Below are 56,160 nucleotides of genomic sequence, written 5' to 3'. Positions count from 1 at the left end.
TAGGTCAGCTTGCTGGCGCTCCACAGGTGTTGACTGGCTTTCACGCTCACCCCTCCTTGCGGGTGCTGTTGCCGAGTCGGCGGATCACCAGCACGTTGATCAGCGAGATGACGACGATGAGGGCGAACAGCATCCAGGCGATGGCCGAGCCGTAGCCGAAGTTGAAGTGCGGCGCGAAGGCGTTCTCGAACATGTACATGGTCATCGTCTGCGACTCGCGCAGCGGCCCGCCGCGGATCGGGTTCGTGCCGGAGTTGAACAGCAGCGGCTCGGTGAACAGCTGCAGCCCGCCGATGGTGGAGATGATGACGCAGAAGATGATCGTGGGCCGCAGCATCGGCACGGTCATCGACCAGAACTGCCGGACCGGGTTGGCGCCGTCGATCGCCGCCGACTCGTACAGGTCCTTGGGGATGGACTGCATTGCGGCCAGGAAGATCAGCGCGTTGTAGCCGGTCCACCGCCAGTCGACCATCGTGGAGATGGCCACCCAGGAGCCGATCTTGTTGTTGCGCCAGTCGATGGCGTCGAGCCCGATCAGGTCCAACGCCCAGTTGATCATGCCGAACTCGCGGCTGAACAGTTGCCCGAAGACGATCGCCACCGCAGCCGTCGAGGTGATGTTCGGGATCAGGATGCTCATCCGGAACGAGGTCCGGGCCCGCAGTTGCCGGTTCAGCAGGTGCGCCAACCACAGCGCCAGCAGCAGCTGCGGCACCGTCGAGATGACGAAGATGCCCAGCGTGTTGAGCACCGAGTTCCAGAAGTCGCCGTCGCCGAGCAGTTTGCTGTAGTTGTCGAAGCCGACGAACGGGTGGTCGGCAGCGAGCAGGTCCCAGTCGTGCAGCGACACCCAGAACGTGTAGCCGAGCGGGTAGGCGCCGAAGATAGCGAACAGTACGAAGAACGGCGCGATGTAGAGGTACGGCGAGGCTCTGGTGTCCAGCCGGGCCAGCCACACCCGGGGCCGCGCCGGCGGCGGCTCGGGCTGTCGCCGGGCCGGCCGGGCGGCGGCGGCGGGGGCGGTCCGTGCGGCGTCGTCCGCCGCGTCCGCCGCCTCGTCCGCCGGCGCCACCCGGCCCGCGGTCACTTCTCGGCCGCCGTCTTGGCGTTGCTCACCGCGTCGGCCCAGCCGGTCTCGGCGGTACGCTGACCCAGCTCGACGGTCCGCACGGCGTTCTCCACCTCGGTCCGGACCGCCTGGTTCTTCGGCCCCATGTAGACCGGCTTGAGGCTCAGCGCGCCCTCGCCGAAGATCTGTCCGACCGGTGCGTCACTGAAGTACGCGTTGGTCGACTCGGTGATCGCCGGGTCCTCCAGCGCCTGCGGCGACGACGGCAGCGGTCCCTTGGCCTCGAACGCCGCGATGTGGCCTTCCGGGCTGGTCAGGAACTTCAGCAGCTCGGCCGCCTCTTCCGGGTGCTCGCTCTGTGCCGGCACCGCCAGGTGCGACCCGCCCCAGTTGCCGCCGTCGCCGGGCACCTGGGCGATGTCCCACTTTCCGGCCGCCTCCGGGCCGGCGTTGCCCTCGATGACCCCGGTCATCCAGGCCGGGCAGGCGATGGTGGCGAACTTGGCCTGCTTGAACGCGGAGACCCATTCGTCGGACCAGGCGCCGTACTTGCCGGACAGGTTCGAGTCGATGATGTCCATGGTGATGTCCCAGGCCTGCTTGACGGCCGGGTTGGTGTCCACGACGAGGTTGTCGGCCAGGTCGTAGTAGTGGTAGCCGTCGGCGGCGCCGGCGGTCTGCAGCACGATCGTGTTGAACGTGTTGGTGGCCGCGTCGAGGAACGACGCCCCGGTGTTGGCGGCGACGAACTGCTCGCCGACGGTGATGTAGTCGTCCCAGGTCGGCCAGAGCGCGGAGACCTCGTCGCGGTCGGTGGGCAGCCCGGCGGCTTCGAACAGGTCGGTGCGGTAGCACATCGCCATGCCGCCGACGTCGGTGCCGAGCCCGATCAGCTGGCTGCCGTCGGCGGTCAGCGCCTGGTCCCACTTCCAGGGCATGAAGTTGCCTTCGAGCTCGGCCGCGCCGTACTCGAGCAGGTTGACGAAGTTCTGCGGGTTGGCCTTGTACTCGACCAGCAGTCCCTCTTCGATGGCGACGATGTCGCCGGCTCCCTTGCCGGCGGCCAGCCACTGGGTCAGCTTGGGGGAGTACTCGTCGAGGTTGGTGCCGGTGCCCCGTTCGACGATCTTGATGCCGGGGTTCTCCGCCTCGTACTGCTGGTAGAGCTCTTCGTAGCCGAACTGACCGAAGACATCGACGGTGAGGGTGATGGTGCCGTCGTCGGCGGCATCGTCGCCGCCGCAGCCGGTGGCGGCGACGAGCACGGTGACCGCTGCGGCGGTCGCGGTGACCAACCGGCGGCGTGAATTTACGCCCATGGATTGACCCCTCTCAGGTCCAGGCATGGTGGGGTGCGGAAACAGCGTGGTGTGGTGGCACTTCGCTCTCGCCGCAAATCCGGCGGGGTGCCCGGTACAGGTCCCGTGGGAAACCGTGAGAGCGCTCTCACGAGAGTGGGACCTCAGTCCGTCTCATGTCAAGAGAGCGCTCTCAGAAAGTTGCCGGCGTGTTACCTACCGCCCCGAGCCGGGAGGTAGGTCAGCCGACGAGCAGGGAGTCGAGCAGAGCGGTGTCGCCGGAGGTGCCCAGCACCTCGAAATCCACCCGGCCGTACAGGCAGAGCAACAGATCACTGGCGGTGCCGGTGGCCACAGCGCGGGTGTGATGGTCGTCGGAGTCGAGGATCGTGTCGGTGTCCAGCAACGCCATGCCCTCGCCGCGCAACCGGACGTACCACTCCTGCTCCGCGTCGGTGGCGACCAGATGCACCACCCCGTACGCCGCTTTCGGCGCCCGGCGGCGCCCGGCCGGCAGCCAACTGTCGAGCACCTCGCTGACGCCGTCGGCGGCCAGTTTCGCCTCCACCGGCTCCACCGAGGCGATCGCCATCTGCGCGTCCCACCGGTGCACCGCGGTCTCGTGTGCCATCCGCCGCGACCAGAACCCCGCCTTCTTGGCCTGCGGCGCCCAGTTCCACGCCGGCATCTCCGGATCGAGCCCGTCCAGCAGGGTGAGCAGCGCGTCGAACTCCTGCTGCCACCAGGCGACAGCCTCGTCGCCGCCGGGCCGGCCGGTCATGTCGGAACCCCCGGCGGGTGGCTCGGTGACGCCACGTGCCACCGACTCGCGCACCCAGGCGTAGACGGCACCGAGATGGTGCACCAGATCGACGACCGTCCAGTCCGGGCAGGACGGCACCGGCGAGTCCAGCGGCGCCTCGGCGATCGCGGCCCGGAACATCGGACCCTCCGTGCGCAGCGCGCCGAGCCAGAAATCCTTGGAGCCGTGCAGTCTGCTCATCGCGATCCTCCAGGTCGAGCCGACGGCCGGTGGCATGCCGCAGGTGCATTCCAGCCTAGGGTGAAGGGCGTGCCCGACGTTAGTGCCCACGCGCCATCTGCTGAAGACCCGACGGCCGTTGCGCCGTTGGCACGCTATACCACGCTCGGCCTCGGCGGGCCGGCCGACCGACTGGTCGAGGCGAGCACCGCCGACGAGCTCGTCGCCGCCGTGCGCGCCGCCGGCCGGCACCACGAGCCGATCCTGCTGCTCGGCGGCGGCAGCAACGTCGTCATCGGCGACGACGGCTTTCCCGGCACCGCGGTCCTGGTCCGCTCCCGCGGATTCCAGGTGATCGCCGAGGAGCCGGCCGCCGCCGGTGAGCCGGCCACTGTCACCATCCGGGTGCAGGCCGGCGAGCCGTGGGACGACCTGGTCGCGGCCACCGTCGCCGCCGGTTGGTCCGGCGTGGAATGTCTGTCCGGCATTCCCGGCTCGGCCGGCGCCACCCCGATCCAGAACGTCGGCGCGTACGGCCAGGAAGTCGCCGAGACCGTCGCGACGGTGCACGTGTACGACCGGCTCACCGGCGAGCGGCACGCGCTGCCCGCCGCCGACTGCCGGTTCGCGTACCGGGAAAGCCTGTTCAAGCGCAACGACCGCTACCTGATGCTCGCGGTCGACTTCCGGCTCGTGCGCAGCGAACTGTCCACCCCGATCCGGTACGCCGAACTCGCCCACGCCGTCGGCGTCGCCACCGGTGACCGGGTGCCGCTGGCCGACGCGCGGGCGGCGGTGCTACGGCTACGGGCCGGCAAGGGAATGGTGCTCGACCCGACCGACCCCGACACCTGCTCGGTCGGCTCGTTCTTCATGAACCCGGTGCTGGACGCCGACGCCGCGGAGGCGTTCCGGGCGCGGGTCGCCGCCGCCGGTGTCGGCGACCCGCCGACCTGGCCGGTCACCGCTGGGGGGACCGGGTCGCTGAAGGTCAGCGCCGCCTGGCTGATCGACAAGGGCGGCTTCGGCAAGGGCTACCCAGGGTTGGACACGCCGGTGGCCATCTCGAGCAGACACACCCTGGCGCTCACCCATCGGGGTGGCGGCAGCACCGCTGAGCTACTGGAGCTGGCCCGGACCATCCGCGACGGGGTGCGTGCCCGGTTCGGCGTCTCGCTGCACCCGGAGCCGGTGCTGGTGGGCTGCACCTTCGACTGACCGGGGCGACCGCCGACCAGGCTAGGTCGGGGCGACCGCCGACCAGGGCACGGTCAGCTCGCCGAGCCGCCAGCGGGCCGGCCGGTCGTACACCGGCCAGCCGCTGTCGCGGACCGCCGACACCGCCCGCAGCCACCGCTGCCGTGGCCCGTACGGGGCATAGCCGGCCGCCGCCTGCCAGCCGTCGTCGAGGGCCCGCAGCAGCGAGTGCACCGGCTCACCGGGCACGTTGCGGTGGATCAACGCCTTCGGCAGCCGTTCGGCGAGCACCGCCGGCCCGGCGCCGTCCGGGTCGGCCAGGGTGGTCAGCCGGGCGGCCAGGGTCAACGACACCGGGCCGGCGGCGTCCAACAGCACCCAGGAGGCGATCCGGCCCAACTCGTCGCAGGTCCCCTCGACCAGTAGCCCGCCCGGTGCCAGCGCGGCCCGCATCGTCGCCCATCCGGCGGCGACGTCGTCCTCGGCGTACTGGCGCAGCACGTTGAACGCGCGGACCAGCACCGGCCGCAGTCCGGCCAATTCGAACCCACCTCGGGCGAAGGTCAGCGCCGGCGGTGCGGCGGCCGGCGCCGCCTCGGCGACCCGCACCGGGTCGATCTCCAGCCCGACCACCCGCAGATCCGGTCGCACCGCTGCCCGTAGCCGCCGCAAGAGCTCTACTGTGGTCACTGGAGTGGCTCCGAAACCGAGGTCGACGACGAGGGGGTCGGCGGCGGCGGTCAGCGCCGGCCCGCAGCGGTACGCGATCCACCGGTCGGCCCGACGCAGCCGATTCGGCGCGGTGGTGCCCCGGGTGACCACCCCCAGCGGCCGGCGCGGACTCACCCCGACTGCGCCCGGTGCACCTTGTGCTGGGCGGCCTGCGCCAACGGGCGGACCACCAACCGATCGACGTTGACGTGCTGCGGGCGGGTCGCGCACCAGGCGACACAGTCGGCGATGTCATCAGCTACCAGCGGCTGCGCCACCCCCGCGTAGACGGCGTCGGCACGCGCGGCGTCGCCGCCGAACCGCACCAGGCCGAACTCGTCGGTGCGGACCATCCCCGGGTCGATCTCGACCACCCGTACCGGCCGGCCGCACAGCTCCAGCCGCAGCGTCTCGGCCAGCGCGGTCTGCCCGTGCTTGGCGGCCGTGTAGCCGCCGCCGCCCTCGTAGACGACCTGACCGGCGGTCGAGCCGATCACCAGCACGGTGCCGGCGCCGCTGGCCTGCAGCGCGGGCAGCAGGGCCTGGGTGACCCGCAGCGTGCCGAGCACGTTCACCTCGTACATCCACCGCCAGTCGGCCACCGACCCGGACTCGACCGGGTCCAGTCCGCGCGCCCCGCCGGCGTTGTTGACCAGCAGGGTCGCCGCACCCGGCAGGTCGTCGACGCGGCGGGCCAACGCGGCGACCGAGGCGTCGTCGGTGACGTCGCAGCCCACGGCGGTGGCGGTGCCGTCGGCGTCGCGGATCGCGGTCACCAGCTCGGCGAGGCGGTCGGCGCGGCGGGCGGCGGCGACCACGTGGAAACCCTCGGTGGCCAACCGGCGGGCGGTCGCGGCACCGATCCCGCTGGACGCTCCGGTCACGATGGCAATCGGCTTCATCCGGCCATTGTCCCGCAGCGGTCCCGCGGCGATCGCCACGGTGTCCGCCGCGACGTGGTGACCGGCCTGCGCCGACCGCGCAGTGCTGACCTGCGGCGACGCGGGGCGGCTGGCGAGAGGTTGATCACCCCGGGGCGGCGGAGTGAGGCATGCCTCTGCCTGGACGGGGAAGATGTGGCAGGTCGTCGTGGTTCCTGGCGATTGGCGGCTGGTCACCAAGGGTGGCAGAGGGAGTGGACGTGGTGCAGGTGGGCGAGGTCAGCGAGGCCGAGGAACGGCCGCTACCGATTCCCCGCCGGGTGGCGACGCTGTCGGTGCACACCTCCCCGCTGGACCAACCGGGCACCGGCGACGCCGGCGGGATGAACGTCTACATCGTCGAAGTGTCCCGTCGGCTCGCCGAAGCCGGCGTCGAGGTGGAGATCTTCACCCGGGCGACCGCCGGAGGCGTACCACCGGTGGTGGAGATGTCGCCCGGGGTGCGGGTCCGCCAGGTGGCCTCCGGGCCGCTGGAACCGCTGCCGAAGGAGGACCTGCCGGCACAGCTGTGCGCCTTCACCGCCGGCGTGCTGCGGGCCGAGGCGGCGCGGGCACCCGGCTACTACGATCTGATCCACTCGCACTACTGGCTCTCCGGGCAGGTCGGCTGGCTGGCCAAGGACCGCTGGGGCGTGCCGTTGGTGCACACCGCGCACACGCTCGCCAAGGTGAAGAACGCCCGGTTGGCGACCGGTGACCGTCCGGAGCCGGCGTCCCGGATCGTCGGCGAGGAACAGGTCGTCGCCGAGGCCGACCATTTGGTGGCGAACACCCGGACCGAGGCGGGTGAGCTGATCGACTGGTACGGCGCCAGCGGCGACCGGGTGAGCGTCGTCGAGCCCGGGGTCGACCTGGACCGGTTTCGGCCGGCCGCGCCCGGCCGGGCGGACGCGGAGCGGGCCGCCGCCCGGCAGCGGTTCGGCCTGCCACCGGGCGGGCGGTTGGTGGCGTTCGTCGGCCGGATCCAGCCGTTGAAGGCGCCGGACGTGCTGCTGCGGGCGGTGGCCGCGCTGCGTGGCCGGGATCCCGACGCGGTCGCCGACCTGACCGTGGTGATCGCCGGTGGGCCCAGTGGCACCGGGCTGGATCAGCCGGGTGCCTTGATCGACCTGGCGAAGGCGTTGCGCGTCGACGACCTGGTGCGGTTCCTGCCGCCGCTGCGCGGCGACGCCCTGCCGGCCCTGTTCCGGGCCGCGGACCTGGTCGCGGTGCCGTCGTACAACGAGTCGTTCGGCCTGGTCGCCCTGGAGGCCCAGGCCTGCGGTACGCCGGTGCTGGCCGCCGCCGTCGGCGGTCTGGTCACGGCGGTCCGCGACGGGTACAGCGGAATGCTGGTCGACGGGCACGACCCGGACGAATGGGGCCGGGCCCTCGGCGGCCTGCTCGCCGCACCAGGTCTGCTGCGGCGGCTCGGCCAGGGCGCGGTGGCTCACGCACGGCAGTTCTCCTGGACGCGCACTGCGGAAGGGCTGCTCGCCGTCTACGGTGAGGCGGTGTGCGCGTACCGCCGGACGGTGGCCGCCGGGATGTGCCGCGACGCCGACGCGCTGTCGGCGAGCATCCGCTGACCGACCGACCGGAGGACCATGAACAGGCGGGGCGAAGTGGGCGCGCTGATCGAGACGGTCTGCGCCGACCGCGAACTGGCCTGGGAGGGTACCGGCGAATACTCGTACGCGGTGACGTTGCCGGGCACGCACAAACTCAAGACGGTGTGCAACCTGATCGTCGGTGAGCACGCATTGCGGGTGGAGGCGTTCGTGATGCGCCAACCCGATGAACGCCGTACCGAGTTGTGGACGTGGCTGCTGCGGCGCAACGCGCGAATGTACGGCGTAGCGTTTTCGATCGACGTGGTTGGCGACATCTATCTCACCGGCAGGGTGGGACTGGCCGGAGTGAACGAGGACGAACTCGACCGAATTCTCGGCTCGGTGCTGACCTACGCCGACGAGTCGTTCGACACGATGCTGGAGATCGGCTTCGGTACGGCGATCCGTCGCGAGTGGGAATGGCGGGTGAAACGGGGTGAATCGCTGGCCAACCTTCAAGCATTCGCGCACCTTTTCGGCGACAATCCGACGAAAGATCCAGGTTTGTAGAGAACCAGTAGGGTACTGCTCGCATGGTGGCGCAATCGTCGCCCGCTGCCCCCCACAGGACACTGTCAAGGGAGTGAGCAGACATGCCTCAACAGACCAGCACCCGGCGCCGGAGTTCCGCATCGAACGGACCGAGGTCGAACGGGCAGAACCGGTCCAGCCGTAGCGCCGGTTCGGCGCGGGCCAGCTCGACCCGCGGCTCCGGGTCCCGCTCGGCGACCGCGATCATCAACCGGGCGGGTGGCAGCATCCGGGAGGCAGACCTCGCCGAGTTGCGGGTGGAGGATCTGCGTGGCGAGTTGCGCAAGCGTGGCGTGACCGGCACGTCCAACCTGCGTAAGCCGGACCTGATCAAGTCGCTGGCCCGGGCGATGCGCCGAGGCACGCCGGCTCGGGCCCAGCAGGCGTCGCGGCCGAAGGCCGGCTCGCCCAACTCCCGTACCGGCAGCAGCCCGGCCCGCAAGAGCGCCGGATCGGCCCGCAAGAGTGCTACCGGTAGCACCCGCAAGAGCGCCGCGTCGAGCGCCCGGCGATCCACCGGGCCGGCCCCCAAGAGCACACCGGCCGGTGCCCGCCGGAGCCCTTCGGCCAGCGCGCGAAAGTCCGCCTCGGAAAGTGCCCGTAAGAGCGCTGCCGGTGGTGCCCGCAAAAGCACCTCGGCCAGTACCCGCAGATCCACCGGGTCGGACCGCAAGAGCACCGCTGGTTCCGGCGGTGGTGGTGGCTCGCGGGCCAGCGGGGCCGGTGGTGGCGGCGTCCGCACCGGGTCTTCCTCGTCGCGTTCGTTGAAGTACGCGCAACGTATCGACCGTGCGGACCAGCACGCCGAGCGGGCCGGGCGCAGCCTGGTGACCACCGACCATCAGGTGATTCGGCAGTGGGCGCAGGCCCGTGGCGGCACCCCTGCCACGGTCGGCACTCCCCGCGACGGCCGGCCTAGTGTGCTGCGGATCGACTTCCCCGGCTATGGGGGCGCGAATCTGCGGCATATCTCCTGGGATGAGTGGTTCGGCACCTTTGATATTCGCCGACTGAATTTCATCTATCAGGAACAGCGTACGGACGGCACGCCGAGCAATTTCTTCCGGCTCGAATCGCCCGATCGCGAGGATGCCTGAGTGTGTCACGTTCGTTACTCATTGAGGTCGGCGGCGGCCTAAACCCGTCCGCGTACCGAATTGTGTGATTGGCGGTACAACTGAACTGGCTTGTGAGTAGGAAGCGCCAAGAACTACGGTTGTCGTACGCGCCGAGCCCGGAGAATGGCTGGGGGCCGCCGGACCGGTTCGGTTCGGATGTCCGGGCGACGACGTGTCGGGATACAGGTGGCATTGGGCCGTTGGGGGACGGCGCCACCCGAGACCGGCGGTGAGTGGGAGCGACGCTTACGGGGGTGAGTGTCGCTCCCCGCCGCCGGTTATCCGTTCTCTGGTCCGGTGACTACCGCTGCCCGGCGACGACCGCTGAGCCGCCGGCGCCAGCGGCCGCAGGGGACTCGTCCAGTCGAGCCGGCTGGGATTCCGGCTGCGCCCACCCGGCCGGCGGCGCCGGCCGGGATGTGGCCGGCGGCGTCGCGACCGAGGCGGCCGCCCGCAACTCGGCGGCCCGCCGTTCCCGGGCCGGACCGGCAATCAACTGACCCACCGCGACCACCCCGCCGATCGCGGCACAGCCGAGCCACAGCGCGGTGTTTCCCGCGTACTGCCAGACGAAGCCGCCGGTGATCGGCGCGGCGAAGGCGGCGACCGACCAGGACAGCGAGAAGACCCCCTGATAGCGGCCGCGCAGCGCGGCCGGGGTCAGCTCGGCGATCAGCGTGGCGTTCGACGGCGAGTTGAGCATCTCACCGGCGGTCCAGATCAGCACTGTCACCGCGTACAGCCAGGCGACGTCGGCGACGGCGGTCAGGCCGAAGCCGACCCCGACGATCACCGCAGCCAGAGCCAGTACGTGCGACCGGTTGCGACCGGCGATCAGCCGGGGCACGAAGAGCTGCCCGACCACGATCAGTACGCCGTTGAGCGCCATCACCATGCCGAACGTGGTGGGCGAGAGCCCGTCGTCGGCCATCGCGATCGGCAACATCGCGCCGTGCTGCATGAACACCATGGCCAGCAGGACGTTGAGCCCGACGAAGCCGAGGAAGACCCGGTCGCCGACGACCGTCAGCAACCCGGCCGGGCGGGCCGCGACCACGGCCGCGTCCAGCGGTGCCGCCGGCCTGGTCGCCGGCCTGGTCTCGCCGATCTTGACGAAGACGAGCGCGGCGGTGGCCAGAGTGGTGCTCGCGTTCACGGCGAACAGCAGGAAGTAGTCGACCTGCGCGGCGAGTCCGGCGAGCACCGCCGCGAAGGCGTACCCCAGGTTGATCGCCCAGTAGTTGAGCGAGAAGGCCCGCAGCCGGTCGGCGGCCGGGACCACGTCGATCATCATCGCCCCGTACGCCGGCCGGGTGCCCTCGTTGAACAGGCCGAGCAGCGCGGCACCCACCAGGAGCAGCCACCACCGGTCGGCCAACCCGAGGACGATCAGCATGGTGGCTGCGCCCACCTGCCCGGTGAGCAACGTCGGGCGGCGGCCCCAACGGTCGGCGAGGGTCCCGCCGAGCAGGGTGCCGACGGCTCCGCCGGCACCCCAGGCACCGAGCACCAGACCGGCCTGCGCCCCGGACAGGCCGCGTCCGGCGGTCAGATAGATGGCCAGGAAGATCACGACGAACGAACCGAGCCGGTTGATCAGGCTGCCGGTCCACAGGTACCAGAAGGTGGTCGGCAGGCCGCCGGTGGTCTGCCGTAGCCATGCCCGTGCTCCCCGCACCCCGACCCCCGTGCAAGTAATGATCCGATGTCAGGCTTGTGCCTTACACCGTAGTGGTGGGCGGGTCGACCGGGCAGGCGAATTTCGGCGTGGCGGTCGTCACCCGCGGCCGATCGTCGTCGGGCCCGTGCATCCGCCCGCGCCTGGTCCGGCAGGATGGACGGCATGACTGTGGGGACACTGGTGCTGCTCCGGCACGGAGAAAGCGAGTGGAACGCGAAGAACCTCTTCACCGGTTGGGTCGACGTGGACCTGACCGCCAAGGGCGAGACCGAGGCCCGGCGCGGCGGTGAGCTGCTGGCCCAGCACAACGTGCTGCCCGACATCGTGCACACGAGCGTGCTGCGGCGGGCCATCCGTACCAGCGAGCTGGCGCTGCACACCGCCGACCGGGGCTGGATCCCGGTCCGCAGGTCGTGGCGGCTCAACGAGCGGCACTACGGCGCGCTGCAGGGCAAGAACAAGAAGCAGACCCTCGAGGAGTACGGCGAGGAGCAGTTCATGCTCTGGCGTCGCTCCTACGACACGCCACCGCCGCCGATCGCCGACGACGACGACTGGTCGCAGGTCGGCGAGGCCCGCTACCGGGCACTGCCACCAGAGCTGATGCCACGCACCGAATGCCTGGCCGACGTGGTGGACCGGATGCTGCCGTACTGGTACGACGAGATCGTGCCGGACCTGCTCGACGGGCGGCAGGTGCTGGTCGCCGCGCACGGCAACTCGCTGCGGGCGCTGGTCAAGCACCTGGACGGGATCTCCGACGAGGCGATCGCCAAGCTGAACATCCCGACCGGCATCCCGCTGCGCTACGACCTCGACGGTGCGCTGCGTCCGATCAACCCGGGCGGCGACTACCTCGACCCGGACGCCGCCGCGGCGGCAGCCGCCGCAGTCGCCAACCAGGGCCGCTGACGGCAGGCTTCGGGCGGTACGGCCGGGTGCCGTACCGCCGGAAGCCGCGTCCCACCTGGCTGGCCGATCGGCCGGCGGGCCAGCCAGGAGCAGGCACCGTCGGTGCCGCGAGCGGCGGGTTGGACGGCCGGTCAGCTGGTCACCCGGCCGGGTTGACCCCGGTCACGTGGTAGACGACCCGCCGACCGGCGTTGACCGCGTGGTCGGCGTACCGCTCGTAGAACCGGCCCAGCAGGGCACCGTCGATCGCGGTCTCCGCGCCGTACGGCCAGTCCTTGCTCAGCAGGATCCGGAACAGCTTGCTGTGCAGGTCGTCCATGGCGTCGTCGTCGCCGTCCAGCTCGGCGGCGGTCTCCGCGTTCGGCGTCCGCAGTACCTCGATCACCTTGGCGATCATCCGGTCGGCGACCTGCGCCATCTCGTCGAAGACGTCGCGCAGCTCGGCCGGCACGGCCGGCGACGGGTGCCGGCGTAGCGCGGTCTTGGCGACGTGGTCGGCCAGGTCACCCATCCGCTCCAGCCCGGACGCCACGTGCAGCGCGGTGATCGCCATCCGCAGGTCGGAGGCGACGGGTGCCTGTCGGGCCAGCAGGTCGCTGACCTTCTCCTCGACGGTGCGGTACAACGCGTCGATCTCGGCATCACTGACCAGCACCAGCTCGCCGGCCTCGCGGTCGGCCTTGAGCAGCGCTCCGGTCGCCCGCCGCAGCGCGATCCGGGCCGCTTCGGCCGTCGATACCAGCAGGTCGCTGATCTCCTGCAGCTCGGCCTGGAACTCCTCGCGCATGGTGACCTTCCGTCGTCGTCGTGGCCAGGGGCCGGCTCGGCCCCCGCCGGTGGTGCTTCGGCCCCCGCCGGTGGTGGCGGATCGACCCTGCCGGGCCGGCCGGTGTCGCCCACACGGTAGGGCGGCTGCGGGGCGGCCAGATGAACTGCGGTGAACGAAGCTCGGATTCAATGTGAACATCTGGCGATCGCGGTGGCAAATGTCCTGTTCCGGTGGCCGGTCAGGTTAACAATGACTCTACGATCGCCCCGTGGATTGGGCGGTTCTGGCCGGCGGCACGGCCGTCGGCACCGGCGGCGGGCTCGTCGCCGGGCTGCTCCTGGCGCGAGCCCGGGCACGACATCTGGCATCCGCTGCCGCGCGAGGCGGCAGCGGTCAGCGCACGCCCAGCGACAGGAGGCCATCGATCGTCGCGAACGACACCGCCCCGCCGGCACCGCAGCGCGGCCTCCTGGACGCCCTGGCCCGCAAGAGCATCGACTCGCTGCGCGTCGGGGTGGTGGTCCTCGACGCCAGCGACGTGCCGGTGCTGGTCAATCCGGCGGCCCGGGCGATGGGCATGCTCCGGGCCGGGTCAACCCCGGGCAGCATCGCCGCCCACCCGATCATCCGTACCCTCGCCGGACAGGTCCGGCGCACCGGGGTGCGCCGCGAGGTCGAGCTGGACCTGCCCCGGGGCAGGGAAGGCGGCACCCAGGACCCGCTCGGCGTACACCTGCGCGCCGTCGGACTCAGCGGCAACCACGTCGCGATCGAAGCCGCCGACGTGACCGAGTCGCACCGGGTGGCCCGGGTACGCCGGGACTTCGTCGCCAACGTCAGCCACGAGCTGAAGACGCCGATCGGCGCGCTGCAACTACTGGCCGAGGCGTTGCTGGACGCCACCGATCCGGACAGCGCCATCGCCGGGGCGTCCGCCGGCGGCCCCGACCCGTCCGAGGACGTGGCAGCTGCCCGCCGCTTCGCCGAACGGATCCAGCACGAGTCGACCCGGCTCGGTCGGCTCGTCAACGAACTGCTGGAACTCACCCGGCTACAGGGTGCCGAACCGCTGCCGGCCCCGGATCCGCTCGCCGTCGACTGGGTTCTCGCCGAGGTCGTCGACCGGACCCGGACCACCGCCGCCGCCCGCAAGATCGAGGTGGTGGTGGCCGGGGAACGCGGGGTGACGGTCTACGGCAGCGACAGCCAGATCGCCACCGCGGTGGCCAACCTGGTGGAGAACGCGGTCGCGTACTCCGGCGAAGGCACCCGGGTCACCGTGACCGTGGACCGCGACGATGAGTACGTCGGCATCGCCGTGACCGACCAGGGCATCGGAATCGCCCCCGACGAGGTCGACCGGATCTTCGAACGGTTCTACCGGGCCGACCAGGCGCGCTCGCGGACCACCGGCGGCACCGGACTCGGCCTCGCCATCGTGAAACACATCGCCACGAACCATGGCGGTCGGGTGGATGTGTCAAGCACGCTTGGTGGCGGGTCGACGTTCACCCTGCGGTTGCCTGCCAGCCCGCCGGACGAAGCCCTGCCGTTGCCCGAATCGGTTGAGATCGAGGCTGGTCCGGCCACGTCTTCGCAGGTCTGAGCGATCAGGCCGGACATAGGGAAGGAAAATCAGGTGGCCCGGGTACTCGTGGTCGAGGATGAAGAGTCGTTTTCCGACGCGCTCTCCTACATGCTGCGCAAAGAGGGATTCGAGGTGTCGGTGGCGCCGACCGGCACGGTGGCGCTCACCGAGTTCGACCGGACCGGCGCGGACATCGTGCTGCTCGACCTGATGCTGCCGGAGATGTCCGGCACCGAGGTCTGCCGGGAACTGCGCCAACGCTCCCGGGTGCCGATCATCATGGTCACCGCCCGGGACAGTGAGATCGACAAGGTGGTCGGGCTGGAGATCGGTGCCGACGACTACGTCACCAAGCCGTACTCGCCACGCGAACTGGTCGCCCGGATCCGGGCCGTGCTGCGCCGGCAGAGCACCGAGGTGGCCGAGCCGACCACCCCGACGTTGAGCGCCGGCCCGGTCCGGATGGACGTCGAACGGCACGTCGTCACCGTCGCCGGTGGGTCGGTGCAGCTGCCGCTGAAGGAGTTCGAGCTGCTCGAGCTGCTGCTGCGCAACGCCGGTCGGGTGCTTACCCGGGGGCAGCTGATCGACCGGGTGTGGGGCGCGGACTACGTAGGCGACACCAAGACGCTCGACGTGCACGTCAAGCGGCTGCGCTCCAAGATCGAGCCGGAGCCGTCCGCGCCGCGCTACATCGTCACCGTGCGCGGGCTGGGCTACAAGTTCGAGCCCTGATCCGGGCGTACCGCCCGGCACGCCCTGGGTCGGTCCGGCCCGCCGCGGGTCCTGATCAGTCCGCCCGTCGGGCGGTCGGCGGTCGGCGTCGCGGCGTCGCCGGATGTGCCGCCACCAGGCCACGGCGGGCGCGGGCCGCGCACAACTCGGCCAGCCGGGCGTACGCCGCCGTGCCGATCAGCGCGGTCAGCTCCGGCTCGTACGACAGGTACATCGGTTCGGTGCCGACGTGCGCGTCCGGCGACGAGGTGCACCACCAGTGCAGGTCGTGCCCGCCGGCGCCCCAGCCGCGCCGGTCGAACTCGGTCAGCGTGGAAACCAGCATCTTGCTGTCGTCCGGGCGTTTGGTCCACTCCTGGTCACGGCGGATCGGCAGCTGCCAGCAGACGTCCGGTTTGTACTCCAGCGGATGTACCCCGTCGCGTAGCGCCTGGGCGTGCAGCGCGCAGCCACCACCCCCGGGGAAGTCAGCGTCGTTGTGGAAGACGCACGGCCCGTCGGCAGACTGGGTGGCGGTGCGCCGGGCCGGATTGTTGCCGTCGATGCTGTCCATCTCGGTGTAGTTCTTGAATCCCCGCCGGTAGTGCTGCCAGGTCTGCGGGGTCAGCCGCTTCGCCGCCGCCTTCACCCGCTCCTCGTCGTCGGAGTCGGTGAAGAACGCGCCGTGTGAGCAGCACCCGTCGGCGGCCCGCCCGGCGATGATGCCGTGGCAGGACTGCCCGAACACGCACGTCCAGCGGGACAGCAACCAGGTCAGGTCGGCCCGGATCAGATGCTTGGCGTCAGCCGGGTCGACGAACTCGATCCACTCCCGGGGAAAGTCGAGTTCGACCTCCCGGCTACGGGGGTCGTCCGGTTGCTCGACCAGAATCCGGAGCTCGTCGCGACGTGCCACCAGGTCAGCGTACGCCTGCCACCAGGTACGGGCCGGGCAAGCGGTGGCCGGCGGGCCGGTGGCCGGCGGGCAAGCGGTGGCCGGCGGGCAAGCGGTGGTCGGCCGGTGGGCGGTCGGGGCAGCCGGCCCGCCGGGTTGGCCTAGGGTGATCACATGCGACTGGGCGTGCTCGACGTGGGCTCCAACACCGTGCACCTGCTCGTGGTGGACGCACACCCCGGTGCCCATCCGTGGCCGGCGCATTCGGAGAAGTCGCTGCTGCGGCTCGCCGAGCAGATCGGTCCGGACGGCGCGCTGACCGACGCCGGAGCGGACGCGCTGGTCGAGGCGGTCACCGCGGCGCGGGCCGCCGCCAACCACTGGCAGACCAACGAGCTGATCGCCTTCGCCACCTCGGCGGTCCGCGATGCCACGAACTCGGCACAGGTGCTGGCCCGGGTTCGTGCCGAGACCGGGGTGCACCTGCAGGTGCTCTCCGGCGCCGCCGAGGCCCGGATGACGTTCCTGGCGGTCCGCCGCTGGTTCGGCTGGTCCGCCGGCCGACTGCTGGTTCTCGACATCGGCGGTGGGTCGCTGGAGCTGGCGGCCGGGGTGGACGAGGAGCCGCACCTGGCCCAGTCGTTGCCGCTGGGGGCCGGCCGGTTGACCCGGGAGCGGCTCGGCCTCACCCCGTTCACCGCCAGCCCGCCGGTGGCGCAGTGCGTCACCGAGCTGCGGGAGTACGTCGACGCCCAGGTGCAGCCGCTCGTCCCGCAGTTGCAGGCGCAGGGCTGGGATCGGGCGGTCGGCACGTCGAAGACGTTCCGGACGTTGGCCCGGCTGGCCGGGGCAGCGCCGTCGGGTGCCGGGCTGTGGGCACCGCGTCGGCTCACCCGTACCGGCCTGCGGCAGGTGACCGGATTCATCCGGCACATCCCGCCGGCGGAGCTGCATGAGCTCGAAGGAGTCAGCGCCAGCCGTGGGCATCAGTTGCTGGCGGGGGCGGTGGTGGCCGAGTCGGTGATGCGGCACCTGGGCATCGAGAAGCTGGACATCTGCCCGTGGGCGCTGCGTGAAGGTGTCATCCTGCGCCGGATGGCCCACCTCGACCCCACCTGACCCGACCCCTCCCCACCCCACCCCCTCGCGACGATCTTGCAGTTATCGACAACATTTGCCTGATTTGTCCATCGATAAGTGCAAGATCGTCGGGATCTTGGGGCGGTGCCGGGGGGTGGGTGGGGTCGCTGATCGGCGGGGTTCGGCGAGCCGGGCTAGGCTGGGCGACGTGACCTCCGCGGTACCCGTGTTGCTCTCCAGCTCTTCGGTCTTCCCCGAGCCGACGGCAGCCGCCTTCGAACTGGCCGCCGCGCTCGGCTACGACGGCATCGAGGTGATGGTCTGGACCGACGCGGTCAGCCAGGACGCCGGTGCGCTGAAGGGTCTCACCGCGCACTACGGCGTGCCGGTGCTCGCCGTGCACGCCCCGTGCCTGCTCGTCACCCAACGGGTATGGAGTGCGGATCCGTGGGAACGGCTACGGAGGTCCGCCGTGCTCGCCGAGACCCTGGGTGCGCCCACCGTCGTGGTGCACCCGCCGTTCAGCTGGCAGCGTGACTACGCCCGTACCTTCACCGAAGGCCTGCGGACCCTGCAACGTGCCCACCCGGACCTGCGGTTCGCGGTGGAGAACATGTTCCCGGTACGCATGGCCGGCCGCGAGTTCGTCCCGTACCAGCCCGGCTGGGATCCGACCGCCGTGGGCTACGACGCGTACACCCTCGACCTGTCGCACTGCGCGGCCAGCCGGGCCGACGCGCTCACGCTCGCCGACACGATGGCCGGCGGGTTGGAGCACGTGCACCTCGGCGACGGCAGCGGGCTCGGCCGCGACGAGCATCTGGTCCCCGGCCGGGGCAACCAGCCCTGCGGGGAACTGCTCGACTCACTGGCCCGGCGCGGCTTCCGCGGCGCGGTCGCCGTCGAGGTCAACACCCGGGGCGCCCGCAGCCGTCCGGTGCGGGAAGCAGACCTGCGTGAGGCGCTGGAGTTCGCCCGTCGGCACCTCGCGGCGGGAGTTGGCGAGGGCAGCGAGCGGTCGGCGATCGCCGACCGACCGGCCACCTGAAACCGACCGGCCCGGCCCGGGGCGGCCTCAGGAGACGGTCAGCAGCGGATTGTCGATCGCCGCGCGCTTGCGGGCCCGATGCGCCGCCACGTGCGACCGGGTCGCGCACCGCTCGGAACAGAAGCGCCGGCAGCAGTTCGACGACGTGTCCAGGTAGACGTTTCCGCACCGGGCGTCGGCGCAGACCCCGAACCGGGAACTGCCGTACTCGCACAACCAGACGGACAGCCCCCACACCGCACCGGCCAGGTACTCAGAACTCACCGACGCGCCGCGACTGGTCACGTGCATGTGCCAGTCGTTGGAGTCGTGGCCGGAGATCCTGGGCTGCACCGGGAACGCCTCCAGCAGCGAGTTCAGCTCGGCGACCGCCTGCGCGTCGCGGCCGGTGGTGCCGTACTCGAAGACGTCCCGCAGCCGTTTGGCGGCCCGCCGGAAGATGGCCACGTCGCGGTCCCCGACCTCGTCCAGCATCCAGACGTGTTCGCCGTGGAACAGCGCCTTCAGGTCGTCGAGGTCGGCCAGCGGGGAATTGACCAGATCAACTGCGGTCCGCGCGTAGGCGTCGAAGTCCACCCGACAACCGTAGACGATTCAGCCGCTCAGTTGGGCCGCCACGTAGTGCGGCAGGAAACGTGCGTACCCATCGGTTATCAGACCGCTACTCTCCCGCAACCCGGCGCCGGCGGACTCACCCGCCACCACCCAACTGCCCAGCACCAGGTGGTTGCCGTCGAAAGCGGGCAGCGCCCGGAACTGTTGGTAACACCAGCCTTCGGCTCCGTAGTCACCTGGGCTGTCGATTTCCCCGGCGGCAGTCACGATCCGCACCGACGCGCCTTCCCGGCCCAGCAGCGGCTTGGCGACGTACTCCGGCATGTCACGCGGCCCGTCCAGGTACGCCGGCAGCAGGTACGGGTGGTCGGGGAACAGCTCCCAGAGCACCGCCAGCAGCGCCTTGTTCGACAGCAACAGCTTCCAGGCCGGCTCGATCCAGGTGGTCGGGGTGCCGGGTTCGAGCGCCAACCGGCCGTACGGTTCAGCCAGCATCCACTCCCACGGGTAGAGCTTGAAGCAGGTGGTGATCGGCTGATCGGCCGCGTCGACGAACCGTCGGCCGTCCCAGCCGATGTCCAGCATCGGCAGCAACCGCGCGGTCAGCCCGGCCTGACGGGCGGTCTCGGCCAGGTAGCCGGCGGTCATCAGATCCTCGCCGGAGTCCTCCTCGCTCGACCAGGCCACGTGCAGCGTCGGGTGGTACATCCCGGCCTTGATCTGCGCCCATCCCGCCACCAGCCGTTCGTGCAGGCTGTTCCACTGGTCGAGGTGCGGCCGGGTCTCCTCCAGCCAGTACCACTGCACGATCGCCGCCTCGACCAGCGCGGTCGGGGTGTCCGCGTTGTACTCGAGCAGTTTCGGCGGCCAGGAGCCGTCGTACCAGAGGTCGAACCGGCCGTACAGGGAGGGCGGCTGCTCACGCAACGACCGGGCGACCGCGTCGACGGCCCAGGCCGGTAGGCCGAAGTCGGCGTACCGCCGGTGCGTCACAACGTACTCGGCGGCGGCCACCGTCATTCGGTGCAGTTCCTCGGTCGCCTCCTCCAGGCGCAGCACCTCCGGCAGGTCCAGCGCGTAGCAGGCGGTCTCGTCCCAGTACGACATGACGCTGCCGCCGGGCAGCTCGGTGTCGACGTACACCAGGCCCTGCGCCCGTACCGTGGCGTCCCAGTCCGGTCGGGGTCGGCAGGTTTCGCGGCGCAACGTCAGCCGCCGCAGGAAGCGAGGTGCGTGCCGAAGCCACCCCGGTCCGGCACGGTCGCGCCGGCACCGGCGGTTCCGTCGGCCGCGGCCGCGCCGCCGGTCACCATCCCAGCGGAGCCGGCCCGCGCCCCGGGCACCGCCATCGCCACCACGGCGGTGCCGCCGCCGGAGGCACCGGGGCCCATCGACCGGTCGTCGTCGCAGTCGTCGTCGGAAACCATGTTGCACCCGCTGAGCGTGAGCGCCAGCGCGGTGAGCGCACCGAGCTGGACGCTGGCGGATCTGAGCCGGCGGGGAAAAATCTGGTCCACGGCATTGTTGTAGCTCACTCGCGCACCCCCGCCGCGCCCGGGCCTTGAGCGCTGGTCGGGTCCGACGAGGCAGCGGGGGTTACTCTCGCCCTATGCTTCGCTCGGTCATCCTCGCCGCGTCCCGGTCGACCGCGATCGAACGGCTGGTCGCCACCACCCCACTGAGTCGTGACATCGTCCGTCGGTTCGTCGGTGGCACCACGATCGACGAGGCGCTGAGCGCCGGCGCAGAGTTGGCCGGCGCGGGTCTGACGATCAGCGTCGACCATCTGGGCGAGGACACCACCACCCCGGAGCAGGCCAGCGCGGTACGCGCCGAGTACCTCGCCCTGCTCGACGCGTTGGACCGGGCCGGGCTGGCCACCGGAGCCGACGTCAGTCTCAAGCTCTCGGCGCTCGGGCAGCGCTTCGAAGACAAGGCCGCGACCGACCATGCGCTGGCCATCTGTGTCGCCGCGTCGGCTGTCGGCTGCACCGTGACCCTCGACATGGAGGACCACACCACCACCGACTCGACGCTGGATGTGCTGCAGACGCTGCGGGTGGATCATCCTGACACGGGTGCGGTGCTGCAGGCGTACCTGCGGCGGACCGAGGCGGACTGCCGGGAGCTGGCCACCCTCGGGTCGCGGGTCCGGCTGTGCAAAGGTGCGTACGCCGAGCCGGAGTCGGTCGCCTACCAGTCCGCGATCGACGTCGACAAGTCCTTCGTACGCTGCATGAACATCCTCTTCTCCGGCCCGGGCTACCCGATGGTCGCGTCGCACGATCCGCGGCTGATCGCGATCGCCGAGGACCGCGCCCGCTGGTTCGACCGGGCGCCGGAGGAGTTCGAGTTCCAGATGCTGTACGGGGTCCGGCCAGCCGAGCAGCAGCGGCTCGCCGAAAAGGGCTACACCGTACGGGTCTACCTGCCCTACGGCACGGACTGGTACGGCTACCTGATGCGCCGCCTCGCGGAACGCCCGGCGAACGTGGCCTTCCTCGGCCGGGCGTTGCGTTCGCGCAACTGAGCTGGCACCGGGCATCGACGCAACCCCGGGCCCGATCGTGGAGATCAGCTCACCCGTATCATTCGGCGCGTGACCGACCGGCAGGATCCCGAGCCGACCGAGCGGCCCGACCCGGCGAAGCCTGAGCCGACGGCTGCCGGAGAGCCAGGTCCGTCCGTGCCGGCCGAGCCGGAGTCCGTGCCGGCGGAGCCTGCGCCGTCCGTGCCGGCGGAGCCGGCGGAGCCTGCGCCGTCCGTGCCGTCCGTGCTGGCGGAGCCTGCGCCGACTCCCGTGGTGCGGGAGCCGACCCCGGTGGTGGGCCGACGGTCGGACGACCGTCGTTGGTCGGTTTGGCCGATCCTCGCGGTGGTCGCCACGCTGCTGTTCTGTGCCGCGCCGGTGGTCGGCGCGGTGGCGCTGGTCGACCGGTTGCCGATGCCGGATCCACCGGCGGTGACGCCACTGGTGCCCGCGTCGACCGGTCCGGTGGCCAGTCCGCTGCCCGGCGACCCCCCGGAGGTCACCCAGGCGTGGCTGCGTACCCAGATCGCGGCGCTGCTGGACCAGCAGGCGGCGGCGCTGCTGGCCGGTGACGAACGGGGTTTCCTGGCCGTCGCCGAGCCGGGATCGGTGGCCCGCGAAGACTTGGCCCGGCAGTTCCGGACCCTGCGGGCCATGCAGGTGACCGCCTGGCAGCCGTCGATCAGCACGATGCCGACCGTCTTCGACCCGGCTGCCACCACCGGCATCCCCCGCCCGACCTCGGCGCCGGTGCCTCCGTCGCCGACGGCAACGTCCGGACCCACCGCGTCACCCACCCCCGGGGTGGTCGCGGCACCGGCCGGCTACGCCCAGACGCCGACGCCGACGCCGACCGCGACGCCGACCGCGACTGTCGGTGTGCCGCCGGCCCCGACGACCGGGCAACCGGGCGATTCGCAGCAGACCGGTACGCAGTGGCGGTTGCTGGTCAGCTATCAGCACTGCTTCGTCGTGCCCTCCTGCCGGACCAGCCCGGTGGTGGTCGGCCAGCGGTGGAGCACCGACGGCCAGCGACTGCGCCTGGTCGCCGTCGAGCCGTCGCTGACGCTGCAGGACGGGCCCCGGCCGTGGGAGGTCAGCGAGTTGGTGGTCGCGACCGGTAACCGGACGCTGGTGGCCACCACGGCGGCGTACCGGGATCTGCTGCCGGGGCTGCTGCGCGACGCCGAGGACGCGGCGGCCGTCGCCGACCGGTACGCGATGGCCGGGGACGCTCCGGACCGCTACCGGATCTTCTACGCCGGCGCCGACGAGTGGCTCCGCTGGTACGGCGGTGACCGACCTCAATGGACTGCCGGGTACGCGGTCGCGATCGGCGGCGGGCACTACGAGATAGTGCTCAACGGCACCAACCTGCGTGACGCCCTCCGCCCCGACCTGCTGCGCCACGAGTTGACCCACGCCGCGTCGCTGCCCGACGGCGGCAACCGAGAGCGCGCCGCCTGGTGGTTGATCGAAGGCCTGGCGGAACACGCTGCGTCCGGTGGGCGCCCGGTGGTCCGGTACGAAGGACTGGCCAACGTTCGCCGGCTGGTGCTGGAGCAGGACTGGCAGGGGCCGCTCGACAGCGTCGAGCCGACCGTCGATGCGCAGAACTGGCAGGTCAGCGCCGGCTACGGGGTGGGTTATCTGGCGGTACGGCATCTGGTGGACCGGTTCGGCGAAGAACGTACGATGGCCTTTTTCCGCTCGGTGGTGCACGACGGTCTGGACCTCGACGAGGCTGCCCGGCTGCAGTTCGGCGAGCCCTGGGAGGGGCTGCACCAGGCCTGTGTCGACTACGTGCGGCGGGCCGCGGGCTGAGTGCCGGACCCGGCCGGTCCGCTGCCGGTGCGGTCGTGGCCCGGTCGCCCGTACGGGTGCCGACCGCCGTCCGGCACGATCAAATGACGGAACGGATCGCGCCGGTCACAGTTGCCCCGTTACGGTACTGGTAACACGTGCGTTGCCCGTCGCGGCGCGGAACGGTCCCGCCGGGCGGCACGCGCCGGGGAATGGGATGGGTTGGTGAACCATGGCAGGATCACCACAGTCCGAGGGCAGGTTGTCGGAGGTCAAGTTCCTCACCGTCGCCGAGGTGGCGAAGGTGATGCGGGTGTCCAAGATGACTGTCTATCGACTAGTGCACTCAGGTGAACTCTCCGCGGTGCGCGTCGGCAGGTCGTTCCGGGTGCCGGAACACGCTGTGCACCAGTATCTGCGCGGAGCCTTCCGGGAGTCCGCCTGACAGGATCGCCGAAGGTCTGGTACCAGCGTGGCAGCCGGTCGTCGCCGGGGCCGCGTTGGTGCCGCTGACACGCGCGGGCTAGGCTTGACACCGGCTGTGCCGTCGTGTGCGTGGGTGAGCAAGTTGCGCGATCGTTTCCTGGTGCGGGTGAACCTGCCCGCGGGTGATTCCTCGCGCTGGTGAACCCGCCGCCGGCCGGTCGGTTGTCCAGTTCGGTCCATGTGCCAGCCGCACCCTCGCGGCCCACGGACCGACCCGCACGTTCGTTGGGAAGGCTTTCGTATGGGCTCCGTGGTCAAGAAGCGCCGCAAGCGTATGGCCAAGAAGAAGCACCGCAAGCTGTTGCGCAAGACTCGCGTCCAGCGTCGACGTCTCGGCAAGTGACCGGAGCCGGGCGGTATCTGCCCGGCTCACTCGTACTCCGGTCACCCGCCGGCATTTGGAGGGCCGCATGGTGAGGTCCCCGACCGTCGTGGTCACCGGGACCAGCCGTTTCATCGGTGCCCGGGTCGCCGGCCGGCTCGCCGCCGATCCTCGGGTCGGTCGGGTCATCGGCCTGGACTCGGCCATCCCGTCGTCGGCCCTCGCCGAACTGCTGCGTGACGTCGACCAGGTGCGCGCCGATGCCGGTGCGGCCAGTGGCATCATCGCGGACGTCGACGCGGAAGCCGTCGTGCATCTGGCCGTGGTCAGCGGACCCGACCAGCAGTACGGCGGCCGCGCGGCGATGAAAGAACAGAACGTCATCGGCACCATGCAGCTGCTCGCCGCCTGTCAGCAGGCGACCCGGCTGCGCAAGTTGGTGGTGCGCTCGTCCACGGCCGCGTACGGTGCGTCGTTTCGCGACCCGGCGGTCTTCACCGAGGAGACCGAGCCGCGCGAGGTGCCCCGCGGTGGGTTCGCCCGCGACATCCTCGACATCGAGGCGTACGTGCGCGGCTTCCGCCGCCGCCGCCCGGACACCACCGCGACCGTGCTGCGCTTCGCGCCGTTCATCGGCTCGACCGCCGAGACCAGTCTGACCCGCTACTTCTCCCAGCCGCTGGTGCCGACGGTCTTCGGCCGCGACCCGCGGCTGCAGTTCGTGCACGTCGACGACGCGCTGGAGGTGCTGCACCGGGCCGTCGTCGAGGACCATCCGGGCACCTACAACGTCGCCGGGCCGGGGGTGCTCACCCTCTCTCAGGCGATCCGTCGGGCCGGGCGGGTCGCCGTACCAGTGCTGGAGCCGGGGCTGTCCACGGCGGCGGGCTTCACCCGTACGTTCGGGGTGGGCCGGTACGGGCTCGATCAGATCGACCTGTTCATCCATGGCCGGGTGGTCGACATCAGCAGGCTGACCCGCGAGTTCGGCTTCGTGCCGCGTTCGACGGCGGCCGCGTTCGACGACTTCCGCCGGGCGCACCCGGACAGCGCGGTGCTCGGCGCGGATCGGCTCGCCGCCGCCGAGCAGGCGATCCTGGCCGGTATCCGCCGGGTCCGCGACGGACTGGCCGACGACAAGCAGCGGGAGCCGGGATGACCGTGTCCGATCCGCCAGGCGACGTCTGGGATCAGCGGGTCGCCGCCGGCCTGGCCTTTCTGCGCCGTCGGCTCGCCGGCCAGTACGACGTGGACGAGTTCGGGTTCGATCCCGAGCTGACCGAGAGTGTGTTCCAGCCGGTGCTCCGGGCGCTGTACCGGGACTGGTTCCGCACCGAGATCTCCGGCGTCGAGCACGTGCCGTCGAAGAGCGCCGGGCTGGTCGTCGGCAACCACTCCGGCACGGTCGCGCTGGACGCCATGGTGCTCTCCGCGATCCTGTACGACGAGCACCCCGAGCACCGGCACCTGCGGCTGCTCACCGCGGACCTGGTCCTCCGGCTGCCGTTCCTGTCCGAGCTGGCCCGCAAGCTCGGCGGCACGATGGCCTGCAACCCGGACGCGGAACGGCTGCTCACCGGCGGTGAACTCGTCAGCGTCTTCCCGGAGGGTTTCAAAGGAGTCGGCAAGCCGTACTCGCAGCGTTACAAGTTGCAGCGGTTCGGTCGAGGCGGGTTCGTCTCGGCGGCCATCCGTACCGGCGCTCCGATCATCCCGGTGGCGATCGTCGGTGCCGAGGAGATCTACCCGATGCTGGCCGACGTCGCCCCGCTCGCCAGGCTGCTCGGGCTGCCCTACTTCCCGGTGACCCCGACGTTTCCGCTGCTGGGGCCGCTCGGCCTGGTCCCGCTGCCCAGCAAGTGGCTGATCGAGTTCTGCCCGCCGATCCCGACGACCCAGCTCGCCGACCACGCCGACGATCCGCTGGTCGTGTTCAACCTCGCCGACCAGGTGCGGGAGACCATCCAGCAGGCGCTGCACCGGCTACTGGAGCGTCGACCGGACCCGTTCGGCCGCTGAACCGGTGTCCGCCCGCCGGTTCGGGGTGGCGCGAAGCCGGGTCAGTCCAGCAGGGTACGCAGGTCGAGGTGCTGCCAGGAGATCGTCTCGTTGTCGCCGACCGACCACCACAGCGTGCCGCCCCGACACAGCACCATCCCCACGCCGTCGGCCACCACGAGCGCCTCGTCGAGCTGCAGGTCGTAAATGATCAGCTGCTGTGAGTTGCTGAACCCGTTCGGCTCGGCGGACAGCGACAACACCTCGAACCGGTCCAGCACGGCTACATCGATGGTGCTGGCGGTGACGGTGCCGTCGCCGACCCGGCGGCGGTCGGTACCGTCCGGACGCATCAGGTCGATCCGACCCGGGCCGTCTGCGGCGAGCACCAGCACCCGGCACCAGCTCGGCCCACAGGTGACCAGTTCGGTCGGCCCGGCGGGCACGTCGACGTAGCGGCGTTCCGCCAGGTCACGGACCCGGATCGGACCGGTCTCGCCGCTGCCGGCGCTGACCATCTTCGGCCAGGCGGACAGTGCCCAGGCCCCCGGATCGGTGCGTACGGTCACCTCGCCACCGGCCAGCGGCACGGACCGCAGCTCCGTCGCCGGCTCCGGGTCGGGAGCGACCGCCACCCAGTACAGGTTGCCGTCGTTGATCACCATGTCGTACTGGGAGTTGAAGAAGACGACGTCGCCGGTGTCCGCGGTCAGCTGGCGTGGCTCGGGAGCGTCCCATCGCGCGGTCCACAACTCGGTGCGCCCCTGCCCGTCGGTGTCGGCGACCGACTCGGACCAGGCCAGCACGGCTCCGTTGGTGGTGAACCCACCGAACTGCGGGGTGGCTGCCAGCGGCAGCCGGCGTAGCTCCCGCACCGTGTCGCCGCTGCGCTGGACCAGCCGCAGCATGGTGCCGTCCGGGCTGGGGGAGGTGCCGACCGAGGTGGTGCTGTCGAGAAAGAGCATCGGGCTGTACGCCGGCCCGTCCGGCAGGTTCGCCGGCAGGTCGGTGATCTGGGCGTCCGGCCAGACCTCCGCCACCGTGCGGAGCCGATCCGGCTGCTCGGACGAGGTCGGCCCGGCCGGGGGCAGCCCGACCAGCAGGACGGTGGCGGCCAGTGCGGCGGCCAGGCCGACGAGATGCCACGGTCGGCCCCGGCGGTGCCGACCCGGCGGCTGAGCTGGCGCTCCGGTCGACTCGACCGGGCTAACGGTGACCGTCACACCGATGACCTTCCTGACATGAACCGTAGGCGGGCCGGCAGGGTCAACTGGACGTCCACCGGCGGCGGACGGCCAGGCCGGCCGAGACCGCGCCGACGAGGAAACCCGCAGCGACCGTCGACGGTACCGCGATCCTGGCCGCCCGGCGACCGGTCCGGAAGTCGCGGATCTGCCAGCCGCGTTCGCGGGCCTGCCTGCGTAGCGCGGTGTCCGGATTGACGGCGACCGGGTGCCCGACCGTCGAGAGCATCGGTAGATCGTTGACCGAGTCGCTGTACGCGCTGCAGCTGTCCAGGTCGAGCCCTTCCACGGCGGCGAGTTGTGCGACCGCCTCGGCCTTTGCCGGCCCGTGCATCAGCTCGCCGACCAGTCGGCCGGTGTACGCACCGTCGACGACCTCGGCGACGGTGCCGAGCGCACCGGTGAGTCCGAGCCGCTGGGCGATCACCCGACCGATCTCCACCGGGGTGGCGCTGACCAGCCACACCCGCTGTCCGGCGTCGAGGTGGGTCTGGGCCAAGGTGCGGCTGCCGGCCCAGATGCGGGGCGCCATCAGCTCGTCGAAGATCTCCTCGGAGAGGCGTTCCACGTCGTCGACCCGCCATCCGGCGACGAACGCCAACGCCGCTTCGCGGGCCCGGGACAGGTCCCCGGCGTGTTCGGCGGCCAGCAGCCGGAACCGGGCCTGCCGCCATGCGAACTGGGCGAGGTCGGCGGTGGTGAAGTAGTTGCGGGCGGCCAGTCCACGGGCCAGCCAGTAGATCGACGCGCCGCGCAACATGGTGTTGTCGACGTCGAAGAAGGCTGCGGTACGCGGGTGTGGGGTGACCGCCGTGTCGCTGGTCGGCTCGGCGCTCGCCCAGCCTGCGGTGTGGCCAGCGGCGTCCGTGCTGATGGTCAGCTTGCGGGTGCGCGCCACGCCAACATCACTCCCGTCCGTTACCGGATCTGGTTCGCCTCCAGCGAGAGTAGCCGGGCGTGGCGTCTCGTGACCGGGGCCGGTACGGTCGTCACCGTTCGGCGGCTGGCTTGTCCTTGACCGCCGGTCGAGGAGTGTTCGGTAGTGCCGTTTCGGCGTTACCGATCTCCGGCTCGGCGAGGGTCGGCTGCTGCGGCGAGCTCGACGGCCAGCTGCCCTGCTCCGGTGTCTGGTCGGCGCCTGCCGCCGGGGCCACCTCGGTCCCGTCGGCGTCGGCGGGCTCTTCGGCCGTCGACGGCAGGGTGGGCTGATCCTGCGGGACACGGTTGCCCGTCTCACCGGTGCGTCGTCCGGTCCCGCAGGTCGTCGGCAGCGGACCGAGTACGTCGAGATCCGGGTCGGTGTCGGTGGGCGCGGCGCAGGTCAGCCCGTTACGTAGCGACTGGGTCCGGGCGCGTACCTCGTCGAGCAGGGCGAGCGACTCCGCCGCCCGGTCCCGGGTGACGGAGGTGGTGGCGGACAACTCACGCAGGCTCGGTCGCTGGGCCACGACGAAAGCGTCGATCGCGTCCAGCGGCTGCTGGTCGCCGCGCTGGATGGCCGCGGTGGTGAGCAGCCGAACGCCCTGGCGGGTCTGCCCGTCCATGTCGTCGAGTACGGCGTCGAACGCGGTCGCGTCGTGGTGCACGGTCTGGGCTTCGGCCATCCGGACCTCGGCGAAGCCGAGGAACAGTTGACCACGGGAGACGTCGGAATGGGCCAGGGCGAGCTGGGCGCGCTCGGTGGAGCGTTTCATTCCGTACAAGGTGTCGCCGGGCAGTGCCTGCTCGGTGGCGGCTGACATACCGGAGACGGTGATCGCGCCGAGGGCGACGGTGGCGATGATCGCCGCGCGGGCCCGGGCACGGCCGGCGGCCGTGCCGGGTACCCGGGTGCCGGGCCGGCTCGACCGGGCGGACCGGGTCCGGCTGGGCCGGGGGCTCTCGACGGCCGACGCGGTCGCCCCGATGCCTTCACGCTCGGCTGTGGCGATCAGCACCGCGCGCAGATGGGCCCGGAAGTCCGGGTCGACGCCGCTGGCCGGCGGCTGCTGCATCTCGGACATCCGGCGGCCGAGCGTGGTGAGTCCGGCCAGCTCGTCGTCCAGTGGGTCACGGACATGGCGCCGCCCACCGTTTTCGTTGCGGTCGAGAAGTTGTGCGAATCGCTCGGCGCGTCGACGGAAGAAATTGATCTTGCTCATCGCGGACACCTCCCTTCGCAGGTCACAGCTTCAGCGGCGGGTGTCGCCGCCGTCCGGCGCGACCATGGCCAGGTTGGCTGGGGAGGTGACCCGTGCGGACCCTGGCACGCCGGCTGGTGGCTGGCTCCGCAACGGTGCCACCGGTCGCATCCCAACAAACGGCTGAGTGGCCAGTTCGGTTACGGGTCGGTGGCGAGAATCATCACTACGCGTGACCAATGTTGCCGACGGTGTCGCTGTGATCACGGTTGGAAACCGTCGGGCAGCAACCGGGCCAAGGCGCGTACCGCGCGATACTGCAAGGCCTTGATCGCGCCTTCGTTCTTGCCCATCGCGCGAGCCGTCTCGGCGACCGAAAAGCCTTGCAGGAAGCGCAGAACGATGCACTCCTGCTGCTCCGGGTTGAGCTGCTTCACGGCGGTCAACAAGGCGACATTGGTGATGTGGTCGACGACTGCCGCTTCCGGGCTGCCCTCAAGGCCACGGTCCTCGCGCTCCGCATCCATTACGTCACCGGTAGTAACTTCGAGTCGGTACCGCCCCGACTTGAAGTGGTCCGCCACCAGGTTGCGGGCGATCGTCACCAGCCAGGCGCCGAGGTCACGGCCCTGCCAGGTGAAGCTGCCGATCCGCTTCAGCGCCCGCAGGAACGTGTCCGACGTCAGGTCCTCGGCCAACTGCCGGTTGCCGACCCGGAAGTAGACGAACCGGAAGACGGTGTCCACGTACCGGTCGTAGATCAGCCCGAACGCCTCGGTCTCGCCGGCCTGGGCGCGTTCGACCAGTGCCCACACCTCGCGCGCCGGATCGGTCGGGTCCGGCCGGGCCGGATAACCGCCTGGTGGGGCACCGGACCGCCCGCCCTGATCGGGGATGACCGGCAGGACGGTCGTCTCCGCGTCGTTGCCGTCGGGCTGGGTCGGCATGGTCGGCCGGGCCGGGGTGGCGACGCCACCGCCCATCGGCTTGTTGTTGGCCCCCTGCTGGTGGCGGGTCGGTGTTTCGTTCGAGGGTGGGATGCGTGGCGTGGTCCGGCGGGTGCTCCCGTCTCCGCGCATCGTGACGCTGAGCATGTCGTACATCGACTCGCGTAACCGGATGAGTCCTTCGGCGAGAGCCACCTGGGCGGCCTGTGCCTGGGGACTGTGCGTCGGGTAGGCGATCCGCGGGGAGTAGACACTCATCTGGCGTTCTCCGTTCGTGCCCGTGGCGGCCTGGCCGGCTGGACGGCCCGGACACCTGGCTCGGTGAGATGGGTGCCGGCACGCTCCGGCGTTTCGGTGGAACGCTCCATCGACCGACACACCTCCCTGAGGTGCTGGTGCGGTGCGTTAACGGGCACAGCGGCCTCCTCGGGCTGAGGGGTGGCGACTCATGGCAAAACGGGTGAGCCGACCCAAGGCGATGATAGGGCCAACGTCACCCACGCGTGTGGAGTCCGTTACACAACGACAGAGTATTTCCGTGGGGCGGCGTGCCCATGTCGCACAGACTGTCCGCTGTCGGTTACCCGACGCACAGTTGTCGGGAAGCGGTACGCTGCCCGGCGTGTCGCGCGCCGAACCCCGGATCACTCTGATCACCCGCCCCGGCTGCCATCTGTGCGAGGTCGCCCGGGAGGCGGTCGCCCGGGTGACCGCCCAGACCGGCGACGAATGGGTGGAGTGGGACGTGACCACCGACCTCGAGCTGGAACGCGACTTCGGCGAACGGCTGCCGGTGGTGCTGCTCGACGGGCGGGAACACGGCTACTGGCGGGTCGAGGAGGACCGGCTGCTCGCCGACCTGCGCCGGCCGACCTGAGCGGCTGCGGGGCCCGGTATCGTGCCGGACGTGGCCACGGAGAAAACCCACCTCGTGTGGGACTGGAACGGGACCCTGCTCAACGACCTGTCCCTGGTGGTCACCTCCACCAACCACGCGATCGCCACCGTCGACGGGCCGGTGCTCACCCCGGAGCAGCACCGCGTCGCCTTCCGCCGGCCGGTCGCCGACTACTACGCGGACGTACTCGGCCGAGCAGTCGACGCCGCGGAGTTCGGCCGGCTGGACCGGATCTTCCACGACGCGTACCGGGCCGGACTCACCAGCTGCGCGCTGGCGGAGGACGCCGAACAGGCGCTGCGGAGCTGGCCGGGCAGCCAGTCCCTGTTGTCGATGTGGTTCCACGACGAGTTGGTACCGCTGGTCGAGACGTACGGCCTGACCCCGACCTTCCGCCGCATCGACGGGCTGCGTACCGCCGTCGGTGGTGACCGCAAGGCCAGCCACCTCGACCGGCACCTGACCGAGTTGGGGGTGGACCCGGCCGAGACCGTGCTCATCGGTGACTCGATCGACGACGCCGACGCCGCGCAGGAGGTTGGTGCAAGTTGCATCCTGTACACCGGCGGATTCACCGACCCGGGCCGACTGCTCGCCCGCGGGGTGCCGGTCGCCGAGACGCTGAGCGAAGCGGTCCTTCTGGCCACCCGGCACGACTGAGCCCAGCGACGGAGCGGTCAGCCGCGTAGGTAGGCCAACACCGCGAGTACCCGGCGGTGCTGCTCGGTGTCCGGCGGCAACCGCAGCTTCGAGAAGATGTTGTGCACGTGCTTCTCGACAGCGCCATCGGTCACCACCAGCAGGCGCGCGATTGCGCCGTTGGACCGCCCTTCGGCCATCAGCCCGAGCACCTCACGCTCGCGCGCGGTGAGGTCGCGCAACGGATCGTCCCGCCGTCGGCGTACCAGCAGCTGGCTCACCACCTCGGGGTCGAGCACGGTGCCGCCGGCGGCGACCCGGCCGAGCGCGTCGAGAAACTCCGTGATCGCCGAGACCCGGTCCTTGAGCAGGTAGCCCACCGCACCGGCCCGGTCGGCGAGCAGGTCGTCGGCGTACGAGACGTCGACGTACTGGGAGAGCACCAGCAACGGCGCCCCCGGCCGCGACCGGCGGATCTCGACCGCTGCCCGCAACCCCTCGTCGGTATGCGACGGCGGCATGCGTACGTCGACGATCGAGACGTCGGGACGGTGCTCGGCGACCGCCGCGACCAGCGCCGGCCCGTCCCCGACGGCGGCCACCACCTGGTGGCCGTGCTCGGTCAGCAGGCGGACCAGCCCTTCCCGCAGGAGCACCCCGTCGTCGGCGATCACCACTCGCATGGCTGCAATGTCTACCACCGTCGTGGTCACCGCTGCTGTCCTGGCGGACACCGGGTCGGTCGACATCGCCGGGTCAGCCCGGTAGCTCGGCACGGATCTCGGTGGGTCCGCCGGCCGGGCTGGTGACCGTCAGGCTGCCGCCGTGCGCCCGTACCCGGTCGGCCAGACCAGCCAACCCGTGTCCCTTGGCCACATGCGCCCCACCGGCCCCGTCGTCGGTGACGGCGATCGTCAACCGGCCGTCGCGCCGGTGTACGGCGACGGCGCAACTGGTGGCCCCGCTGTGCTTGGCGACGTTGGTCAGCGCCTCGGCCACCACGAAGTACGTGGTGCTCTCCGCCCCGGCCTCGGGTCGGCCGGCTGCGGTGGCGAGCGGCGGATCGACCGCCAGCTCGACCGGCACCACGCTGCGGGCGGCGAGGGCCGCGAGCGCACTCGGCAACCCCCGGTCGACCAGGATCGGCGGGGCGATGCCGCGTGACAACGCCCGTAGCTCGGCCAGGGTCTCCCGGGTCTGGTTGAGCGCCTCGTCCAGGGTCCGCTGGGCGGCATCGGGGTCGACCGACAACTGTTCGCGGGCCCGGCCCAGGTCCATGGCGAGCCGGACCAGGCGCTGCTGCGGCCCGTCGTGGATGTCGCGCTCCAGCCGGCGGAGCGCGATCGCCTCCGCGCTGACCGCCGCCTGCCGCTGCTCCTCCAGGATGGTGATCCGGTGACGCAGCCCGGGTACTCCGGTGAGCAGGCCACGGGCCAGACCGGCATCGAGCAGGGCGCAACCGCGTACCACGATCGGAAGGGTGACCAGGAAGAACAGGCCGATCGTGGTGTGTAGCGCGATCCGGGTGGCCGACGCGTCACCCAGGCCGAGCAGCTCCGCCAGGCCATCGTCCGACGCGGTCGGTGCCGGCAGCAGCCAGTCGTACATCCAGTACAGCGACCCGGCCGCCGCAAGGGCCCACCAGCTCAGGGTCACCGATCCGGCGATCAGCGTCACCGGCAGTCGCAGGATGCCGTACGCCAGGTCGAGCCAGGATTGCGGATCCGCCAGCGGTATCAGCAGCCGCCGCCAGGTGCCGGCCTGCGGCCCGGCGGCGCGGTAGCTCGCCCGGACCGCTCCGGTGCGCAGCACACCGGCCATCCGTCGCCGCTCCAGGTGGGCGAAGGCGCGGGCGGCGTACAGCGTGCCGGTGAGGATCGGCAGCCCGATGACGGTGACGACCATTCCGAGACCGACCGAGAATCCGACGACCGTGACGATGAAGCTGGCCAATGCGAGCGGCAGGCCGGCGGCGACGAACAGGGTGTCGGAGCCGAGCCGGCGCAGCATGTCGACCGGCGGGGCGGGGACGACCGTCGCGGGCGGGGACGTCGCGGCGTGCGGTACGGAGCTGGCCTGCGGTACGGAGCTGGCGTTGGACATGTCAGCGACGCTAGGCGGCGGCGGGGCGGGGGTCACTCACGCCGCCATGCCGATCCGGGTGAGGCTGGCCCTACTCACGGAGCGCCGAATGGCAAAAAGTCAGAATTTGTGAACAATGATGCTGTTGTTACCGGGTGGGAACCGGCGAAGCGGCTACCGTGGATATGTTGGGCCGTCTACCTCGGTCGATCAAGATCGCGATTTGTGCACGCCTTCACAAGCGCCTACGCTGTAACCCTGACGAGCCCCGATAGCACAACAGGTGACGGCGGTTGCCACAGGGGCACCGGACTGACCGGCCGGGCCGGCGGGTCAATGATCGCATCGCACGGAGACACATGAGTCAGCACCGCCAGCCAGGCGCGTCCGGGCGGGTCGACGCCGTTCCGGCGCTGCCGGACCTCCCTGAGGCGACGGTCGGCCGACTCCCGGAGTATCTTCGCGCGCTGCACACCCTCGCCGAGTCCGGTCACGAGACGGTCTCCAGCGAAGGACTCGCCAACGCGGCCGGGGTCAACTCGGCGAAACTCCGCAAAGACCTGTCCCAACTGGGTTCCTACGGCACCCGAGGTGTCGGCTACGACACCACCCTGCTGATCGAGCAGATCGAGTACGTGCTCGGTCTCACCCAGCGGCGGGCCGTGGCGCTGGTCGGGGTCGGCAACCTCGGGCACGCGTTGGCCGGCTACGCCGGGTTCGTCAGCCGGGGCTTCCGGATCGCCGCGCTGTTCGACGCGGACACCGCCCGGGTCGGCGAGCAGATCAACGGACTCGTCGTCCGGCACATCACCGAACTGCCGGCGGTCGCCGCACAGGAAGCGATCGCCATCGGGGTCATCGCCACTCCGGCGGCAGCCGCGCAGCAGGTCGCAGACGAGCTCGTCGCCGTCGGAGTCACCAGCATCCTCAACTTCGCGCCCTGCGTACTGACCGTCCCCGCAGGGGTCGACGTCCGCAAGGTCGACCTGGCGATCGAGCTGCAGATTCTCTCCTTTCACGAGCACCGCAAGTCGGCCTCCGGTCACGAGCACCGCAAATCGGCGCTGACCGCGATCCCCGGCGGGCTGGGCACCGGCGCGGGCGCCGCGACCGGTTACGTCGCCGGCGTGGACCCGGGCCTGCACCGGGCCGCCGGCCCGCTGCCGACCGGGCCAGCGGAGGCGGTCGGATCATGAATCTGATCGTCGTCGGCGCGTCCTACCGGACCACGCCGATCGCCACCCTGGAGCGGTTGGCCGTGGCCGCCACCGACACCGCCGAGGTACTGCGTCGGCTGCTCGCCCAGCCGTACGTCGACGCCGCCGTGGTGCTCTCCACCTGCAACCGGGTCGAGGTGTACGCCGCCGTCAGCGGATTCCACGGTGGCCTGGCCGACATCTGCGCCGTGCTCGCCGAGCGATCCGCCAGCCAACCCAACGACCTCGCCGAGCACCTGTACGTGCACTACGGCCAGGCCGCCGTCGAGCACACCTTCCGGGTGGCCGCCGGGCTCGACTCGATGGTCGTGGGCGAGGCGCAGATCCTCGGCCAGCTGCGCGACGCCTACCACGCCGCGAACGAGGCCGACGCCTCCGGTCGCCTGCTGCACGAGCTGATGCAGCAGGCGCTGCGGGTCGGCAAGCGGGCGCACTCCGAGACAGACATCGACCGGGCGGGGCAGAGCGTCGTCAGCGCCGCGCTGCGGGTGGGCGCCGAGGCGCTGCCCGGCGGGCTCATCGGCCGGGCGGTGCTGGTCCTCGGCGCCGGCGCGATGGGTGCGCTGGCGGTGGCCACCCTGGCCCGGCTCGGCGTGGAATCGGTCCAGGTGGTGAACCGCCGGGACGACCGCGCGGTCCGGCTCGCCGGCACCTACGGCGCGACCGCCGTGCCGTACGCCCAGTTGACCACCGCGCTGGCCCAGGTCGACCTGGTGATCAGCGCGACCGCTTCCGCCGAACCGGTGCTGACCCGCGACGCCCTCGCCCAGGTGCTGGCCGGGCGGCCGACCGACCGGACCGGCCCGCTGGTCCTGCTCGACCTCGCCGTGCCGCGCGACGTCGAACCGGCCGCCGGCACCCTGCCCGGCGTCTCGGTGATCGACATCGATGCCCTGGCCGGCGTGCTCACCGACGCTCCCGCCGCGGTGGACGTGTCGGCCGTCGCCCAGATCGTCGCGGCCGAGGTCGAATCGTTCCTCGGCTGGATGCGCGGCGCCGACGTGGCGCCGACCGTCGCCGCCCTGCGCGGGCGCGCCGACGAGGTGGTCGGTGCCGAGCTGCGTCGACTAGCCGGGCGGCGACCGGACCTGACCGATGAACAGCGCGCCGAGGTCGCCCACACCGTGCACCGGGTGGTACAGCGGCTGCTGCACTCGCCGACGGTCCGGGTCCGTCAGTTGGCCGCCGAGCCCGGCGGCGACCAGTACGCCGCGCTGCTTCGTCAACTGTTCGACCTGGAGGAGCCGCAGACCTCGACCGCCAGCGACGTACCCGACCTGCGCGACGTACCCGACCTGCGCGACGTACCCGACCTGCGCGACGCACCGGACCCGGCGCACGGCCCGACCGGATCGGAGGCCGACCGATGAGCGCACTGCGGTTGGGCACCCGGACCAGCGCCCTGGCCCTGGCCCAGTCGGGTCGGGTCGCGGACGCGCTGCGTGCCGTCACCGGACGTGACGTCGAGCTGGTGGAGATCGTCACCGCCGGAGACCGCTCCACGGCGCCGGTCGCCACGCTCGGCGTCGGAGTGTTCGTCTCCGCGCTCCGGGACGCGCTGACCAGCAAGGAGATCGACTTCGCGGTCCACTCGTACAAGGATCTGCCTACCAGCGGACCCGCCGAGCTGATGGTCGCCGCGGTGCCGCCGCGGGAGGATCCGCGCGACGCGCTGCTCACCCGGGACGGCCGAATGCTCGTCGAGTTGGGGCCCGGCGCTACCGTCGGCACCGGCGCGCTGCGCCGGATCGCGCAGTTGCACGCCCTCGGCCGCCAACTGGTCGTGACGCCGATCCGCGGCAACGTGGACACCCGCATCGGGCGGGTACGCGGTCCGCAGGCCGATCTCGACGCGGTCGTGCTGGCCAGGGCCGGGCTGACCCGGCTCGGCCGGACCGCCGAGATCACCGAAACGCTCGACCCGATGCTGATGCTGCCAGCACCCGCCCAGGGCGCGCTCGCGGTGGAATGCCGGGCCGATGACACCGACCTGGTCGAGCTGCTCAGCCTGCTCGACCATGCGACGACCCGCGCCGCGATCACTGCGGAGCGGTCGTTGCTGGCGACGCTGGAGGCCGGGTGCAGCGCACCGGTCGCGGCGTACGCCGAAGTCGCCGAGGGGGATGACGGCGACGAGATCTATTTGCGCGGGGCGGTGATCAGCCCGGATGGCCTGCAGGAGATCCGGCTGTCGCGCACCGGTCCCCCGGCCACCGCCGCCGAGATCGGCAAGGCACTCGCCGCCGACCTGCTCGACGCCGGAGCCGACACGATCCTGCCGGGGGCCACGCCCGGCGGCCCGCTCGGGGCGGTGCCCGAGGGCCTGCTCCGGGCGATGCCCGGTGGCGTGGCGACCCAGCGACCTTCAGCGCCCAATCCGTCCGGCGCGACGACCCAGAACATGGGGAGCATAAATGACCCGCACCCGTAAGCTCGCAGGCCACATCGCGTTCGTTGGGGCCGGCCCCGGCGACCCCGGCCTGTTGACCCGCCGGGCGCACGACGCTCTGGTCGACGCGGACCAGGTGGTGTACGACCGTGGCGTCCCGGAAACGCTGCTCGCCGCGGTCCGCGCGAACGCGAAGGCAGATGCCCAGCTCAGCCCGGCCGAAGGGGCTCCCGGCGACGTGGCCAAGGTGTTGATCTCGGCTGCCCGTTCCGGGCAGGCGGCGGTCCGACTGGTCTGTGGCGACCCGTTCGGCCACCACGGCGTGGTCACCGAGGTGCAGGCGGTGGCCCGCACCGCGGTGCCGTTCGAGGTGGTGCCCGGGGTCAGCCAGGCCGAGGGCGTGGCCAGCTACGCCGGAGTCCCACTACCTGGCGTGCGTACGGTGGCCGACGTCGACGACATCGCGAACCTTGACTTCGAGGCGCTGGCCGCCGCGATCGGCCGGGGTTCGCTCGCGCTGGCGGTGGACGCCGGCGAGCTCGCCGCGGCGCGTGACGGGCTGCTCGCCGCCGGGGTCGACGGCACCACGTCGGTCGCGGTGACCGGGGACGGCACCGGTGAGACCCAGTACACCACCACCTCGAGCGTGGACAGTTTCGTGGCCGCCGCTCTCGGCTTCACCGGCCGGGTGGTGCTCACCATCGGTGCCGGCGTGACCGAGCGCGACAAGCTCAGCTGGTGGGAGAACCGGCCGCTGTACGGCTGGAAGGTCCTGGTGCCGCGGACCAAGGAGCAGGCCGGCGTGATGAGCGCCCAACTGCGCGCCTACGGCGCCATCCCGTGCGAGGTGCCGACCATCGCGGTCGAGCCGCCGCGTACCCCGGCGCAGATGGAACGGGCGGTCAAGGGCCTGGTCGACGGCCGGTACGCGTGGGTCGTGTTCACCTCGGTCAACGCGGTGCGGGCGGTCTGGGAGAAGTTCGCCGAACACGGACTGGACGCCCGCCACTTCGGCGGCGTCAAGATCGCCTGCATCGGTGAGGCGACCGCCGATGCGGTCCGCGACTTCGGTATCCAGCCTGAGCTGGTTCCTGGGGGCGAACAGTCCTCCGAAGGACTGCTCGCCGAGTTCTCCCCGCACGACGAGATCCTCGACCCGGTCGGCCGGGTGCTGCTGCCCCGCGCCGACATCGCCACCGAGACCCTGGCGGCCGGGCTGACCGAACGTGGCTGGGAGGTCGACGACGTCACCGCGTACCGGACCGTGCGGGCCGCGCCGCCGCCGGCCGAGATCCGTGACGCGATCAAGTCCGGCGGCTTCGACGCGGTGCTGTTCACCTCGTCGTCGACCGTACGGAACCTGGTCGGCATCGCCGGCAAGCCGCACGCTCGGACCGTGGTCGCGGTGATCGGTCCGAAGACCGCCGAGACCGCCACCGAGTTTGGTCTGCGCGTCGACGTACAGCCGGCGCACGCGGCGGTCCCGGACCTGGTCGAGGCGCTGGCGGGCTACGCCGTCGAGCTGCGGGAGAAGCTGGTGACGATGCCGGCCAAGCAGCGGCGCGGTTCGAAGGTGCAGGGCCCGACCGCGTTGCGGTTCCGCTGAGCGCGGGGCCTCGCCGAGCCAGGGGAGCACGTCGATGACGTACCCGCAGAGTCGACCACGTCGGCTGCGCCGCACCGCTGCGGTGCGCCGGCTGGTCGAGGAGACCCGGCTGGCTCCGGCGGAGCTGGTGCTGCCGATGTTCGTCAGGGAAGGGCTGGCCGAGCCGCGACCGGTCGCGTCGCTGCCCGGTGTGGTCCAGCACTCCCGTGACTCGCTGCGCAAGGCCGCCGCCGAGGCGGTGGCGGCCGGCGTCGGCGGCATCATGCTGTTCGGTGTGCCGCAGCGCCGGGACGCCACCGGATCCGGCGGCACCGACCCGGACGGCATCCTCAACGTCGCGATCCGGGACGTGGTCGCCGAGGTCGGCGAGGCCACGGTGGTGATGAGCGACCTGTGCCTGGACGAGTTCACCTCGCACGGGCACTGCGGGCTGCTGGCCGCCGACGGCACGGTGGACAACGACGCGACCCTGGACGCGTACGCGGCGATGGCGCTCGCCCAGGCCGAAGCCGGCGCTGACCTGCTGGGCCCGTCGGGAATGATGGACGGCCAGGTCGGGGTGGTCCGTCGGGCGCTGGACGCCGCCGGGCACACCGACACCGCCTTGTTGGCGTACGCGGCCAAGTACGCCTCGGCGTTCTACGGTCCGTTCCGCGACGCGGTGGAGTCGACGCTGGTCGGCGACCGGCGGACGTACCAGCAGGATCCGGCGAACCTGCGGGAGTCGCTGCGCGAGGTCGAGTTGGACGTCGCCGAGGGCGCGGACCTGGTGATGGTCAAGCCGGCGTTGCCCTACCTGGACGTGATCGCGGCGGTCCGGCGGATCGTGCACGTGCCGGTCGCCGCCTACCAGGTCTCCGGCGAGTACGCGATGGTCGAGGCGGCGGCCGCCAACGGCTGGGTGGACCGGGAGCGCGTCATCATGGAGACGTTGACCTCGATCCGCCGTGCCGGTGCCCAGATCATCCTCACCTACTGGGCGGTCGAGGCGGCCGGCGCGCTCAGTTCCTGACCCCGTCTCGTCTCCCGCGTCTCGTCTCCCGCGTCGCCGCCGGGCCCCGCCCGGCGGCGACGCGGGGTCAGTTGCGGACGCCGAGCCGCTGCATCAGGGTGGGGATGTCCGCACCGTAGTCCCACCAGTCCCGATCAGACTGATAGCCGATCTCCGAGTTGATGTGGATGAGCCCTTCGTCGCCCTCGGCGTTCCAGGTCTGCACCTCGGCCAGCTCCGGCTCCGCGGTCCGCAACTCCAGCAGCATCCGGGCCTTGATCGCCCGGTCGATGCCTTGGCCCTGGTGTGCCTGTGCGACGATCGTGTCGTACTGGTCGGCCCGGGTCGGGTGCTGCGCCGGGGCCACCACCTCGGTCAATCCGGCGACCTCGCCGCTGGCCGGATGCCGGGCCAGCACGATGTACGGCTTCATCCCCCGACGATGCAGGCAGCCGAGGCTCTCCTGCAGCCGCTGCGGATCGTAGGAGCTTGGTCGCAGATCCAGGGCGCCGTCCTCGGACTCGTTCTGCTCGGCCTTGGTCCGGGCATACGCCTCCACCAGATCGGCCGGCGGACCGCCCGGATGGAACTCGATCTCGTACCCGGCGGCCGCGTCCTGTGCCATCTTCTCGATCGAGGTCCAGTCCACCGAGGCCAGCCGCAACACGCTGCGGATCTCCCGGAACTGTCGGGCGAACCCCAACGACTCGTAGAATTCGACCGCGCAGGTGCCGCCGATCACCTCCACGCCGACCGAGCTGAACCCTTCGTGGTAGGCCCGGCGGACGGCGAGCGCCAGCAGTTCGCGCCCCAACCCGCTGCGTCGGGCGTCGGGCCGCACCAGGATCTCCAGTACGCCGATGTCACCGAGTAGCAGCACGTTGACGTGCCCGGTGACCTCGGCCGGGCCACCGTCGGTGGTCTCCTTGGCCAACCAGCAGATCCGGCGTACCCCGGACATCGTCTCGGTCAGGTACTCCCGTAGGTGGTTCGGCCGCCACAGCGGGTCCCCCGGAAGATCCGTCCGGAAGACCTCGTTGAGACAGTCCAGCAGAGACGAGATCTCGGCGGACGACGCGGTTCGGGGGTCCCACTCGTGCACCATCACGCGTCTAGCTTGCCGCCAACTGGGCTACAGCGAAAGTGGGCAGCGCATAATTGTGCCCAGGCGATTGCGCTAAGTGCGGCTTCGTACCCCGTACTCGTCGGCCGTGTCGAAGACAGCCTGGGCGTACGGCTGAACGTTGTTGTACGACAGGATGGCGCTCCACCAATCCGATGGGCTGGACAGATTGCGTCCGTTCCGGCACAAGTAGTTAGCGGCGGCGAGGGCGGCGTCATCGATATCCTGTGGATCCGTGGCACCGTCGTTGTCGGCGTCCACCCCGAAATCGGCCCAGGTCGTGGGGATGAACTGCATCGGGCCGACCGCCCGGTCGAGAACCGGGTCATTGTCCAGTCTGCCGTCGTCGGTATCGGCGATCCGTTGGCGCCCGCCCGCTCCGTCCAGCGGAAGTCCGACGATCGGAGGGTCAGCTCGGCCGTCGGTGTCCAATCTCGACCCATTGGCTGTCCCGTGCGTCGACTCGATCATGCCGATGGCGGCGAGGGTCGTCCAGCTCAGGTCGCAGCCCGGGGTCGTGTTGGCCAGTACCAGTTCGGCGTAGCCGTAGGCCTCGAGCGCGACCACTGGAATCGACACCCGGCTCGCCGTCTGCGCCGCCCACGTACTCAGCGCTGACGCCGGCCGGACCGGGCCGGCCGGCGTCAGCGGATCGTCCTGGTCGCCCAGCGGCGGCGGAAGGTTCGGATCGAACAGTTCCGGGTCGGCTGCCGGCGGCAGTTCCGGTACGGCGGTCGTCTCTATCGTCGGCGTAGCGGCGGGGGTCGGCGGGCCAGCGGTCGCCGGGACCAGCACGGCCCCGGCAGTGCCGCTGCCGACGATCAGCGCCAGTAGCAGCAGCCCCGGCACGACGAGCCGGCCGGTCGGCCGCCGACCCCAGGCAACGACCGCCCGGCCAAGTCGCCGTGCGCCGCGTCCGACGGGTCGCAGCCGCGCCGGGTGCAACCAGCTTGCCCGGGACGCGAACGGTGCGTCCATCCGGCGATACGAAGCGGAGGGCTTCAGCCCGGCCGTGCCCGGCTCGGGGTCGGCCGCAGCGGGCTTGGGGCCTGCCGTGCCCGGGTTCGGGTCGCTGTCAGCGGACTCGGCCGCCGCGGTGGTCGTTCGCTGTCGCGGCGCGACCGCCGCCGCCGGCTGCGGCGTCGACCCGTCCGGCGCCTTCTGCGGGTCGGCCTTCTGCGGGTCGGCCGGCTGGGCACCGCCCCCGGTCGGTGCCGCGCCCCCGGCCGGGGGCGCGGCGTCCCGGGCGGGCGCGGGTGCCGCGTCTCCGGCGGGGGTGGGCACCGGCACCCGCGGACGCAACCGGTACGGCTTCGGTGTGCCTTCCCCGTCCTCGACCATGCCGTCGAGTATCACCCATCCGGCCGCGGACGTCAGTTCCCGCCGTACCCTGTTCGCATGCCCCGGTACGAGTATCGCTGTCGCGCCTGTGGCGACACCTTCGAGGTCAACCGTCCGATGACCCAGGCCAGCGCCTCGGCGTCCTGCCCACAGGGTCATTCGGACACAGTCAAGCTGCTCTCCACGGTCGCCCTCACCGGACGCGGTGTCGGCGGCGGGGGAGCGCTGCCGGCCGCTCCACCAGCCGGTGGTGGCGGGTGCTGCGGTGGCGGGTGCGGATGCTGACCGCGTTGCCCGGCTGACCGCGACGTCGGACCGGGCGGAGGTTTCACGGGTGTCGGCACCGATCGCACTGCCGAGTGGCCTGGTCACCTTCATGTTCACCGACATCGAAGGCTCGACCAGACTCGCCCGGCTACTCGGCAGCGACTACCGCCCGGTGCTCAGTGAACACCGACGGTTGGTTCGACACACCTTGTCAGCCAGCGACGGCGCTGAGTTGTTCACCGAAGGGGACTCGTTCTTCGCAGCCTTCGCTGACGCGTCCGCCGCGCTGAACGCCTGCCGGCGTGCCCAGCGGGCGTTGGCCGCGCACCCCTGGCCGGCCCCGGAGGCGGCGCCACGGGTTCGGATGGGGCTGCACACCGGATACGCCGAGCCGGTCGGCGGCGAGTACACCAGCCCCGAGGTGCACCGAGCCGCTCGGATCGCGGCGGCCGCACACGGCGGCCAGGTGCTCTGCTCCGCCACCACCGCGCGGGCAGTCGGACCGCTGCCGGCCGACGTCACGCTGCTCGACCTGGGGCTGTACCGGTTGCGTGGCTTCGATGACCGGGAACGCCTGTACCAACTGATCGCCCCGGGCCTGGAACGGCAGTTCCCGCGGCCCCGTACCGCCGACGCGGCCACCCACAACCTGCCGAACCAGATCAGTTCCTTCGTCGGCCGCCAAGCTGAACGACAAGAGCTTCGGCAACTCGTCACGGCGAACCGGCTGGTCACCGTGGTCGGTGCCGGTGGTGCCGGCAAGACCAGACTGGCGGTGGAGGTCGCGACCGAACCAGGTGGACGGCCGCGGGCCGTGGCCGTCCCGGTGAGCCGCGACGCCGGCCGGTTGGTCGAGCGGCATCCGGACGGCGTCTGGTTCGTCGACGTCGCCACCGTCACCGATCCCGGCCTGGTCGCGTTCGCCATTGCCGCCGTGTTCGGCCTGCGACCGGAGCCGGGTCGGCCGATCCTGGAGACCGTCGTCGAGTACGTCGCCGCCCGGCGGCTGCTCCTGGTGCTCGACACCTGTGACGCCCAGCCCACCGCCTGCGCCGAGGTGATCACCCGGCTGCTCACCGGGAGTCGGCAGGCGCGGGTGTTGGCGACCAGCCGGGAGCCGCTGGGGGTGCCCGGCGAGGTGGTCTGGCGGATCCCGCCGTTGTCCGCGGAGCCGGGCCCGGCCGGTGGGCCGAGCGACGCGGTCGCGTTGTTGCTGGACCGGACGGTGGCAGCGCGCGGTGGCCGGCTGCCGGATCCGGCCGAGTCCGCGCAACTGCACCGGGTGGCGGCCCGGCTCGACGGCCTGCCCCTGGCGATCGAGCTGGCCGCGGCCCGGCTGCGGGTGCTCTCGGTGGCGCAGCTGGCCGAGCGCCTCGACGACGTGCTCGGCGTGTTGGACGCGGGCCAGGAGGAGCCGGTCGGGGCGGACCGGATCGCCGGGCGTCGGCACTGCACTCTGCAGGCCACCGTCACCTGGTCCTACCGGACCCTGGCCCCCCGGGCCGCCCGGCTGCTGCGCTGGATGTCGGTCTTCGCGGGTCCGGTCGACCTGGGCACGGTGCAATGGTTGCTCGACGACGATCCACTCGGCCCGCTCGCGGTGCTGGTCGACAAGTCGATGCTCCAGGCCGAACCGGCGGCGGGCGCCACCAGCTACCGGATGCTCGATCCGATCCGGGCGTACGCGGCGCGTCGGCTGGCCGACGTCGGCGAGGAGCAGGCCGCCCGGGACCGGCACGTGGCCTGGGCGCTACATGCGCTCCAGCGGGCGTACCTCGGGCCGGACGGGCAGCCGGTGACCCTGTCGCTGTATGCCCTCGATCCGCTCGCCGACGAGCTGCGTGCCGCCTTGCGGTGGAGCGCCACCGGCGGCAGCGCCCGGCGCGGGCTGCAACTGGCCAGCGGGCTGAACCAGTGGTGGCGCGAGCGTGGGTTGGCCCGGGAGGGTCGGCTCTGGCTGTTCCGGCTGTACGGGCGGATTGCCGAGACCGGCGAGATGATTCCGGAGGCGGAGCTGGCTGCGGCGTACCACCTGCACTCGCAGCACGCCGGTGCGGACGGTGAGTTCGGCGAGGAGCTGCGGTTCTCGCACCGCGCCGAAGCGGCTGCCCGGCGGGCCGGCGACGCGGGGCTGCTCGCCCGGGTGCTGGCCGGTCGGGGAGCGTCGCTGATCGACCTCGGGCAGTTCGCCGAGGCGGAGCAGGTGTGCCGGGAGGTGATCGGTTGGGCGGCGGCCAACGGCGCGGTCGGTGACGCCCTGTTCGCCGTCTACAGCCTCGCCGAGCTGCTCTGTCGGCGCGGCGCGTTGGACGAGGCGGCGGAGGTGCTGGCGAACGCCCGGCCGGTGGAGGCGGCCCGGCCGGCGGAGCGGGGCCGGCGCACCGTCGACATGCTGCTCGGCATGGTGGCGCTGGCTCGTCGGGACCTGGTCGCCGCGCACGACCACCTGGTGGTCGCGCTGCGGTCCCGGATGCGGTACGGCTTCCACCGGCGGGCCTGCGACACGTTGAACGCGATGGCGGTCCGGTGCGCGCTCGGTGGGGATCCGACGACTGCGGCCCGGCTGTTCGGGGGTGCTCAGGCGACCCGGGCCGCGCTGCGCAGCACCGCCGGGATGTTCGATGGCTACTGGACGCAGGAGCAGGACAACCTCCGGGCGGCGATCGGGGACGCCGCGTTCGATGCCGGCTACGCCGAGGGTAGCCGGATGAGTCTGGTCGAGGCGGCGGCGTTGGCGCTCGCGGTGGAGCATCCGGATCTGGCCGCCGGTGTCCGCTGGTTCGTCGACGAGTCCGCTGGGGTGGGCGGCGACGGCGGTGGGCCCGGCCCCGGGTGACCGAACCCGTCCCCCCGGCAGGTGACCTGGTGCGGGCCTGGTCGGGTGCCCCGGGCAAGCGGGGCCGGCGGGCGGCCGGGGGCGGGCGGCCGGGGGGAGCGGGCCGGGCGGTGCCGTCACTCGGCGGTGACCACCTGCGGACCGGCGGGCATCAGCTGTGCGGCGCGGGCCAGGTCGGCCGAGTCGACCACCGGCGCGCCGAAGATCTTGACCGCCTGGTAGTACGTCCATGCGAGGCTCAGGCAGGCCGGTCGCACCACACCGTTGTAGGTGGCGCAGACCCGCTTGAGGTCTTCGTAGAAGGCGTTGTCCACCCGTGCCTTGTTGGCCGGGAACTGGCCGGCAGCCCGGTAGTTGCGGTAGCCGAAGTCGTGCCGCTGGCAGGAGAGCCGGAACGAGAAGCCGAGCGGGTTGTCCGGGCTGGACGAGCAGTAGTCGGTGGACCAGTCGAACTGGTAGGCGGCCCAGGATCCCTGGTTGAGCCGGGCCGAGTTCCAGGCGTTGTAGCTGCTGGCGGTGGTCTGGGTGAAGCTGGACAGGACGGCGGGCTTGTCTGCGGGGACGGCGGTGGCCGGCCCGGCGAACCCGATGGTACTGGCCAGGCCGAGGAACGTGGCGGTGAGCAGGATGGCCAGGCGACGGTGCATCGGATACCTCCGGTGGACGATCCATCATGTGGCGTCGAGGATGCTTGTTACCGATGGGTCACAAGCGTGTCCACAGTCTTGCGGCATCAGCTACCGTCGATCTTTAGTTCACCGGATCTTTCGTCAACCACTGCGTAAACGGACGAGTCCGGCACTGCATCCGTGGTAGTCGATGTCCACCTCAGCCCACGGCGTTCGCACCCCCTCCGGGTAGCGCGGACACCCGAACCAGGGCCACCACCCGACCGCTGCCGCCGCCGTCGGCGCCGACCGATCGGCCGATGATCCACACCCACTGGTTGTCGTAATAGGCTGACAGATCGGGTCGAAGCTGTTCCACCTGGAGGATCAGTGTGTGTCGGCCGTATCGCCAGTCTTCCTTGTCTAGTCGCAGAACCGTCCCGGGTGCGATCGCTGGAATGGTGGTCGGATGTGACGGCTTCACGGGCGGGCTCCGGGAGTGGCGGGTGAACGGGTCGCCGGGGAAGCATCAACAACGCTGCGTCCCGATGCAATGTCTCTAAGCAAGATTTGAACCGACGGGATACGACTGTCTCAACTCCGGACGCACCTGCGGCTTGGTGTTGTCCAGCCGACCCGGTTCAACCGAGGCCAAACGGCTATGTTGTGGGCGTGTACGGGGACATGAAAGTGAGGGCGAGTCGGCGGTGATTCACTTTCCTGCCGTACGCCAGGGGCCGCTGAAGGCGTTGAGCGTGCGCCTGTTCGCCGCGGTCGCGCTGGTGTTCGCCGTGGTGGGCGTGGTCTACCTTGACCGTGAGGGCTACCGCGACGTCAACGAGGACGGCATCTCCCTGCTGGACTGCTTCTACTACGCGGTGGTCAGCCTCTCCACCACCGGGTACGGCGACATCGCCCCGATCAGCGACAGCGCCCGGCTGGTCAACGTTCTGATCATCACGCCGGCCAGGGTGGTGTTCCTGATCATCCTGGTCGGTACCACCCTGGAAGTGCTCACCGAGCAGTACCGGACCAACCTTCGACTGACCCGGTGGAGAAGGAAAGTGAAGGACCACGTCATCATCTGCGGCTACGGCACCAAGGGCCGCAGCGCCGTGTCCGCCCTGCTGGAGAACGGCTTCGACAAGCAGCACATCGTCGTCGTCGAGAGCAGCGGCATCGCACTACGGCAGGCCACCGCGGCCGGCCTGGTCGCCGTCGAAGGATCGGCGACCCGTTCGTCGGTCCTCAACGAGGCGCACGTCAAGCACGCCAAGGCGGTGATCATCGCGACCGACAGTGACGACGCGTCCGTCCTGGTCACCCTGACCGCCCGCCAGTTGACCGCCGGCAAGGTACGGATCATCGCCGCCGCCCGGGAAGCCGAGAACGCCCCGCTGTTGCGGCAGAGCGGAGCACACCACGTGATCGTGTCGTCGGCCACCGCTGGCCGACTGCTCGGCCTGTCGACCTCCGCGCCGCCACTGATCGACGTGGTGGAGGATCTGCTGACCCCGGGGCAGGGCATGGCGTTGGCGATGCGCTCGGCCACTCGCGACGAGGTCGGGCTCCCACCCCGTCAGTTGACCAACCTGGTGATCGCGCTGATCCGGCGGGGCCGCGTCGTGTCGCTCGCCGAGCCCGACAGTATCCAGATCGAGACCGGTGACCTGCTGGTCTATGTCCGGGACGACCGCACCTCGGCAGGTAGCCCGTCGGTGGCCGGCTGACCCGCCCCGGCCACGGGCTGACCCGGGCGGACCCGCCCCGGCCACGGGCTGACCCGGTACCGGACCCGGGCGGACCCGGGCGGACCCGCCCCGGCCGACCAGCTGGCGCCGCCCGGCCGGTCGGTCAGTCGATGGTCCAGGTGTCGCCGCTGCTCAGCAGCCCGGCCAGTTGCTCCTCCGGGGTGCCCTCGGCTTTCGTCTTCGCCTCGGCCATCTGAGCCTGGATCAGGCTGTCGTAGCTGGGCCGTTCGACGCTGCGGAACACCCCGATCGGGGTGTTCCGCAGGTCGGCGGCGGGTAGCCGGGACAACGCGAACGCGTACGCCGGTTCGGCGATGGTCGCGTCGTGGACCACGATGTCGTCGGTCGGTACGGACGCGGTCTCGACGACCTCCAGACCGAAGCCGCCCGGCGGGTGAACCACGCAGAACTGCCCGTCGGCACCGAAGGTGATCGGCTTGCCGTGCTCCAGCCGGATCACGAAGTCGTCCCGGGTCGCCGGCTCCTTGAGCTGCTCGAAGGCACCGTCGTTGAAGATGTTGCAGTTCTGGTAGATCTCCACGAAGGCTGAGCCCTGATGCTCGGCCGCCGCCCGCAGCACCGACTGCAGATGCTTACGGTCCGAATCGATGGTCCGGGCGACGAACGTCGCCTCGGCACCCAGCGCCAGCGACAGCGGGTTGAACGGTGAGTCCGCCGAGCCGACCGGCGTCGACTTGGTGATCTTGCCGATCTCGGAGGTCGGCGAGTACTGGCCCTTGGTCAACCCGTAGATCCGGTTGTTGAACAGCAGGATCTTCAGGTTGACGTTGCGGCGTAGCGCGTGGATCAGATGGTTGCCGCCGATCGACAGGGCGTCACCGTCACCGGTGACCACCCACACCGACAGATCCGGCCGCGACACCGACAGGCCGGTGGCGATCGCCGGCGCCCGACCGTGGATCGAGTGCATGCCGTACGTGTTCATGTAGTACGGGAAGCGGGACGAGCAGCCGATACCGGAGACGAAGACGGTCCGCTCCCGGGCGATGTTCAGCTCCGGCATGAACGACTGCACCGCGGCCAGGATCGCGTAGTCGCCGCAGCCAGGGCACCAGCGCACCTCCTGGTCGGACTTGAAGTCCTTGGCGGTCAGCTTGAGCGCCACCGGCGTACCAGCGCCGGAGCGTCCGTTGGGGGCGGACTCAGACATTCTTCACGACCTCTTCCAGCATGGTCTCCAGCTCGGTGGCGGTGAACGGCAGCCCACGGACCTGGTTGTAGCCGATCGCGTCGACCAGGTAGCGGGCCCGGATCACATGCGCCAACTGACCCAGGTTCATCTCCGGGATCACCACCCGGTCGTAGGAGCCCAGCACCTCACCGAGGTTCGCCGGCAGCGGCGCCAGATGACGCAGATGCGTCTGGGCGATCGACAGTCCGCGCTGACGCAACGCCCGGCAGGCGGCGCCGATCGGTCCGTACGTCGAACCCCAGCCCAGCACCAGCGTCCGGGCATCGCCGTCCGGGTCCTCGACCTCGACGTCCGGCACCGGGATGGTGTCGATGCGCGCCTGCCGGGTGCGCACCATGAAGTCGTGGTTGGCCGGATCGTAGGAGATGTCACCGGTCTTGTCGGCCTTCTCCAGACCGCCGATCCGGTGCTCCAGCCCCGGGGTACCGGGGATCGCCCACGGCCGCGCCAACGTCTGCGGGTCCCGCAGGTACGGCAGGAAGGTCTTGCCGTCGACGTCGTTGGGGGCGGTGGCGAACTCGACCTGCAGGTCGGGCAGGGAGTCGACGTCCGGCAGCAGCCACGGCTCCGAGCCGTTGGCCACGTAGTTGTCCGACAGCAGCAGCACCGGCGTGCGGTAGGTCAACGCGATCCGGGCCGCCTCGATCGCGGCGTGGAAGCAGTCCGACGGCGATCGGGGCGCGATCACCGCGACCGGTGCCTCGCCGTGCCGGCCGAACAACGCCATGTTCAGGTCGGCCTGCTCGGTCTTGGTCGGCAGCCCGGTCGACGGCCCGGCCCGCTGCACGTCCACGACCACCAACGGCAGCTCCAACGCCACCGCCAGGGAGATCGTCTCCCCCTTGAGCGCGACACCCGGCCCGGACGTCGTGGTGATACCGAGCGCGCCACCGTAGGAGGCGCCGAGCGCCGCGCCGATAGCGGCGATCTCGTCCTCGGCCTGCATGGTGATCACGCCGAACCGCTTGTGCTTGCTCAACTCGTGCAGGATGTCCGACGCGGGGGTGATCGGGTAGGCACCGAGGAACACCGGCAGCTTCGCCCGGACCCCGGCCGCGACCAGACCCAGCGACAGCGCCGCGTTGCCGGTGATGTTGCGGTAGGTCCCCGGTCGCATCCGGGCCGGCTTCACCTCGTAGCGGACCGAGAAGTCCTCGGTCGTCTCGCCGAAGTTCCAGCCAGCCTTGAACGCGGCGATGTTGGCCGCGACCAGGTCCGGGCGCTTGGCGAACTTGCGCTCCAGGAACCGGATCGTCGAGGCGTACGGCCGCGAGTACATCCACGACAGCAGACCGAGCGCGAACATGTTCTTCGCCCGCTCGGCGTCCTTCTTGGAGACGGCCAACTCGGCGAGGGCACCGATGGTCATCGACGTCAACGCCACCGGGTGCAGGGCGTAACCGTCGAGGGAACCGTCTTCCAACGGGCTGACGGCGTAGCCGACCTTCGCCAGGTTGCGCCGGGTGAACTCGTCGGTGTTGACGATGATGTCCGCGCCGCGGGGCAGATCACCCAGGTTGGCCTTCAACGCGGCCGGGTTCATCGCGACGAGGACGTTCGGCGAATCACCCGGGGTGAGGATGTCGTAGTCGGCGAAGTGCACCTGGAAGCTGGAGACCCCCGGCAACGTGCCGGCGGGTGCCCGGATCTCGGCGGGGAAGTTCGGTAACGTCGAGATGTCGTTACCGAGCTGAGCGGTCTCCGAGGTGAACCGGTCACCGGTCAGCTGCATACCATCACCGGAGTCGCCAGCGAAACGGATGACCACCCGATCCAGTTGACGGACCTGCTTGGCCACGTGAGCTGACCTCCTCGTTTCCTGCCGGCGGTGCGAACCTTGCCGTCGCGCGTCGGCTGTTGCCCGGTGAGTGGCGCGGGTGCGCCGGTGCCGCGGTGCGGCTGCTGCCGGGTGCCAGGGTAAGGGCGTCCTAACCATGCTCGCACCTTCGACAAAGCCTACGTCGAATCGTGTCGGAAACCCGGCTCGGGTCCGCCGGGTGGGACTCGAATCACCCGGTAAGCTGCCGAGCATGCAGGGCTACCTTGGGTCGTACGCGACGCTGGGGCTGCTGCTGGTGGTGAGCGTGGCGTTCTTCGTCGTCGCGTACGGGGCCAACCGGCTACTGCGGCCGGCCCGACCGGCGGACCCGGTGGGCAAGCGGGCAAGCTACGAGTGCGGTCTCGACCCGGTCGGCGGCGACTGGGCCCAGGCCCAGATCCGCTACTACGTGTACGCCTTCCTCTACGTGCTCTTCGCGGTGGAAGCCGTGTTCCTGTTCCCCTGGGCGGTGATCTTCGATCGTCCCGGGTTCGGTCTGGTGACGGTCGCCGAGATGGGGATCTTCGTGGCGGTCCTGGCGTTGGGCATCCTCTACGCCTGGCGCAAGAACGTGCTCCGCTGGACCTGAGCGCCGGCAGACGGCGTCAGGCCAGCGCACGGCGGGACACCGCCGGCGGCCGGTCGCCACGGACCGACGCGACCATGTCCAGCACCCGCCGGGTGGCCGCCACCTGATGGGCGCGGAACACCCGGGCACCCAGCCAGGCCGAGACCGCGGTCGCCGCAAGGGTGCCTTCCAGTCGCTGGTCGACCGGAAGATCGAGGGCCTCGCCGATGAAGTCCTTGTTGGACAGCGCAACCAGCACCGGCCAGCCGGTGTCGACCAGTTCGTCGAGCCGTCGGGTCACCTCCAGCGAATGCCGGGTGTTCTTGCCGAAATCGTGCGCCGGGTCGATGAGCACCCCGTCCGGGCGCACGCCCAGCCCGACCGCCCGTTCGGCGAGCCCGGTCACGGTCCGTACCACGTCGGCGACGACGTCGTCGAACGCCGCCCGGTGCGGCCGGGTCCGTGGCGTGGTGCCCCCGGTGTGTGAGCAGAGCAGCCCGGCACCGGTCGCCGCCGCGACCTCGGCGAGCCGGGGGTCGGCCCCGGCCCAGGTGTCGTTGAGCAGGTCGGCCCCGGCCGCGACCGCCGCCCGGGCCACCTCCGCCCGCCAGGTGTCGATCGAGATGACCAGGTCGGGGAAGGCCGCGCGGACCGCCGCGATGGTGCCGACCGTACGGTCGATCTCGGCGGACACGTCGACCGGGGCACCAGGACCGGCCTTCACCCCGCCGATGTCGACGATGTCCGCTCCGTCGGCGACGGCCTGCCCGACTGCGCGCAGCGCGGCGTCGGCGGCGAACGTGGCACCCCGGTCGAAGAACGAATCGGGCGTACGGTTCACGATCGCCATCACCGCGAGGTCGCCGGCCGCGAACGTTCGACGCCCGAGCCGTAGCGTGCGCGCCATCCGTGTCCTCCTGTTTTGCGGTCCGGCAGCTGGGTCTGGTCGCTCCGGCAGGTGAGGTTAGCCCTTGCTCCGGCCGGCCGAACACGACGGAATCCGGTCGGGACCCCGGGGCGGACGACTCGCCGTCGGGGGGTCGCCCTCGACGCGCCGACATGTCACGATTCGGTGATGGATCAGTTTCTCCTCGTTCTGGTCGCCGCGCTGACGGTTGCCGCCGTCGTCTTCGGGGTCACCGTCCTGGTCACCGGCAACGACCCGGGCCTGGTGCCGGCCGAACCGGACGGCCGGGCGGTTCCGTTGCCCGGCACCCGACCGCTGCTGGAGCGGGACGTCACCCGGGTACGTTTCGACACCGCCCTGCGGGGTTACCGGATGGCGCAGGTCGACCAGGCGCTGCGCCGCGCCGCGTACGACATCGGATACAAGGACGAGCTGATCGAGGTGCTGCAGGCGGAGGTGGCGGCGTTGCGCGACGGGCGGATCGAGGACGCCGACCTGCTCAGCCGAACCCGCGACGCCGCGCTGGTCGCCGGGGCCGACCCGAGCGGCGGGCAGCCGGGCGGGGGCGAGCCGGTGATCGAGGTCGGTACGGTGTCGCCGACGGTCGAGGTCGGTACGGTGTCGCCGACGGTCGAGGTCGGGTCCGCGCAACCGGAGACCGCGTCGCAGCCGGCACCTGAGCGGTTGGACGGGGCAACCAGGTGAGTACCCCGGACGACACCGAGGCCGCGACTCCCGGCTCCGGCGAGGTGACGGCGACGGTCATCGTCCGGGCGCCGGCCGCGAGGGTGTTCGCCGCCTTCACCGCCTGGGAACGGCAGTCCGACTGGATCCCGTTCACCGAGGTGAAGGTCGTCTCCGGAGACGGCGGCGAGGGCAGCCTGATCGTCGCGGTCACCGCCGTCGGCCCGGTCGCGCTGCGCGACGAGATGCGGGTCGTACGGCTGGACGCCCCGTACGAGGTCCGGGTCGTGCACTGCGGCACCCTGCTGCGCGGGCCGGGGGTGCTCCGCTGCACCCAGATGGACCACGACCGCACCCAGGTCGTCTGGCACGAGTGGTTCCACCTGCCCGGTGGGGTTGCCGGCCGGGTCGCCTGGCCGCTGCTCTGGCCGGGCTCGAAGGTGAGCTTCACCCAGGCGCTGAAGAAGTTCGGCCGGCTGGTCGAGGCCGGGGCGCTGCCATGACCGGGCCGGGGAAGCCGCCGGCTGAGCCGTCCCCGCCGCCGACCGGGCTCAGCGTCGGGGTGGACGGGCTGGCCAGGTGCACCTGGGGGGCCGGGTCCGACGAGTACCGCCGCTATCACGACCAGGAGTGGGGCCGCGCGGTACGCGGCGACGACGCGCTCTTCGAGCGGCTCGCACTGGAAGCCTTTCAGTCGGGGCTGTCCTGGCTGACGATCCTGCGCAAGCGGGCCGCGTTCCGGGCCGCGTTCGACGGTTTCCAGATCGCGAAGGTCGCCGGGTACGGCGACGGCGACGTCGAACGGCTGCTCGCCGACGCCGGCATCGTGCGGAACCGGTCCAAGATCGAAGCGGCGGTGGCGAACGCACGGGCCGCGCTCGACCTGCCCACCAGCCTGACCGAGCTGCTCTGGTCGTACGCCCCGCCGCCGCGCCCCGCCCGGCCGGCGTCGATGGCCGAGGTGCCGGCGGTGACCCCCGGGTCGGCCTCGATGGCCAAGGCGCTGAAGCGGCACGGTTTCCGGTTCGTCGGGCCGACGACGGCGTACGCGTTGATGCAGGCGACCGGCATGGTCGACGACCACGTCGCCGGCTGCCACGTGGCACCACCGGTCGGTGCCTGACCCACAGCGGGTGCCGGCCGGCATGATGGGATGTGAGGATGCGCGACGACATCAGCCGACCCGACCGGCCGCCGGCCGGGACCAGCCCGGTCAGTGCCGAAACCGGTGCCTGGGCGGTGGTGATCCCCACCTCGCGGTACGAGGCGGAGCGGCTGTTCCATCACGACGCCCTGGAGCTGACCGGCCTGGACGGCCGCGCCCGCCCCGCGTTCGGCGCGCCGGTGCTCATCGTCACCGACGGCGACCAGCCGTTGGTGGTCGCGTTGGGCCGGGTCGGTGCCGCCGCCGGCGGCGAGGAGGGCGGCGAGACCCGGGCCGGCGAACCCGAGCCGCTGGTGGTGCACTACACCTGCCGGGCCTTCGACGACCCGGTGCCGGCGGCGTCGCTCACGTTGACCGGTCCGGTGACCGCCGTCGACGTGGCCACCTACCGGGCGCTCGCCGGGCAGCTCGCCCCGACCGGTGACCGCCGGACCTGGCTGGTCAGCCTCGACCTGCCGATCGAGGCACCGACGGCGGCGGAAGCGGTCCGGTTGTTCTGGTCGTACGTGCGGGACCTGGGTCCGCGTGAGCTGCCCACCTTCGTGTACCCGTCCGGTGACGAACTGGCCATGCAGGCCTTCGTGCTCGGAGCGGAGGCGAACCAGGACCCGGAGGAGGACGACTGACTCCGGTGCCCGGACCGGCGTCAGCGGTCGTCCGTCGGTGGTCGTCCGTCAGCGGCCGTCGAAGACCGGGCGCTGCTTGGCGACGAACGCGGCCGTGGCCTGCCGGTGGTCGACGGTGCCTCCGCAGATCTCCTGCGCCTGCTCCTCGGCGGCCAGTGCCTCGGCGAGGGTGCCGGACGCGCCGACCGCCAGCTGGCGTTTGATCGCCCCGTACGCGACGGTCGGCCCGGCGGCCAGCCGTTCGGCCAGCTGCTGAGCGACCGGGAGAATCTGGTCGTCGTCGTCGACCAACTGGCTGAGTAGACCGATGCGGTGCGCCTCGGCCGCCGGCACCGGCTGTGCCAGCAGCATCAGCTCGACCGCCTTCGGGTAGCCGACCAGCCGGGGCAGCGCCCAGGACGCGCCGGTGTCGGCCGCCAGGCCGACGTTGGCGAACGCCATCAGGAAGCTGGTCCGTGGCCCGCCGATGCGAAAGTCGGCCAGCATGGCGAGGGAGGCGCCGGCCCCGGCGGCGGTGCCCCGGACGGCGGCGATCACCGGCTTGGGCAGCCCGGCCAGCCTGGTGGCGATTGGGTGGTAGTGCTCCCGTACGGTCACCAGTGGATCGGTGGTGCCCGATTCCAGCGTCTCCACGTGCTCACGCAGGTCCTGCCCGACGCAGAACGCCCGCCCGGCGCCGGTGAGCACCACCGCCCGGCAGCGCTGGTCGGCCGCCAGGTCGGCCAGCGCCTCCCGTAGCGACTCCTTGAGCGTGACGTCGAGCGAGTTGAGCGATTCCGGACGGTGCAGGGTCAGCGTCACGACCGCACCGTTGCGGTCGACGAGTAGCGACTCGGTCACGACTGGGCTCCTTCTTTTTCTCTGGCCGGTTTCGGTGTCGCCGGTCAACGACGGTTGCCGTCGCGGTGTCCGCCGCCGACCCGGTGGCCGCTGTCGCGCTCTCCTCCGGTCAGACACGCGTCGACGTACCGGTCGGCGGCGGGCCGTAGCCGGGCGGCGTGCCGGTCGAAGAACGACGCGGCGCTCGTGCCGGGCCAGCGCTCGGGCAGCAGCGCCGGTGGCAGTTGGGGATCGCGGAACAGGAATCCGCGCCAGGCGTGCACCAGCCGGAACCGGGCCGCGTAGGCCTCCTCGTCGGTACTGCGTATCGTCACGCGGGCGAGCATGGGGCGTTGTTCGGCGACGAACCGCTCGTATGCCTGACCGATCTCCGTCAGGTCCCAGGCCCGCCGGACCAATGCGGCCGCGCCAGTGGTGCCGGCGGCGTGGGTCGCGACGAACCGCTCACAGCGGATG

General features: G+C 71.2%; 53 protein-coding genes and 3 pseudogenes (1 of these 56 cut by a window edge). 30 read left to right on the top strand and 26 right to left on the bottom strand.

Annotated elements, in window-relative coordinates; translation table 11 throughout:
• Window positions 1-46: 46 nt before the first annotated feature.
• The 3 genes from ACFHVL_RS04055 to ACFHVL_RS04045 all read right to left on the bottom strand — a co-directional run bounded on the left by ACFHVL_RS04055 (window position 47) and on the right by ACFHVL_RS04045 (window position 3,373).
• Entirely contained in the window at window positions 47-961 is a 915-nt protein-coding gene (locus ACFHVL_RS04055; protein WP_416625688.1) for a carbohydrate ABC transporter permease, read from the bottom strand.
• Between the two features lie 125 nt (window positions 962-1,086).
• Window positions 1,087-2,391 (bottom strand): ABC transporter substrate-binding protein, encoded by a 1,305-nt coding sequence (locus ACFHVL_RS04050; protein ID WP_416625631.1) that lies wholly within the window; start codon window positions 2,389-2,391, stop codon window positions 1,087-1,089.
• A gap of 220 nt (window positions 2,392-2,611) precedes the next feature.
• Window positions 2,612-3,373, bottom strand: coding sequence for a maleylpyruvate isomerase family mycothiol-dependent enzyme (locus ACFHVL_RS04045; protein ID WP_416625628.1), 762 nt, complete (start codon window positions 3,371-3,373; stop codon window positions 2,612-2,614).
• A 69-nt stretch (window positions 3,374-3,442) separates the two neighbouring features.
• Between ACFHVL_RS04045 and ACFHVL_RS04040 the strand changes: the two genes are divergently transcribed.
• Window positions 3,443-4,570, top strand: a complete 1,128-nt coding sequence (locus ACFHVL_RS04040) for a UDP-N-acetylmuramate dehydrogenase (protein ID WP_416625627.1) — start codon at window positions 3,443-3,445, stop codon at window positions 4,568-4,570.
• A gap of 21 nt (window positions 4,571-4,591) precedes the next feature.
• Here ACFHVL_RS04040 and ACFHVL_RS04035 read toward each other — a convergent pair whose 3' ends face one another.
• Together ACFHVL_RS04035 and ACFHVL_RS04030 are read right to left on the bottom strand one after the other, a co-directional pair.
• Window positions 4,592-5,395 (bottom strand): class I SAM-dependent methyltransferase, encoded by an 804-nt coding sequence (locus ACFHVL_RS04035; RefSeq protein WP_416625626.1) that lies wholly within the window; start codon window positions 5,393-5,395, stop codon window positions 4,592-4,594.
• Window positions 5,392-6,162, bottom strand: coding sequence for an SDR family NAD(P)-dependent oxidoreductase (locus ACFHVL_RS04030; protein WP_416625624.1), 771 nt, complete (start codon window positions 6,160-6,162; stop codon window positions 5,392-5,394). The genes ACFHVL_RS04035 and ACFHVL_RS04030 overlap by 4 nt, the downstream gene beginning before the upstream one ends.
• A 233-nt stretch (window positions 6,163-6,395) precedes the next feature.
• Between ACFHVL_RS04030 and mshA the strand changes: the two genes are divergently transcribed.
• Both mshA and ACFHVL_RS04020 read left to right on the top strand, forming a co-directional pair.
• Entirely contained in the window at window positions 6,396-7,769 is a 1,374-nt protein-coding gene (gene mshA / locus ACFHVL_RS04025) for a D-inositol-3-phosphate glycosyltransferase (RefSeq protein WP_416625686.1), read from the top strand.
• A gap of 18 nt (window positions 7,770-7,787) precedes the next feature.
• Entirely contained in the window at window positions 7,788-8,303 is a 516-nt protein-coding gene (locus tag ACFHVL_RS04020) for a YbjN domain-containing protein (protein ID WP_416625622.1), read from the top strand.
• A gap of 88 nt (window positions 8,304-8,391) precedes the next feature.
• On the opposite strand, the gene ACFHVL_RS04015 is transcribed toward ACFHVL_RS04020, so the two are convergent.
• Window positions 8,392-9,066: a hypothetical protein gene (locus tag ACFHVL_RS04015; protein ID WP_416625620.1), complete on the bottom strand. Its 675-nt coding sequence runs from the start codon at window positions 9,064-9,066 to the stop codon at window positions 8,392-8,394.
• 22 nt (window positions 9,067-9,088) lie between these two features.
• Here ACFHVL_RS04015 and ACFHVL_RS04010 point away from each other — a divergent pair, with 22 nt between their 5' ends.
• A complete protein-coding gene (locus tag ACFHVL_RS04010) occupies window positions 9,089-9,421 on the top strand; it encodes a hypothetical protein (RefSeq protein ID WP_416625619.1) in 333 nt (110 codons plus the stop codon).
• Between the two features lie 322 nt (window positions 9,422-9,743).
• Here ACFHVL_RS04010 and ACFHVL_RS04005 read toward each other — a convergent pair whose 3' ends face one another.
• Window positions 9,744-11,120, bottom strand: a complete 1,377-nt coding sequence (locus ACFHVL_RS04005; RefSeq protein WP_416625617.1) for an MDR family MFS transporter — start codon at window positions 11,118-11,120, stop codon at window positions 9,744-9,746.
• 156 nt (window positions 11,121-11,276) lie between these two features.
• Between ACFHVL_RS04005 and ACFHVL_RS04000 the strand changes: the two genes are divergently transcribed.
• On the top strand, window positions 11,277-12,035 hold the full coding sequence (locus ACFHVL_RS04000; protein WP_416625616.1) for a phosphoglyceromutase: 759 nt from the start codon (window positions 11,277-11,279) through the stop codon (window positions 12,033-12,035).
• A 139-nt stretch (window positions 12,036-12,174) separates the two neighbouring features.
• On the opposite strand, the gene phoU is transcribed toward ACFHVL_RS04000, so the two are convergent.
• The gene (gene phoU / locus ACFHVL_RS03995) at window positions 12,175-12,822 is read right to left on the bottom strand and encodes a phosphate signaling complex protein PhoU (protein WP_416625614.1); all 648 of its coding nucleotides are present in this window, start codon (window positions 12,820-12,822) and stop codon (window positions 12,175-12,177) included.
• Window positions 12,823-13,072: 250 nt separating this feature from the next.
• Between phoU and ACFHVL_RS03990 the strand changes: the two genes are divergently transcribed.
• Window positions 13,073-14,410 (top strand): sensor histidine kinase, encoded by a 1,338-nt coding sequence (locus ACFHVL_RS03990; RefSeq protein WP_416625612.1) that lies wholly within the window; start codon window positions 13,073-13,075, stop codon window positions 14,408-14,410.
• Window positions 14,411-14,443: 33 nt separating this feature from the next.
• Complete coding sequence (locus ACFHVL_RS03985) at window positions 14,444-15,127, top strand: winged helix-turn-helix domain-containing protein (RefSeq protein WP_416625611.1); 684 nt, start codon at window positions 14,444-14,446, stop codon at window positions 15,125-15,127.
• Between the two features lie 55 nt (window positions 15,128-15,182).
• Here the strand turns inward: ACFHVL_RS03985 and ACFHVL_RS03980 are convergent, their stop codons facing one another.
• On the bottom strand, window positions 15,183-16,022 hold the full coding sequence (locus ACFHVL_RS03980; protein ID WP_416625609.1) for a hypothetical protein: 840 nt from the start codon (window positions 16,020-16,022) through the stop codon (window positions 15,183-15,185).
• A gap of 153 nt (window positions 16,023-16,175) precedes the next feature.
• Here ACFHVL_RS03980 and ACFHVL_RS03975 point away from each other — a divergent pair, with 153 nt between their 5' ends.
• On the top strand, window positions 16,176-17,120 hold the full coding sequence (locus ACFHVL_RS03975) for a Ppx/GppA phosphatase family protein (protein ID WP_416625607.1): 945 nt from the start codon (window positions 16,176-16,178) through the stop codon (window positions 17,118-17,120).
• Window positions 17,121-17,289: 169 nt separating this feature from the next.
• On the top strand, window positions 17,290-18,129 hold the full coding sequence (locus tag ACFHVL_RS03970) for a sugar phosphate isomerase/epimerase family protein (protein ID WP_416625605.1): 840 nt from the start codon (window positions 17,290-17,292) through the stop codon (window positions 18,127-18,129).
• Between the two features lie 27 nt (window positions 18,130-18,156).
• Here the strand turns inward: ACFHVL_RS03970 and ACFHVL_RS03965 are convergent, their stop codons facing one another.
• The 3 genes from ACFHVL_RS03965 to ACFHVL_RS03955 are packed head-to-tail and all read right to left on the bottom strand — an operon-like array spanning window position 18,157 to window position 20,219.
• Window positions 18,157-18,705: a CGNR zinc finger domain-containing protein gene (locus tag ACFHVL_RS03965; protein ID WP_416625604.1), complete on the bottom strand. Its 549-nt coding sequence runs from the start codon at window positions 18,703-18,705 to the stop codon at window positions 18,157-18,159.
• 18 nt (window positions 18,706-18,723) lie between these two features.
• A complete protein-coding gene (locus ACFHVL_RS03960; protein WP_416625602.1) occupies window positions 18,724-19,890 on the bottom strand; it encodes a glutathionylspermidine synthase family protein in 1,167 nt (388 codons plus the stop codon).
• A gap of 2 nt (window positions 19,891-19,892) precedes the next feature.
• Window positions 19,893-20,219 (bottom strand): hypothetical protein, encoded by a 327-nt coding sequence (locus ACFHVL_RS03955; RefSeq protein WP_416625601.1) that lies wholly within the window; start codon window positions 20,217-20,219, stop codon window positions 19,893-19,895.
• Between the two features lie 74 nt (window positions 20,220-20,293).
• Between ACFHVL_RS03955 and ACFHVL_RS03950 the strand changes: the two genes are divergently transcribed.
• The 6 genes from ACFHVL_RS03950 (at window position 20,294) to ACFHVL_RS03925 (ending at window position 25,844) form a co-directional block, all read left to right on the top strand.
• Entirely contained in the window at window positions 20,294-21,214 is a 921-nt protein-coding gene (locus ACFHVL_RS03950; protein ID WP_416625599.1) for a proline dehydrogenase family protein, read from the top strand.
• Window positions 21,215-21,283: 69 nt separating this feature from the next.
• Window positions 21,284-23,038 (top strand): hypothetical protein, encoded by a 1,755-nt coding sequence (locus ACFHVL_RS03945; protein ID WP_416625597.1) that lies wholly within the window; start codon window positions 21,284-21,286, stop codon window positions 23,036-23,038.
• Window positions 23,039-23,249: 211 nt separating this feature from the next.
• On the top strand, window positions 23,250-23,462 hold the full coding sequence (locus tag ACFHVL_RS03940; protein ID WP_416625595.1) for a helix-turn-helix domain-containing protein: 213 nt from the start codon (window positions 23,250-23,252) through the stop codon (window positions 23,460-23,462).
• Between the two features lie 282 nt (window positions 23,463-23,744).
• Window positions 23,745-23,846 (top strand): 30S ribosomal protein bS22, encoded by a 102-nt coding sequence (locus ACFHVL_RS03935; RefSeq protein WP_007465623.1) that lies wholly within the window; start codon window positions 23,745-23,747, stop codon window positions 23,844-23,846.
• A 67-nt stretch (window positions 23,847-23,913) separates the two neighbouring features.
• Window positions 23,914-24,984 (top strand): NAD-dependent epimerase/dehydratase family protein, encoded by a 1,071-nt coding sequence (locus ACFHVL_RS03930; protein WP_416625593.1) that lies wholly within the window; start codon window positions 23,914-23,916, stop codon window positions 24,982-24,984.
• On the top strand, window positions 24,981-25,844 hold the full coding sequence (locus ACFHVL_RS03925) for a lysophospholipid acyltransferase family protein (RefSeq protein WP_416625592.1): 864 nt from the start codon (window positions 24,981-24,983) through the stop codon (window positions 25,842-25,844). The genes ACFHVL_RS03930 and ACFHVL_RS03925 overlap by 4 nt, the downstream gene beginning before the upstream one ends.
• Window positions 25,845-25,885: 41 nt before the next feature.
• Here ACFHVL_RS03925 and ACFHVL_RS03920 read toward each other — a convergent pair whose 3' ends face one another.
• The 4 genes and pseudogenes from ACFHVL_RS03920 to ACFHVL_RS03905 all read right to left on the bottom strand — a co-directional run.
• Window positions 25,886-27,046, bottom strand: coding sequence for a hypothetical protein (locus tag ACFHVL_RS03920; RefSeq protein WP_416625590.1), 1,161 nt, complete (start codon window positions 27,044-27,046; stop codon window positions 25,886-25,888).
• 43 nt (window positions 27,047-27,089) lie between these two features.
• Window positions 27,090-27,965, bottom strand: a complete 876-nt coding sequence (locus ACFHVL_RS03915; RefSeq protein ID WP_416625588.1) for an HAD family hydrolase — start codon at window positions 27,963-27,965, stop codon at window positions 27,090-27,092.
• Between the two features lie 346 nt (window positions 27,966-28,311).
• Window positions 28,312-29,208 (bottom strand): annotated as a pseudogene (locus tag ACFHVL_RS03910) (DUF5667 domain-containing protein); the annotation flags it as partial.
• A gap of 242 nt (window positions 29,209-29,450) precedes the next feature.
• Window positions 29,451-30,257, bottom strand: a pseudogene (locus ACFHVL_RS03905) (ECF subfamily RNA polymerase sigma factor, BldN family); the annotation flags it as partial.
• Window positions 30,258-30,756: 499 nt separating this feature from the next.
• On the opposite strand from ACFHVL_RS03905, the gene ACFHVL_RS03900 reads away from it, so the two are divergent.
• Together ACFHVL_RS03900 and ACFHVL_RS03895 are read left to right on the top strand one after the other, a co-directional pair.
• On the top strand, window positions 30,757-31,011 hold the full coding sequence (locus ACFHVL_RS03900) for a glutaredoxin family protein (RefSeq protein ID WP_416625586.1): 255 nt from the start codon (window positions 30,757-30,759) through the stop codon (window positions 31,009-31,011).
• A gap of 30 nt (window positions 31,012-31,041) precedes the next feature.
• Window positions 31,042-31,692, top strand: a complete 651-nt coding sequence (locus tag ACFHVL_RS03895) for an HAD family hydrolase (RefSeq protein WP_416625585.1) — start codon at window positions 31,042-31,044, stop codon at window positions 31,690-31,692.
• A gap of 17 nt (window positions 31,693-31,709) precedes the next feature.
• On the opposite strand, the gene ACFHVL_RS03890 is transcribed toward ACFHVL_RS03895, so the two are convergent.
• Together ACFHVL_RS03890 and ACFHVL_RS03885 are read right to left on the bottom strand one after the other, a co-directional pair.
• A complete protein-coding gene (locus ACFHVL_RS03890; RefSeq protein ID WP_416625583.1) occupies window positions 31,710-32,354 on the bottom strand; it encodes a response regulator in 645 nt (214 codons plus the stop codon).
• A gap of 73 nt (window positions 32,355-32,427) precedes the next feature.
• A complete protein-coding gene (locus tag ACFHVL_RS03885; RefSeq protein WP_416625685.1) occupies window positions 32,428-33,681 on the bottom strand; it encodes a sensor histidine kinase in 1,254 nt (417 codons plus the stop codon).
• A gap of 431 nt (window positions 33,682-34,112) precedes the next feature.
• Between ACFHVL_RS03885 and ACFHVL_RS03880 the strand changes: the two genes are divergently transcribed.
• The 5 genes and pseudogenes from ACFHVL_RS03880 to hemB all read left to right on the top strand — a co-directional run bounded on the left by ACFHVL_RS03880 (window position 34,113) and on the right by hemB (window position 39,977).
• Entirely contained in the window at window positions 34,113-34,949 is an 837-nt protein-coding gene (locus tag ACFHVL_RS03880; protein WP_416625581.1) for a redox-sensing transcriptional repressor Rex, read from the top strand.
• The gene (locus ACFHVL_RS03875; protein WP_416625579.1) at window positions 34,946-36,340 is read left to right on the top strand and encodes a glutamyl-tRNA reductase; all 1,395 of its coding nucleotides are present in this window, start codon (window positions 34,946-34,948) and stop codon (window positions 36,338-36,340) included. The genes ACFHVL_RS03880 and ACFHVL_RS03875 overlap by 4 nt, the downstream gene beginning before the upstream one ends.
• Window positions 36,337-37,272: pseudogene (gene hemC / locus ACFHVL_RS03870) on the top strand (hydroxymethylbilane synthase); the annotation flags it as partial. The gene ACFHVL_RS03875 and the pseudogene hemC, both read left to right, overlap by 4 nt.
• Window positions 37,273-37,384: 112 nt before the next feature.
• Window positions 37,385-38,965 (top strand): uroporphyrinogen-III synthase, encoded by a 1,581-nt coding sequence (locus ACFHVL_RS03865; protein WP_416625577.1) that lies wholly within the window; start codon window positions 37,385-37,387, stop codon window positions 38,963-38,965.
• A gap of 34 nt (window positions 38,966-38,999) precedes the next feature.
• Complete coding sequence (hemB, locus tag ACFHVL_RS03860; RefSeq protein WP_416625575.1) at window positions 39,000-39,977, top strand: porphobilinogen synthase; 978 nt, start codon at window positions 39,000-39,002, stop codon at window positions 39,975-39,977.
• Window positions 39,978-40,044: 67 nt separating this feature from the next.
• Here hemB and ACFHVL_RS03855 read toward each other — a convergent pair whose 3' ends face one another.
• Both ACFHVL_RS03855 and ACFHVL_RS03850 read right to left on the bottom strand, forming a co-directional pair.
• On the bottom strand, window positions 40,045-41,061 hold the full coding sequence (locus tag ACFHVL_RS03855) for a GNAT family N-acetyltransferase (protein WP_416625683.1): 1,017 nt from the start codon (window positions 41,059-41,061) through the stop codon (window positions 40,045-40,047).
• Between the two features lie 72 nt (window positions 41,062-41,133).
• Window positions 41,134-42,420 carry a lytic murein transglycosylase gene (locus ACFHVL_RS03850; RefSeq protein ID WP_416625573.1) on the bottom strand — a complete coding sequence of 429 codons (1,287 nt, stop codon included), beginning with the start codon at window positions 42,418-42,420 and terminating at the stop codon, window positions 41,134-41,136.
• Between the two features lie 57 nt (window positions 42,421-42,477).
• On the opposite strand from ACFHVL_RS03850, the gene ACFHVL_RS03845 reads away from it, so the two are divergent.
• Window positions 42,478-42,705, top strand: a complete 228-nt coding sequence (locus ACFHVL_RS03845) for a zinc ribbon domain-containing protein (RefSeq protein WP_326549572.1) — start codon at window positions 42,478-42,480, stop codon at window positions 42,703-42,705.
• Window positions 42,706-42,754: 49 nt separating this feature from the next.
• Window positions 42,755-45,523 carry an ATP-binding protein gene (locus ACFHVL_RS03840; RefSeq protein ID WP_416625572.1) on the top strand — a complete coding sequence of 923 codons (2,769 nt, stop codon included), beginning with the start codon at window positions 42,755-42,757 and terminating at the stop codon, window positions 45,521-45,523.
• Between the two features lie 116 nt (window positions 45,524-45,639).
• On the opposite strand, the gene ACFHVL_RS03835 is transcribed toward ACFHVL_RS03840, so the two are convergent.
• Complete coding sequence (locus ACFHVL_RS03835) at window positions 45,640-46,170, bottom strand: phospholipase (protein WP_416625570.1); 531 nt, start codon at window positions 46,168-46,170, stop codon at window positions 45,640-45,642.
• A 668-nt stretch (window positions 46,171-46,838) separates the two neighbouring features.
• Between ACFHVL_RS03835 and ACFHVL_RS03830 the strand changes: the two genes are divergently transcribed.
• Window positions 46,839-47,861, top strand: coding sequence for a potassium channel family protein (locus ACFHVL_RS03830; RefSeq protein WP_416625568.1), 1,023 nt, complete (start codon window positions 46,839-46,841; stop codon window positions 47,859-47,861).
• 124 nt (window positions 47,862-47,985) lie between these two features.
• Here the strand turns inward: ACFHVL_RS03830 and ACFHVL_RS03825 are convergent, their stop codons facing one another.
• A complete protein-coding gene (locus ACFHVL_RS03825; RefSeq protein ID WP_416625566.1) occupies window positions 47,986-49,053 on the bottom strand; it encodes a 2-oxoacid:ferredoxin oxidoreductase subunit beta in 1,068 nt (355 codons plus the stop codon).
• Window positions 49,046-50,893 (bottom strand): 2-oxoacid:acceptor oxidoreductase subunit alpha, encoded by a 1,848-nt coding sequence (locus ACFHVL_RS03820; RefSeq protein ID WP_416625564.1) that lies wholly within the window; start codon window positions 50,891-50,893, stop codon window positions 49,046-49,048. Before ACFHVL_RS03820 ends, ACFHVL_RS03825 begins: the two co-directional genes overlap by 8 nt.
• Window positions 50,894-51,125: 232 nt before the next feature.
• Between ACFHVL_RS03820 and ACFHVL_RS03815 the strand changes: the two genes are divergently transcribed.
• Complete coding sequence (locus tag ACFHVL_RS03815; RefSeq protein ID WP_416625562.1) at window positions 51,126-51,503, top strand: NADH-quinone oxidoreductase subunit A; 378 nt, start codon at window positions 51,126-51,128, stop codon at window positions 51,501-51,503.
• Window positions 51,504-51,519: 16 nt separating this feature from the next.
• Here the strand turns inward: ACFHVL_RS03815 and folP are convergent, their stop codons facing one another.
• A complete protein-coding gene (folP, locus tag ACFHVL_RS03810; RefSeq protein WP_416625560.1) occupies window positions 51,520-52,389 on the bottom strand; it encodes a dihydropteroate synthase in 870 nt (289 codons plus the stop codon).
• Between the two features lie 168 nt (window positions 52,390-52,557).
• Between folP and ACFHVL_RS03805 the strand changes: the two genes are divergently transcribed.
• The 4 genes from ACFHVL_RS03805 to ACFHVL_RS03790 are packed head-to-tail and all read left to right on the top strand — an operon-like array spanning window position 52,558 to window position 54,864.
• Window positions 52,558-53,094, top strand: coding sequence for a DivIVA domain-containing protein (locus tag ACFHVL_RS03805; RefSeq protein WP_416625558.1), 537 nt, complete (start codon window positions 52,558-52,560; stop codon window positions 53,092-53,094).
• On the top strand, window positions 53,091-53,576 hold the full coding sequence (locus tag ACFHVL_RS03800; protein ID WP_416625556.1) for an SRPBCC family protein: 486 nt from the start codon (window positions 53,091-53,093) through the stop codon (window positions 53,574-53,576). Before ACFHVL_RS03805 ends, ACFHVL_RS03800 begins: the two co-directional genes overlap by 4 nt.
• On the top strand, window positions 53,573-54,196 hold the full coding sequence (locus ACFHVL_RS03795; protein ID WP_416625554.1) for a DNA-3-methyladenine glycosylase I: 624 nt from the start codon (window positions 53,573-53,575) through the stop codon (window positions 54,194-54,196). The genes ACFHVL_RS03800 and ACFHVL_RS03795 overlap by 4 nt, the downstream gene beginning before the upstream one ends.
• A gap of 38 nt (window positions 54,197-54,234) precedes the next feature.
• Window positions 54,235-54,864, top strand: a complete 630-nt coding sequence (locus ACFHVL_RS03790; RefSeq protein ID WP_416625552.1) for a hypothetical protein — start codon at window positions 54,235-54,237, stop codon at window positions 54,862-54,864.
• Window positions 54,865-54,912: 48 nt separating this feature from the next.
• On the opposite strand, the gene ACFHVL_RS03785 is transcribed toward ACFHVL_RS03790, so the two are convergent.
• Complete coding sequence (locus tag ACFHVL_RS03785) at window positions 54,913-55,704, bottom strand: enoyl-CoA hydratase-related protein (protein WP_416625550.1); 792 nt, start codon at window positions 55,702-55,704, stop codon at window positions 54,913-54,915.
• Between the two features lie 44 nt (window positions 55,705-55,748).
• Window positions 55,749-56,160 carry the end of a PaaX family transcriptional regulator C-terminal domain-containing protein gene (locus tag ACFHVL_RS03780; RefSeq protein WP_416625549.1) on the bottom strand. 434 nt of this gene lie beyond the right edge of the window, so only the last 412 of its 846 coding nucleotides appear in the window; its start codon lies beyond the right edge, outside the window; the stop codon is at window positions 55,749-55,751.

The organism is Micromonospora sp. LOL_023, from assembly GCF_048060115.1.
Lineage (GTDB): Bacteria > Actinomycetota > Actinomycetes > Mycobacteriales > Micromonosporaceae > Micromonospora_E.
Note: the sequence above shows the minus strand (reverse complement) of the source record. Positions and strands in the feature narration are given on the sequence as shown.

Coding starts and splice junctions, on each gene's coding strand:
- ACFHVL_RS04050 (WP_416625631.1), bottom strand. CDS start 2,391: ATGGGCGTAAATTCACGCCGCCGGTTGGTCACCGCGACCGCCGCAGCG.
- ACFHVL_RS04045 (WP_416625628.1), bottom strand. CDS start 3,373: ATGAGCAGACTGCACGGCTCCAAGGATTTCTGGCTCGGCGCGCTGCGC.
- ACFHVL_RS04030 (WP_416625624.1), bottom strand. CDS start 6,162: ATGAAGCCGATTGCCATCGTGACCGGAGCGTCCAGCGGGATCGGTGCC.
- ACFHVL_RS04020 (WP_416625622.1), top strand. CDS start 7,788: ATGAACAGGCGGGGCGAAGTGGGCGCGCTGATCGAGACGGTCTGCGCC.
- ACFHVL_RS04000 (WP_416625616.1), top strand. CDS start 11,277: ATGGACGGCATGACTGTGGGGACACTGGTGCTGCTCCGGCACGGAGAA.
- phoU (WP_416625614.1), bottom strand. CDS start 12,822: ATGCGCGAGGAGTTCCAGGCCGAGCTGCAGGAGATCAGCGACCTGCTG.
- ACFHVL_RS03975 (WP_416625607.1), top strand. CDS start 16,176: ATGCGACTGGGCGTGCTCGACGTGGGCTCCAACACCGTGCACCTGCTC.
- ACFHVL_RS03950 (WP_416625599.1), top strand. CDS start 20,294: ATGCTTCGCTCGGTCATCCTCGCCGCGTCCCGGTCGACCGCGATCGAA.
- ACFHVL_RS03940 (WP_416625595.1), top strand. CDS start 23,250: ATGGCAGGATCACCACAGTCCGAGGGCAGGTTGTCGGAGGTCAAGTTC.
- ACFHVL_RS03935 (WP_007465623.1), top strand. CDS start 23,745: ATGGGCTCCGTGGTCAAGAAGCGCCGCAAGCGTATGGCCAAGAAGAAG.
- ACFHVL_RS03930 (WP_416625593.1), top strand. CDS start 23,914: ATGGTGAGGTCCCCGACCGTCGTGGTCACCGGGACCAGCCGTTTCATC.
- ACFHVL_RS03925 (WP_416625592.1), top strand. CDS start 24,981: ATGACCGTGTCCGATCCGCCAGGCGACGTCTGGGATCAGCGGGTCGCC.
- ACFHVL_RS03890 (WP_416625583.1), bottom strand. CDS start 32,354: ATGCGAGTGGTGATCGCCGACGACGGGGTGCTCCTGCGGGAAGGGCTG.
- ACFHVL_RS03885 (WP_416625685.1), bottom strand. CDS start 33,681: ATGCTGCGCCGGCTCGGCTCCGACACCCTGTTCGTCGCCGCCGGCCTG.
- ACFHVL_RS03880 (WP_416625581.1), top strand. CDS start 34,113: ATGAGTCAGCACCGCCAGCCAGGCGCGTCCGGGCGGGTCGACGCCGTT.
- ACFHVL_RS03875 (WP_416625579.1), top strand. CDS start 34,946: ATGAATCTGATCGTCGTCGGCGCGTCCTACCGGACCACGCCGATCGCC.
- ACFHVL_RS03865 (WP_416625577.1), top strand. CDS start 37,385: ATGACCCGCACCCGTAAGCTCGCAGGCCACATCGCGTTCGTTGGGGCC.
- hemB (WP_416625575.1), top strand. CDS start 39,000: ATGACGTACCCGCAGAGTCGACCACGTCGGCTGCGCCGCACCGCTGCG.
- ACFHVL_RS03855 (WP_416625683.1), bottom strand. CDS start 41,061: ATGGTGCACGAGTGGGACCCCCGAACCGCGTCGTCCGCCGAGATCTCG.
- ACFHVL_RS03850 (WP_416625573.1), bottom strand. CDS start 42,420: ATGGTCGAGGACGGGGAAGGCACACCGAAGCCGTACCGGTTGCGTCCG.
- ACFHVL_RS03845 (WP_326549572.1), top strand. CDS start 42,478: ATGCCCCGGTACGAGTATCGCTGTCGCGCCTGTGGCGACACCTTCGAG.
- ACFHVL_RS03835 (WP_416625570.1), bottom strand. CDS start 46,170: ATGCACCGTCGCCTGGCCATCCTGCTCACCGCCACGTTCCTCGGCCTG.
- ACFHVL_RS03825 (WP_416625566.1), bottom strand. CDS start 49,053: ATGTCTGAGTCCGCCCCCAACGGACGCTCCGGCGCTGGTACGCCGGTG.
- ACFHVL_RS03815 (WP_416625562.1), top strand. CDS start 51,126: ATGCAGGGCTACCTTGGGTCGTACGCGACGCTGGGGCTGCTGCTGGTG.
- folP (WP_416625560.1), bottom strand. CDS start 52,389: ATGGCGCGCACGCTACGGCTCGGGCGTCGAACGTTCGCGGCCGGCGAC.
- ACFHVL_RS03805 (WP_416625558.1), top strand. CDS start 52,558: ATGGATCAGTTTCTCCTCGTTCTGGTCGCCGCGCTGACGGTTGCCGCC.
- ACFHVL_RS03795 (WP_416625554.1), top strand. CDS start 53,573: ATGACCGGGCCGGGGAAGCCGCCGGCTGAGCCGTCCCCGCCGCCGACC.
- ACFHVL_RS03790 (WP_416625552.1), top strand. CDS start 54,235: ATGCGCGACGACATCAGCCGACCCGACCGGCCGCCGGCCGGGACCAGC.